At 68.4% G+C, this 56350-nt stretch carries 49 protein-coding genes, 8 tRNA genes and 1 other RNA gene (1 of these 58 running past the window's edge); 32 read left to right on the forward strand and 26 right to left on the reverse strand.

Annotation, left to right across the window (positions count from 1 at the left end; translation table 11 throughout):
- From GVV86_RS04010 to GVV86_RS04040, 7 genes are all read left to right on the forward strand, one after another.
- Positions 1–28 (forward strand) — tRNA-Gly (locus GVV86_RS04010) (it extends 46 nt beyond the left edge of the window).
- A gap of 50 nt (positions 29–78) precedes the next feature.
- Positions 79–152: transfer RNA gene (locus GVV86_RS04015), tRNA-Cys, on the forward strand.
- Positions 153–178: 26 nt separating this feature from the next.
- Positions 179–250, forward strand: a tRNA-Val gene (locus tag GVV86_RS04020).
- Between the two features lie 332 nt (positions 251–582).
- A complete protein-coding gene (locus tag GVV86_RS04025) occupies positions 583–1290 on the forward strand; it encodes an SDR family NAD(P)-dependent oxidoreductase (protein ID WP_159616841.1) in 708 nt (235 codons plus the stop codon).
- 295 nt (positions 1291–1585) lie between these two features.
- Positions 1586–2308, forward strand: coding sequence for a hypothetical protein (locus GVV86_RS04030; protein ID WP_159801520.1), 723 nt, complete (start codon positions 1586–1588; stop codon positions 2306–2308).
- Between the two features lie 255 nt (positions 2309–2563).
- Positions 2564–2640 (forward strand) — tRNA-Gly (locus tag GVV86_RS04035).
- A gap of 267 nt (positions 2641–2907) precedes the next feature.
- Complete coding sequence (locus GVV86_RS04040) at positions 2908–3165, forward strand: antitoxin (RefSeq protein WP_159616845.1); 258 nt, start codon at positions 2908–2910, stop codon at positions 3163–3165.
- Between the two features lie 82 nt (positions 3166–3247).
- Here GVV86_RS04040 and zapE read toward each other — a convergent pair whose 3' ends face one another.
- The gene (zapE, locus tag GVV86_RS04045) at positions 3248–4282 is read right to left on the reverse strand and encodes a cell division protein ZapE (protein WP_159801522.1); all 1035 of its coding nucleotides are present in this window, start codon (positions 4280–4282) and stop codon (positions 3248–3250) included.
- Positions 4283–4447: 165 nt separating this feature from the next.
- Here zapE and GVV86_RS04050 point away from each other — a divergent pair, with 165 nt between their 5' ends.
- Positions 4448–5365 (forward strand): sulfurtransferase, encoded by a 918-nt coding sequence (locus tag GVV86_RS04050; protein ID WP_159801524.1) that lies wholly within the window; start codon positions 4448–4450, stop codon positions 5363–5365.
- The gene (locus GVV86_RS04055) at positions 5362–5802 is read left to right on the forward strand and encodes a SufE family protein (protein WP_159616851.1); all 441 of its coding nucleotides are present in this window, start codon (positions 5362–5364) and stop codon (positions 5800–5802) included. The genes GVV86_RS04050 and GVV86_RS04055 overlap by 4 nt, the downstream gene beginning before the upstream one ends.
- On the opposite strand, the gene GVV86_RS04060 is transcribed toward GVV86_RS04055, so the two are convergent.
- Positions 5783–7048, reverse strand: coding sequence for an alpha/beta hydrolase family protein (locus tag GVV86_RS04060; protein ID WP_159801526.1), 1266 nt, complete (start codon positions 7046–7048; stop codon positions 5783–5785). The two genes, GVV86_RS04055 and GVV86_RS04060, sit on opposite strands and share 20 nt — an antisense overlap.
- Before the next feature lie 147 nt (positions 7049–7195).
- Between GVV86_RS04060 and GVV86_RS04065 the strand changes: the two genes are divergently transcribed.
- From GVV86_RS04065 to GVV86_RS04105, 9 genes are all read left to right on the forward strand, one after another.
- Positions 7196–7684, forward strand: coding sequence for a hypothetical protein (locus tag GVV86_RS04065; protein WP_159616855.1), 489 nt, complete (start codon positions 7196–7198; stop codon positions 7682–7684).
- Positions 7685–7698: 14 nt separating this feature from the next.
- The gene (msrB, locus tag GVV86_RS04070; RefSeq protein ID WP_159616857.1) at positions 7699–8124 is read left to right on the forward strand and encodes a peptide-methionine (R)-S-oxide reductase MsrB; all 426 of its coding nucleotides are present in this window, start codon (positions 7699–7701) and stop codon (positions 8122–8124) included.
- A gap of 226 nt (positions 8125–8350) precedes the next feature.
- The gene (locus tag GVV86_RS04075) at positions 8351–9718 is read left to right on the forward strand and encodes a DUF6421 family protein (RefSeq protein WP_159801528.1); all 1368 of its coding nucleotides are present in this window, start codon (positions 8351–8353) and stop codon (positions 9716–9718) included.
- Positions 9715–10467: an SDR family NAD(P)-dependent oxidoreductase gene (locus GVV86_RS04080; RefSeq protein WP_159616861.1), complete on the forward strand. Its 753-nt coding sequence runs from the start codon at positions 9715–9717 to the stop codon at positions 10465–10467. Before GVV86_RS04075 ends, GVV86_RS04080 begins: the two co-directional genes overlap by 4 nt.
- A gap of 24 nt (positions 10468–10491) precedes the next feature.
- On the forward strand, positions 10492–11562 hold the full coding sequence (locus GVV86_RS04085; protein ID WP_159616863.1) for a threonine aldolase family protein: 1071 nt from the start codon (positions 10492–10494) through the stop codon (positions 11560–11562).
- A gap of 83 nt (positions 11563–11645) precedes the next feature.
- The gene (locus GVV86_RS04090) at positions 11646–12281 is read left to right on the forward strand and encodes a DUF3000 domain-containing protein (RefSeq protein WP_159616865.1); all 636 of its coding nucleotides are present in this window, start codon (positions 11646–11648) and stop codon (positions 12279–12281) included.
- 33 nt (positions 12282–12314) lie between these two features.
- Positions 12315–13664, forward strand: coding sequence for an HRDC domain-containing protein (locus tag GVV86_RS04095; protein ID WP_159801530.1), 1350 nt, complete (start codon positions 12315–12317; stop codon positions 13662–13664).
- Positions 13665–13746: 82 nt separating this feature from the next.
- Positions 13747–14997, forward strand: coding sequence for a thiolase family protein (locus GVV86_RS04100; RefSeq protein WP_246199645.1), 1251 nt, complete (start codon positions 13747–13749; stop codon positions 14995–14997).
- Complete coding sequence (locus GVV86_RS04105) at positions 14994–17117, forward strand: 3-hydroxyacyl-CoA dehydrogenase NAD-binding domain-containing protein (protein ID WP_159801531.1); 2124 nt, start codon at positions 14994–14996, stop codon at positions 17115–17117. The genes GVV86_RS04100 and GVV86_RS04105 overlap by 4 nt, the downstream gene beginning before the upstream one ends.
- Positions 17118–17643: 526 nt before the next feature.
- Here the strand turns inward: GVV86_RS04105 and GVV86_RS04110 are convergent.
- The 6 genes from GVV86_RS04110 to GVV86_RS04135 form a co-directional block, all read right to left on the reverse strand.
- Positions 17644–18603: an aldo/keto reductase gene (locus GVV86_RS04110; protein ID WP_159801533.1), complete on the reverse strand. Its 960-nt coding sequence runs from the start codon at positions 18601–18603 to the stop codon at positions 17644–17646.
- A 35-nt stretch (positions 18604–18638) separates the two neighbouring features.
- Positions 18639–19061: a nucleoside-diphosphate kinase gene (gene ndk, locus GVV86_RS04115; protein ID WP_159616875.1), complete on the reverse strand. Its 423-nt coding sequence runs from the start codon at positions 19059–19061 to the stop codon at positions 18639–18641.
- A 79-nt stretch (positions 19062–19140) separates the two neighbouring features.
- A complete protein-coding gene (locus GVV86_RS04120; protein WP_159801535.1) occupies positions 19141–19584 on the reverse strand; it encodes a DUF4233 domain-containing protein in 444 nt (147 codons plus the stop codon).
- A 4-nt stretch (positions 19585–19588) separates the two neighbouring features.
- Complete coding sequence (locus GVV86_RS04125; RefSeq protein ID WP_246669870.1) at positions 19589–20965, reverse strand: bifunctional folylpolyglutamate synthase/dihydrofolate synthase; 1377 nt, start codon at positions 20963–20965, stop codon at positions 19589–19591.
- Positions 20962–24282, reverse strand: a complete 3321-nt coding sequence (ileS, locus tag GVV86_RS04130) for an isoleucine--tRNA ligase (RefSeq protein ID WP_159801537.1) — start codon at positions 24280–24282, stop codon at positions 20962–20964. The genes GVV86_RS04125 and ileS overlap by 4 nt, the downstream gene beginning before the upstream one ends.
- 467 nt (positions 24283–24749) lie before the next feature.
- Positions 24750–25586 carry an SDR family oxidoreductase gene (locus GVV86_RS04135; RefSeq protein ID WP_159801539.1) on the reverse strand — a complete coding sequence of 279 codons (837 nt, stop codon included), beginning with the start codon at positions 25584–25586 and terminating at the stop codon, positions 24750–24752.
- Positions 25587–25666: 80 nt separating this feature from the next.
- On the opposite strand from GVV86_RS04135, the gene valS reads away from it, so the two are divergent.
- A complete protein-coding gene (gene valS / locus GVV86_RS04140; RefSeq protein ID WP_159801541.1) occupies positions 25667–28300 on the forward strand; it encodes a valine--tRNA ligase in 2634 nt (877 codons plus the stop codon).
- Positions 28301–28395: 95 nt separating this feature from the next.
- On the opposite strand, the gene GVV86_RS04145 is transcribed toward valS, so the two are convergent.
- The 6 genes from GVV86_RS04145 to GVV86_RS04170 all read right to left on the reverse strand — a co-directional run bounded on the left by GVV86_RS04145 (position 28396) and on the right by GVV86_RS04170 (position 33705).
- A complete protein-coding gene (locus GVV86_RS04145; RefSeq protein ID WP_159801543.1) occupies positions 28396–29010 on the reverse strand; it encodes a mycothiol-dependent nitroreductase Rv2466c family protein in 615 nt (204 codons plus the stop codon).
- A gap of 132 nt (positions 29011–29142) precedes the next feature.
- The gene (gene clpX, locus GVV86_RS04150) at positions 29143–30435 is read right to left on the reverse strand and encodes an ATP-dependent Clp protease ATP-binding subunit ClpX (RefSeq protein WP_159616887.1); all 1293 of its coding nucleotides are present in this window, start codon (positions 30433–30435) and stop codon (positions 29143–29145) included.
- A 139-nt stretch (positions 30436–30574) separates the two neighbouring features.
- On the reverse strand, positions 30575–31249 hold the full coding sequence (locus tag GVV86_RS04155) for an ATP-dependent Clp protease proteolytic subunit (protein WP_159801545.1): 675 nt from the start codon (positions 31247–31249) through the stop codon (positions 30575–30577).
- Between the two features lie 48 nt (positions 31250–31297).
- Positions 31298–31894, reverse strand: coding sequence for an ATP-dependent Clp protease proteolytic subunit (locus GVV86_RS04160; protein ID WP_133402674.1), 597 nt, complete (start codon positions 31892–31894; stop codon positions 31298–31300).
- Between the two features lie 262 nt (positions 31895–32156).
- The gene (gene tig / locus GVV86_RS04165; protein ID WP_159801547.1) at positions 32157–33542 is read right to left on the reverse strand and encodes a trigger factor; all 1386 of its coding nucleotides are present in this window, start codon (positions 33540–33542) and stop codon (positions 32157–32159) included.
- Positions 33543–33631: 89 nt separating this feature from the next.
- Positions 33632–33705, reverse strand: a tRNA-Pro gene (locus GVV86_RS04170).
- Between the two features lie 112 nt (positions 33706–33817).
- On the opposite strand from GVV86_RS04170, the gene GVV86_RS04175 reads away from it, so the two are divergent.
- Positions 33818–33888 (forward strand) — tRNA-Gly (locus tag GVV86_RS04175).
- 77 nt (positions 33889–33965) lie between these two features.
- On the opposite strand, the gene GVV86_RS04180 is transcribed toward GVV86_RS04175, so the two are convergent.
- Positions 33966–34439, reverse strand: coding sequence for a ribose-5-phosphate isomerase (locus tag GVV86_RS04180; RefSeq protein ID WP_159801549.1), 474 nt, complete (start codon positions 34437–34439; stop codon positions 33966–33968).
- A gap of 242 nt (positions 34440–34681) precedes the next feature.
- Between GVV86_RS04180 and pepN the strand changes: the two genes are divergently transcribed.
- From pepN to GVV86_RS04200, 4 genes are all read left to right on the forward strand, one after another.
- Positions 34682–37234 (forward strand): aminopeptidase N, encoded by a 2553-nt coding sequence (pepN, locus tag GVV86_RS04185; protein ID WP_159801551.1) that lies wholly within the window; start codon positions 34682–34684, stop codon positions 37232–37234.
- A gap of 3 nt (positions 37235–37237) precedes the next feature.
- Positions 37238–37726: an OsmC family protein gene (locus tag GVV86_RS04190; RefSeq protein ID WP_159616897.1), complete on the forward strand. Its 489-nt coding sequence runs from the start codon at positions 37238–37240 to the stop codon at positions 37724–37726.
- 78 nt (positions 37727–37804) lie between these two features.
- Positions 37805–38428 (forward strand): mechanosensitive ion channel family protein, encoded by a 624-nt coding sequence (locus GVV86_RS04195; protein ID WP_159616899.1) that lies wholly within the window; start codon positions 37805–37807, stop codon positions 38426–38428.
- Positions 38425–38913 (forward strand): globin, encoded by a 489-nt coding sequence (locus GVV86_RS04200; protein WP_281406909.1) that lies wholly within the window; start codon positions 38425–38427, stop codon positions 38911–38913. Before GVV86_RS04195 ends, GVV86_RS04200 begins: the two co-directional genes overlap by 4 nt.
- 242 nt (positions 38914–39155) lie before the next feature.
- Here GVV86_RS04200 and GVV86_RS04205 read toward each other — a convergent pair whose 3' ends face one another.
- Positions 39156–39821, reverse strand: coding sequence for a DUF8185 domain-containing protein (locus tag GVV86_RS04205; protein WP_159616901.1), 666 nt, complete (start codon positions 39819–39821; stop codon positions 39156–39158).
- A gap of 283 nt (positions 39822–40104) precedes the next feature.
- Between GVV86_RS04205 and GVV86_RS04210 the strand changes: the two genes are divergently transcribed.
- On the forward strand, positions 40105–40995 hold the full coding sequence (locus tag GVV86_RS04210) for an acyl-CoA thioesterase (RefSeq protein WP_159616903.1): 891 nt from the start codon (positions 40105–40107) through the stop codon (positions 40993–40995).
- A gap of 211 nt (positions 40996–41206) precedes the next feature.
- Here GVV86_RS04210 and ettA read toward each other — a convergent pair whose 3' ends face one another.
- Together ettA and GVV86_RS04220 are read right to left on the reverse strand one after the other, a co-directional pair.
- Complete coding sequence (ettA, locus tag GVV86_RS04215; protein ID WP_159616905.1) at positions 41207–42889, reverse strand: energy-dependent translational throttle protein EttA; 1683 nt, start codon at positions 42887–42889, stop codon at positions 41207–41209.
- A 64-nt stretch (positions 42890–42953) separates the two neighbouring features.
- Positions 42954–43532, reverse strand: coding sequence for a single-stranded DNA-binding protein (locus GVV86_RS04220; RefSeq protein ID WP_159801553.1), 579 nt, complete (start codon positions 43530–43532; stop codon positions 42954–42956).
- Between the two features lie 208 nt (positions 43533–43740).
- Between GVV86_RS04220 and GVV86_RS04225 the strand changes: the two genes are divergently transcribed.
- The gene (locus tag GVV86_RS04225) at positions 43741–44478 is read left to right on the forward strand and encodes an SGNH/GDSL hydrolase family protein (protein WP_159616909.1); all 738 of its coding nucleotides are present in this window, start codon (positions 43741–43743) and stop codon (positions 44476–44478) included.
- A gap of 134 nt (positions 44479–44612) precedes the next feature.
- Here the strand turns inward: GVV86_RS04225 and GVV86_RS04230 are convergent.
- The 3 genes from GVV86_RS04230 to mptB form a co-directional block, all read right to left on the reverse strand.
- Positions 44613–44685 (reverse strand) — tRNA-Arg (locus tag GVV86_RS04230).
- A gap of 72 nt (positions 44686–44757) precedes the next feature.
- Complete coding sequence (locus tag GVV86_RS04235; RefSeq protein WP_159616911.1) at positions 44758–45174, reverse strand: DUF3224 domain-containing protein; 417 nt, start codon at positions 45172–45174, stop codon at positions 44758–44760.
- A 93-nt stretch (positions 45175–45267) separates the two neighbouring features.
- Positions 45268–46770, reverse strand: a complete 1503-nt coding sequence (gene mptB, locus GVV86_RS04240) for a polyprenol phosphomannose-dependent alpha 1,6 mannosyltransferase MptB (protein WP_425483338.1) — start codon at positions 46768–46770, stop codon at positions 45268–45270.
- 342 nt (positions 46771–47112) lie between these two features.
- On the opposite strand from mptB, the gene orn reads away from it, so the two are divergent.
- From orn to def, 4 genes are all read left to right on the forward strand, one after another.
- Positions 47113–47715, forward strand: coding sequence for an oligoribonuclease (gene orn / locus GVV86_RS04245; RefSeq protein WP_159616914.1), 603 nt, complete (start codon positions 47113–47115; stop codon positions 47713–47715).
- Positions 47716–47862: 147 nt separating this feature from the next.
- Positions 47863–47935: transfer RNA gene (locus GVV86_RS04250), tRNA-His, on the forward strand.
- Positions 47936–48070: 135 nt separating this feature from the next.
- Positions 48071–49225, forward strand: a complete 1155-nt coding sequence (locus GVV86_RS04255; RefSeq protein WP_159616915.1) for an acyl-CoA dehydrogenase family protein — start codon at positions 48071–48073, stop codon at positions 49223–49225.
- A gap of 65 nt (positions 49226–49290) precedes the next feature.
- Positions 49291–49863 carry a peptide deformylase gene (def, locus tag GVV86_RS04260; protein WP_159616916.1) on the forward strand — a complete coding sequence of 191 codons (573 nt, stop codon included), beginning with the start codon at positions 49291–49293 and terminating at the stop codon, positions 49861–49863.
- A 193-nt stretch (positions 49864–50056) separates the two neighbouring features.
- Here the strand turns inward: def and GVV86_RS04265 are convergent, their stop codons facing one another.
- Positions 50057–51334, reverse strand: a complete 1278-nt coding sequence (locus tag GVV86_RS04265) for an MFS transporter (RefSeq protein ID WP_159616917.1) — start codon at positions 51332–51334, stop codon at positions 50057–50059.
- Positions 51335–51498: 164 nt separating this feature from the next.
- An RNA gene (gene rnpB / locus GVV86_RS04270) (RNase P RNA component class A) lies at positions 51499–51897 on the reverse strand.
- 57 nt (positions 51898–51954) lie between these two features.
- Here rnpB and GVV86_RS04275 point away from each other — a divergent pair.
- Positions 51955–52719 (forward strand): YaaA family protein, encoded by a 765-nt coding sequence (locus tag GVV86_RS04275; protein WP_159616918.1) that lies wholly within the window; start codon positions 51955–51957, stop codon positions 52717–52719.
- A gap of 132 nt (positions 52720–52851) precedes the next feature.
- Here the strand turns inward: GVV86_RS04275 and GVV86_RS04280 are convergent, their stop codons facing one another.
- The 3 genes from GVV86_RS04280 to GVV86_RS04290 all read right to left on the reverse strand — a co-directional run bounded on the left by GVV86_RS04280 (position 52852) and on the right by GVV86_RS04290 (position 55598).
- Positions 52852–53799 carry a reverse transcriptase-like protein gene (locus tag GVV86_RS04280; RefSeq protein ID WP_343033036.1) on the reverse strand — a complete coding sequence of 316 codons (948 nt, stop codon included), beginning with the start codon at positions 53797–53799 and terminating at the stop codon, positions 52852–52854.
- A 5-nt stretch (positions 53800–53804) separates the two neighbouring features.
- Positions 53805–54545, reverse strand: coding sequence for a zinc ribbon domain-containing protein (locus GVV86_RS04285; RefSeq protein ID WP_159616919.1), 741 nt, complete (start codon positions 54543–54545; stop codon positions 53805–53807).
- Between the two features lie 162 nt (positions 54546–54707).
- The gene (locus GVV86_RS04290; RefSeq protein WP_159616920.1) at positions 54708–55598 is read right to left on the reverse strand and encodes a Nif3-like dinuclear metal center hexameric protein; all 891 of its coding nucleotides are present in this window, start codon (positions 55596–55598) and stop codon (positions 54708–54710) included.
- A gap of 173 nt (positions 55599–55771) precedes the next feature.
- Between GVV86_RS04290 and msrA the strand changes: the two genes are divergently transcribed.
- On the forward strand, positions 55772–56296 hold the full coding sequence (gene msrA, locus GVV86_RS04295; protein WP_159616921.1) for a peptide-methionine (S)-S-oxide reductase MsrA: 525 nt from the start codon (positions 55772–55774) through the stop codon (positions 56294–56296).
- Positions 56297–56350: the final 54 nt, after the last annotated feature.

A 56350-nucleotide genomic window follows, 5' to 3' on the forward strand; every position in this document is an offset into this window, starting at 1 on the left:
GTCGCGGGTTCGAATCCCGTCGTCCGCTCGCAAGTCACTGCATGGCCGGTTCATCCGGCTGTCTGTTTGTTGGATAGCGGTGGGGTGGCCGAGTGGCTAGGCAGCGGCCTGCAAAGCCGTGCACGCGGGTTCGAATCCCGTCCCCACCTCCAGTAGGTGAATTGCAGAGAAGGAAATTGGGCGATTGGCGCAGCGGTAGCGCGCTTCCCTGACACGGAAGAGGTCACTGGTTCGATCCCAGTATCGCCCACCGACAAAGACCCCCGGGAAACCGGGGGTCTTTTGTTTTTGCAGCGCATTACGCGGGCTCCCGGTGTCGACGTGATAGGAAACACCCCTGAGAGGTTAGGGAGTACGTTCCGCATCCTCGTGGCTGCCGGAAGAAGCCGGCGGATGCGCTTTCCTCCGGCGAGGGGGCGGCCAGGACACCCTGCCGTTCCGCGCCACACTCCTCCGCACCCCACGCCCGCATTGCGGGCCCCAAGCCAGGGCTCCTACCCGCGGGGTTGTCAATAATCGACTGGTCAGCTATAACTATACAGGTCGGTAGTTGACCGACTGTCTACTAAAGGGAGCGAAACCATGGAAGCACGTAAAGTCGCCGTCATCACCGGCGCATCGCAGGGCATCGGAGCAGGCCTCGTCGACGGGTACCGCAAGCTTGGGTATGCGGTGGTCGCGAACTCCCGCTCCATCGCCCCGTCCGAAGACTTCGACCTTGTCACCGTTGCCGGGGACATCTCGGACCCCGAGGTTGCCGAGCGCGTCATCGCCACGGCAGTGGAGCGGTTCGGCCGCGTGGACACGCTCGTGAACAACGCCGGCATCTTCATTGCGAAGCCGTTTGCGGACTACACCCAGGAGGACTACGACAACGCCCTGCGCGTGAACCTCGGCGGTTTCTTCCACATCAGCCAGAAGGCCATGGCGAACATGGTCGAACGGGGCTCGGGTCACGTTGTGAACATCACCACCACCCTGGTCGAGAACGCCAACTCCAATGTCCCGTCCGCCCTCGCTTCACTGACCAAGGGCGGCCTCGCTTCCGTCGTGAAGTCCCTCGCAATCGAGTACGCGGCCCGCGGGGTGCGCGTGAATGCAGTCTCCCCCGGCATCATCAAGACCCCGCTGCACGCGGAGGAGACGCACGACACCTATGGAGCACTTCACCCGGTCGGCCGGATGGGAACCATCGACGACGTCGTCCACGGCGTGCTCTACCTTGAGCAGGCCCAGTTCGTCACCGGCGAGTTCCTTCACGTCGACGGCGGGCAAAGCGCAGGAAACTAGCACCGGCCGGGGGCGGCGGGTCCGCCGCCCCCATCCCGGCGGGAACGATGCACAGCTGTCTTCCTCCCGCGAAGCCGGAACCGATCCGGAACTCTTTCATTCCGCGGACCCGACGAGCGGCGTCAGCCTCTGACGTAGCGCGGTGCTGGGCCATCTGACGTGGGTAGGGCGCCATGCCGGGGAGGCCCAATGGCGCAACTCAAGGACCTCGTCGGGCACGGCCCTCGGGGAATTATCCGTCGACCCCTTCGGTTGATACCAAAATAGAATCTATTAGTCCTAAAGGAGTACTTACATGGCGGCACTACTCGAGCAGGTCCTTGAAGCGAACGGCGGCCTCGACCGCTGGAAGAGCCTCAACGGCTTCACCGCCCGCATCACTTATGGCGGCCCGTTCTGGGGATTCAAGGGACAGCCTGACGTCGTCGGCACCGACCTCGTCGAGGCGAACCTGCAGGAGCAGCGCACCCGCCACACGCAGGAGGGAACCGGCCGCGTCGTCGAGTACGACAGGAAGGCCGACCGCGTCACGATCACGGCCGCCGACGGCACGCTTATCGAGGAGCTGAACAACCCCCGCGCCAGCTTCGAGGGCTACACCCACGAAACGCAGTGGACCCTCGCCCAGATGTATTACTTCCGCAGCTACGCCACCTGGCACTACCTCGTGGAGCCCTACATCTTCACCTGGCCCGGCGTTGAGACCCAGGAAGTGGAGCCCTGGACCGAGAACGGCGAGACCTGGCGCGTGCTCAGCGTCACCTTCCCTTCCTCGATCGACACCCACACCACCACCCAGCTGTACTACTTCGATGCGGCCGGCCGCCTCCGCCGGATGGACTACCAGCCGGAGGTCAACGGCAACTCCCCCGTTGCCCACTACATCCGCGGGGAGGCCGAGGTCAACGGACTCAGCATTCCCACGAAGCGGCACATCCACATCCGCAACAATGACCGGACCCCCGATCTGTCCTGGGTTCCGATTGAGATCGACCTGAGCGACATCAAGATCGCGTGATGCTCCTGCCGGAGGGGAGGATGCCTCCTCCCCTCCGGCCGACGGCCGGCTCCACGGCACCCACCTGGCTCCGCTCGAAGCGGTTCAGCGGCTTCCGCCGGACCGCCGGCCCCGGATTTGGCTCCCCCTTCACCGCGCGATATTGTTGATGCACTGGTTCAAGCCGGGTTCGCGACGCATGAAAATCCTTCTGCAAACGAATCCCCTGGGAGCCAAGCACATATCACCCGGGGTCCCGTGCAGGGACGCCCTCTTGCGGACGTAGCTCAGCTGGCTAGAGCACCACCTTGCCAAGGTGGATGTCGCGGGTTCGAATCCCGTCGTCCGCTCCACCGCTTCCGGTTCACAGCCGGAACTGCCCCACCGCAGCAAATCCGACGTCGGCCGCCGCGTGCCGCTTCCACGGCCCTCCTGTCACCCCCTCCCGCGAGACTGCAGCACACCACGTAATGTTCCGCTCGAAGCGTGGTGACCTGCACACTCGGCGGCGAGGGAAGCCTCAGAGGAGTGCCCACCCCTCCCCCGGACGCTTCCCCGCAATCTGCACTACGATTGTGACGAAGGGAACACCAGGTTCCCGGGTAGGAAAGGAGGTGCCTGTGTCTGTTTTTGACGGGCTCAAAGGCAAGGCCGGTGGGTTGAAGGACAAGGCGACCGGACTGATCGGCGCCAACTCGGAGAAGGTCAAGACCGGCATCACCAAGGCCGGCGGCTTTGTCGACGGCAGGACCGGCGGCAAGTACTCCGGGCGCATCCGCGGAGTGCAGTCGAAGGCCTCGGCGATGGTCGACAAGATCGAACGCGAGCAGCGCGGCGGCACGACCGGACCTACACCTCCTCCGGCCTCATCGCTTTAAGTACCGCAAAAAGGAAGCGCCGGTCCCGCCGTGAGGCGGAACCGGCGCTTTTGTTTAAGCCGGTCCGGGCCCGGCCCGCAGGCTACGCGCCGGAACCGCCCTGCCGGGCCAGTGCCGTAAGCCGGGAGACCGCCCGGTAATACTTCTTCATGAACCCGCCGTGCATCATCTCATCGGTGAACAGCTTGTCGAAGGGCACGCCGCTGGCGAAGATCGGAACGTCCCGGTCGTAAAGGCGGTCGGCCAGCACCACGAAGCGCAGGGCCACGGACTGCTCGGTGATTGTGGAAACCCGGTGCCATGCCACCGCCTCGACTCCGTCGAGCAGCTGCCGGTACTTGCTTGGGTGAACGCCGGCGAGGTGATGGATGAGGTCGCCGAAGTCATCCTCGGCCAGCAGCCCGCCGTTGCCCGAGTAGTTCCGGACGTGGTCGCGCAGGCCGGATTCACTCAGGGGCGCCGGCGGCTGCGGCAGCCCGCGGTGGCGGTAGTCCTCGCCGTCGATCCGCAGCACGTCGAACTGGTCGGCGAGAACCTGAATCTCCCGCTGGAAGTCGACCGCCGCGAACCGGCCATCGCCGAGGGACCCGGGCAGCGTGTTGGAGGTGGCGGCCAGCTTGACGCCGGCGTCCGCGAGTTCGCGCATCAACCGGGACATCATCACTGTGTCACCGGGGTCGTCGAGTTCGAATTCGTCGATGCAGACGAGGTTGTAGCCGCTGAGCGACTCGACGGTCTTGCGGAACGAAAGCACGCCGCACAGGTTCGTGTATTCGACGAACGTGCCGAAGGCCTTCGGCCCCTGCGTCGCGTGCCAGAGGGAGGCAAGCAGGTGGGTCTTCCCGACGCCGAAGCCGCCGTCGAGGTAGATCCCCGCTCGGGAAGGCGCCTTCCGTGCGCCGAAGAGCTTCCGCAGTCCGCTGGGCTCGGGCTCGTCAACGGTCGTTGCGAACGCCCGCAGCCCACGGACGGCGGCCGACTGCGAGGGCTGTGAGGGGTCGGGCCGGTAGCTGGAGAACGACACGTCCTTGAAGCGCGGCGAGGGGTAGAACCCGTCGAGCAGTTCCTCGACTGAAACTTTCGGTGCGCGGTCGGTCAGATGCTCTACGGATGCCACGGATCAGGGGTGCTTTCTCTTGCCGGCCGAAGGATGCGATGGGGAGCGCGACGGCGCGCCCGTCAGGCAACATTACGGCACCGGACTCCAAGGTGCCGGAAGCAATTCGCGCCGGGCGTGGTTACGCTAAGTAGAGAGAAGCCGCCCCCAGCAGAAAGCCATTTAATGCCGCTCGAAACAGATTCGTCCGAAAAGTTCGCTGCCTATGCCCACCCCGGCCGGCTCGTCTCGACGGACTGGCTCGCCGACCACCTCGGCGTTGACGGGCTGGTGCTCCTTGAGTCCAACGAGGACATCCTGCTGTACGAAACCGGGCACATTCCTGGCGCGGTGAAGATCGACTGGCACACCGAACTCAACGACGAGGTACGCCGCGACCTCGTCGACGGTGAGGCCTTCGCCCGCGTGATGTCCGCCAAGGGCATCTCCCGCGACACCACGGTGGTCATCTACGGCGACAAGAGCAACTGGTGGGCCGCCTACGCCCTCTGGGTCTTCGAACTGTTCGGCCACGAGGATGTCCGGCTGCTCGACGGCGGACGGGACAAGTGGATCGCCGAGGGACGGCCGCTGACGACGGAGGCCACCACGGTCCGCCCCGGCGACTACCCGGTCATCGAGCGGAACGATCCCCGCGTGCGTGCCTACCTCGGCGACGTGCTTGAGCACTTCGGCAACCCCCTCATCGACGTCCGCTCCCCAGAGGAATACACCGGCGCCCGGACGCACATGCCCGCCTACCCGGAAGAGGGCGCCATGCGCGGCGGCCACATCCCCACGGCGGCGTCCATCCCGTGGGGCCGCGCTGCAGCCGGGGACGGAACCTTCCGCAGCCGGGAGGAGCTCGACGCGATCTACCGCGGCGAGGCGGGCCTCAAGGACGGCGACGACGTCGTGGCGTACTGCCGCATCGGTGAGCGCTCGAGCCACACCTGGTTCGTCCTGGCCCACCTGCTGGGCTTCGACCGGGTGCGCAACTACGACGGGTCCTGGACCGAGTGGGGCAACGCGGTGCGCGTGCCGATCGTCCGCGGTCCCGAACGCGGCGAGGCTCCGGTCCGTCCGGCGGAGGCCCGGCGATGAGCACGGCCCTGCCGGCCCAGCTGGCCGAGATCATCGATGACTTCCAGGACCTGTCGGAGCCGGACCGGCTTCAGCTGCTCCTCGATTTCTCCCGGGAGCTTCCGGAGCTGCCCGAGCGGCTCCGCGAGCATCCCGAACTCCTCGAGCAGGTCGTCGAGTGTCAGAGCCCGGTGTTCCTCACCCTCGAGGTGGGCGAGGGACCCGAGCACCGGGTGAACCTGTTTTTCTCGGCTCCGCCGGAGGCGCCGACGACCCGCGGGTTCGCCGGGGTCCTGATGGAGGGACTCGACGGGCTGCCTGCCGAGGAGATCCTTGCGGTCCCGGACGACGTGCCGGACCGGCTGGGCCTGACCCGCGCCATCACGCCGCTGCGCATGCGCGGCATGAGCGCCATGCTGGGCCGGATCAAGCGGCAGATCAGGGCGACTGCGGCCTAGCCCCCGCTCCGGGGTGCCTGCCGCCGGGCAGGGAGCGCTGGTGCAGTACCCGGTCAAGCCAGCGCGAGACCGTTTCCTCCCAGCGGGCCGGGTCGACGTTCCACTCCTTGGTGTGGCGTGCCCGGTGGAACCGTTCGAAGGTGACGAAGGCCGGGTTCCGTTCGGCGAGTTCCACCGAAGGAGCGACCGGAACGAACTCGTCGTCCTCGCTGTGCAGGATGAGGGTGGGGATGGTCAGCTGCTCCGCCCGTGAGATCCAGTCCATGCTCTTGAGGTCGAGGGGCGCGGCCAGGCCGGTGATGCGCTTGGCGGCGTCGTTGGCCAGCAGCCACTGGCCCAACCGCCCCACCGGGGCCGGGATCCGGTTCAGCTGGGCGTGGTAGGCAAGCACCTCGATCCAGTTCACCACCGGCCCGTCGAGCACCAGCGCGCCGATGCGCCGGCGGTGGCGGGAGAGATCGGCGGTCTGCAGGGCGATCGCGCCTCCCATCGACCAGCCGAACAGGACGACCTCCTGGGCACCGGAGGCGATGGCGTAGTCGATGGCCGCCTCGACGTCGCGCCACTCGGTCGCGCCGAGGCCGTAGCGCCCGTCCGGGGCGAACGGGGCATCGCCGTCGTTCCGGTAGGAGATGACGAGGCTGGTCAGGCCGACGCTGCGGGCGGTGCGCACCGCCCGCAGGGCCTCGGTGCGCTGGGCCCCCCTGCCGTGGATCATGATCGCCCAGGTGTCGGCCGGCGCCTCGGCGCGGATCAGCCACGCAGGCGCTACCCCGCCGTCCACCGGCACCTGGACCTCCTCGTCGGCGAACCCCAGGCCCGACGGCGCCGGGTAGACGCTCCCGCTCCACCAGCCGCGCCGGGCGGTGCGCAGGTCCCCGGCATACACCTCCTCGACGTCGCGCTCAACAGTTCCCTCGCGGGGGCTGTACGAGTGGATGGCGCCGATCCGGGCATGGCCGGCCCCCCGGTTGAAGTAGAGGCTGTAGGTGCCCTCGACCGTGGTGTCCTCGTTGGCTGGCAGGATCACCCGCTGGTCCTGCCCGGCGCCGGTGACGGCGAGGATCTCAAGGTTCTCCTCGCGCGTGCGGGCCGGGGTCACGACCCGGCGCGCGAAGTACGCGGCGAGCGCCGATGCGGCCGTTGCGGCCGACGACGTCAGCAGCGCACCCACGCCGATCCCGAACGCCGTCCATTTCACCCAGGGGGCGGGGGCGGTGGCCTGTGATGCTGGTGGGAATGCCATACGGCCATTCTCACCCGTTCGGGCGCCCAGCGGGCAATTTCGTGAAAGCCGGTGCGTCCGGCCCCTCCGCGCGCCGCCGCCGGGGCGCCGGGCGGGGCCGTGCCGCGGTCCTCCCGCACCCGGCGGGCCGGGTCTACTGTTGGCGGTATGACTCAAACCATTCTGGTGCTGACCGAGGAAGCCCTGCAGGACGCGGATGTGTCGAACCTGAGGACGCTGCAGGGCGAGGAGGAAGCCGAATTCATCATTCTCATTCCGGCGGACCGGAACAAGAGCATGCTCGGCGAGTTCTTCCACCACCTGAGCATGCTGGAGTTCGCCCAGGCGTTCCGGGACGTTGCAGGCAGTGATTCCGGCCACCGGCCGGAGCACACGGCCGCCGACGCACTGGAGGGCTCCCTCCGGATGGCCGCGGCGTCGGGCCTGAGGGCACGGGGCTACACGGTCGGGGACAACGCCGTCGAGGAATTTGTGCGGGCTGCGGCCGACGAGGGCGCTGCGCAGGCCGTGGTGATCACCCGGCCGCACGCCGTGGCGGACACCCTCCACACCGACTGGGCCAACCGCGCGCAGAGCCACCTGGGGATCCCCGTGCTGCACCTGTATTCCGGCTCGGGATTTATTGGCGACTCATAATCGTTGCCAAAGGTATGACGACATCAGAAAACGCCGCTCACCCCGAAATCTTCAAGACCGATGACGAGTGGCGCCAGGAACTGACCCCCGAGGAGTTCCAGGTGCTGCGGAAGGCCGGGACCGAACGCCCCTGGACCGGGGAATACACCGATTCCCACACCGCCGGGGTCTACCAGTGCCGGGCCTGCGGCCAGGAACTCTTCACCAGCAACGAGAAGTTCGACTCCCAGTGCGGCTGGCCGTCCTTCTGGGCCCCGCTTGCCGAGGACAAGGTCCGTTACATCCACGACCGGACCCTTGGCATGGAACGCATCGAGGTGCGCTGCGCCCGGTGCGATTCGCACCTCGGTCACGTCTTCGAGGGCGAAGGTTTCTCGACCCCGACCGACCAGCGGTACTGCATCAACTCCATCTCTATGAAACTCGTTCCGGCCGAGTAATCCGGGAGGTTCAGCCACCGGAGACAGCCGGGAGGACCTGCGGTTGCCGCCTCGTGCGTGCAGCGGCAGGTCCTCTTGCTCTCAGGCTACGCGGGCCCACCACTAGCATAAGATTGTCTAATTGGACGACCAGTTTCGAGTAAGCGTTGCTTCTTTGTTGCTAGGCTCGCCTCAGCATCAGATCCACCGCCCCGCCCGCCGGGGCCCGCTCCGAAAGCAGGCATCCATGACCACTCTGGCGTCCTCCCCGCTCAGCCCCACCACCCTTGCGGAGCACTCCGCCTGGCTCCGTCTCAAGGCGGCGGCCGGTGCCCTGCAGCAGCTGCAGATCAAGGATGGATCGGTCCCCGAACCGGCTGACCTCCCGAAGGCCGCCGAGCTCAACGCGACGATTGTCGAGGCGGTCAGCGAACTCGCCCCCGCCTTCCCGCACGACGCCGCCTACCTCACCGCGCTGGTGAAGGATCTGAAGGCCTGGGCGGAGTCCGGCTTCGGCGTCCCCGACTTCCTCGACTCACTGCTGGCCTTCCAGCCGCAGCAGCACCGTGTCGACGGCCTCGCGCACCTGGTCCTCTTCCCCATGTACACCCAGAACGGCAGCAGCAACCGCCTCGTGGAGGCCGTGCTGATCGAAGTGATCTGGCCCGAGTTCATCGCCGACCTCGAGGCCGGCGACTACTCCAACGGGCTGTTCGTGCCCATCCGCTTCATCGACTTCACCGAGGGCTACAACACCAACTCCGCCGTCCTCTTCCCCGAGACCGTCGCGGTCCGCGAGACCCCCACCTTCACCTGGGGTGCGATCTTCGCCGACCGCGAGGCCGCCCGCTTCCGCCGCGTGGTGGAGGCCGCCGCCGACATCACGCGCCTGGACCTGCCCGCGGAGGCCCGCGAACTCCTGGCCGACCAGAAGCTGGCCGAGGAAACCTTCGTGATGTGGGACCTGATCCACGACCGCACCCACATGCGCGGTGACCTGCCGTTCGACCCGTTCATGATCAAGCAGCGCATGCCGTTCTTCCTGTACTCCCTCGAGGAGCTGCGCTGCGACCTGACCGCGTTCCGCGAATCGGTGCGCATCGCGAAGGACGAGGAGGCCTCGCCCGAGACCCGCCGGCACGCCCGCCTGGTGCAGTACGCGGTGATCTTCGACCGGATCTTCCGCTTCGCCATCACCGGCTCCCGCGTGCGCAACTACGACGGCCTCGGCGGTCAGCTGCTCTTCGCCTGGATGCACCAGCACCGCGTCCTCCACTGGACCGACACCAAGCTCACCATCGACTGGGACGAAGTGGCCGACGTCGTCGTGGCCCTGGGTGAGGAGATCGAGCAGCTTTACTGGCGCTCCATTGACCGACCCAAGACCGCACACTGGCTCGCCGCCTACGAGCTGGTTTCCAAGACCGTCACGCCCCACCCGGCCTCGGTCTGGGCCAAGGGACCCGATGCCCTTCCGCTCAGCGGCCCGCCGCGCGGCCTGACCGACGCCGTGCTCGACGACGAGTTCCCGCTGTCGATGTTCTTCGAAGCCCTCGACCGCAAGATGAAGCCGGTCATCGAGTCGACCGCCGGAATCACCGGAGCCTCGGCGTGACGGACGCCGTTTCGCCGGCGGGCGCACCCGCACCCGCCGGCCTCACCGTGGTGGTGGCCGGGGCAACGAGCGCCTCGGGCGTGGCCGTGGCCCGGGAGCTCACCGCCCGGGGCGCGCGCGTGATCGCCGTCGGCTCCCACGCCGGCCGGCTGCAGGACGCCCTCGGGCACCTGAACGGCGTCGAGCAGCGGGTGTGCGACCTGACCGACGCCGCCGCCGTGAACACCCTCGCGGCCGCGGTCGAGGCGGACACCGGCGGCGCCGACGGGCTGATCCACCTCGTTGGCGGCTGGCGCGGCGCCAAAGGCATCACCACCCAGTCGGACGAGGACTACGCCTTTCTGCACGGCTCGGTGTTCCGCACCCTCTTCAACACGAGCCGCGCCTTCTACGACCAGCTCGCGCGCTCGCCCCGCGGCCGGCTCGCCGCCGTCTCGGCCACCGCCGTCGACTCCCCCACCGCGGGCAGCGCCTCCTACGCCGCGGTGAAAGCCTCGGCGGAAACCTGGCTGCGCGCCGTCGCCGAGGGCTTCACCCGCGACGGGTCCGCTGCCGCGTCGACCGCGCTGGTCGTCAAGGCCCTGCTCGACGATGCCATGCGGGAAGCGCAGCCCGGGCGGCGCTTCCCTGGCTACACCCACGTCGACGACCTCGCCCGGGCCGCCGCTGCACTCTTCGCCGTCCCGGCGGCCGAGGTCAACGGCCAGCGCACTCCACCGGCAGACCTGCTGGCCAAGGCCGACGGCTGAACGCCGCTAGGGGATAATGAAACAGTGACTGAGACTCTTTCGACCTTCCGCCCGCTGCACGACATCAATGAGCGCGGCTTCGCCTCCGACAACTACTCGGGAATCCACCCCGAGGTGCTCGCCGCCATCGCGGCGGCCAACGGCGGCCACCAGGTGGCCTACGGCGACGACGTCTACACCGCCCGGCTCAAGGAACTCCTCGAGGAGCACTTCGGCGAGGGCATCGAGGCCTTTCCCGTGTTCAACGGCACCGGCGCGAACGTCCTGTCGCTCCAGTCGATCCTGCCCCGCTGGGGCGCCGTCATCTGCGCGGCCACCGCTCACATCAATGTCGACGAGAACGGCGCCCCCGAGCGTGTCGGCGGCTTCAAGCTCCTGACGGTCCCCACCCCGGACGGCAAGCTCACCCCCGAACTGATCGACCGCGAGGCCTGGGGCTGGGGGGACACCCACCGGGCCCAGCCGCTCGCCGTCTCGATCACCCAGACCACCGAACTCGGTACGCTCTACACGGTCGAGGAGATCCGGGCCATCGCCGACCACTGCCACGCCCGCGGGATGCACCTGCACATGGACGGCGCCCGGCTGGCCAACGCCGCCGCGGCGCTGGGCCTGCCGCTGCGGGCCTTCACCCGCGACGCCGGCGTGGACATCCTCTCCTTCGGCGGCACCAAGAACGGGCTGATGTTCGGCGAATGCGTCGTCGTCCTCAACCCCGCCGCGTCGACCGGGCTTGACTACCTGCGCAAGATGAACATGCAGCTCGCCTCGAAGATGCGCTTCGTCTCGGCCCAGCTCATCGCCTTGCTCGAAGACGGTCTGTGGCTGCGCTCGGCGTCCCACGCGAACGCCATGGCTGCACGGCTGACCGAGGCGGTGCGCGGCATCGACGGCGTCCGGCTCACCCAGGAGACCCGCGCGAACGCCGTCTTCGCCGTCCTCGACCCGGCCGCGGCCGACCGCGTCCGGAAGCAGTTCCGCTTCTATGACTGGGACCAGGCGACCGGCGAGGTGCGGTGGATGTGCTCGTTTGACACCACCGAGGAGGACGTCGACGCGTTCGCGGCGGCCATCGCGCGCGAAGTCGGCGCATAAGCGCTCATTGCCTATGGTTACGAAAAGGTAACCCCCGCGAGTCCCCCCGCGACACGCCGCAGATTCTGGCATAGCCTGCGGGGGTGAGCGCACTTGGCGGCCTGTCGCAGGCACCCGACGAATTCCGAACGGCTCTTGCCGGCCTCAAGGAGGCCCGCTGCCGGACCGAGCTGCGCCTCGAGGAGATTCCCGCACCCTCGCGCCTGGCACCGTTCGCGGTCGCCCTCGGCGCGGAGGTGTACCAGCCGGCCCAGCCGGCGCGGCGGCCGGTCCATGGGCCCGCCGGCGCCGAGCTGCTCCCGCAGGAACCCGTGGAGCTTGCCACCGGCCGGTTCATCCTGCTGTACGACCCGCAGGGCTCGGCGGTGTGGGACGGCAAGTTCCGGGTGGTCACCTACATCCGCGCCCAGCTTGAACCGGACATGGGCAATGACACGCTGCTGGGCTCGGTGGCCTGGACCTGGCTCGCGGAGGCGCTCGAGAACCACGGAGCCGCCCATTCCAACGCCGGCGGGACGGCGACCCGCATCCTCTCCGAGAGCTACGGGACCCTCGAGGACCGGCCGGACACCATCGACATCGAACTGCGAGCCTCCTGGACACCTGACAGCGCGGAGATCCGACGGCACCTCGAAGCGTGGTCCGACATGGTGTGCACCTTCGCGGGGCTGCCGCCCCTCCCCGAGGGCGTCCTGACCCTGCCGCACCGGCGCAGCTAGGCCCGTCCGGCCGACCGATAGACTGGAACAACCATGAGCTCCGAGAATTCCGATCGGCGGAACCTGCCCGCCGACGCCGCCCCGCCCACCGAGACGCCCGAGAACGGCACGGAACCTGAGGCCGGGCACCTGCCGCTGCTGACGGAACCGCGCGACGGCGTCCCCTTCGTCATCGACACCCCGGCCGGGCTCGAACGGGCCGCAGCCGCCCTCGCCGCGGGCACCGGGCCGGCCGCTGTGGACGCCGAGCGCGCGTCGGGCTTCCGGTACGGCCAGCGGGCCTTCCTCGTGCAGATCCGCAGGGAGGGAGCCGGCACCTGGCTCATCGACCCGGAGCCCTTCGGGGACCTGAAGATCATCGACGACGCCCTCGAGGGCGTCGAGTGGATCCTTCACGCCGCCAGCCAGGACCTGCCCTGCCTCTCGGACCTCGGCATGTGGCCCGACCGCCTCTTCGACACCGAACTGGCCGCACGGCTGGCCGGGCTCCCGCGCGTCGGGCTCGCGGCGGTGATCGAATCCCAGCTGGGCTTCACCCTCGCCAAGGAACACTCCGCGGCCGACTGGTCCACCCGTCCGCTGCCCGAACCGTGGCTGCGGTACGCCGCCCTCGACGTCGAAGTGCTCAGCGAACTGCGCGGCAAGCTCGCCGCGCTGCTGGACGGGCAGGGGAAGCTTGCGATCGCCGAGGAGGAGTTCGAGCACATCCGCTCCACTCCGCCGGCGGAGCCCAAGACCGACCCCTGGCGCCGCACGTCGGGGCTTCACCAGGTCCGCGACCGCCGCCAGCTTGAGGCGGTCCGGCGGATGTGGACCGAGCGCGAGGAACTGGCCCAACGGCGCGACGTAGCACCGGGCCGGCTGATCCCGGATTCCGCAATCGTCGCAGCGGCCAAGGCGATGCCCACCACGGTGCCGCAGCTGCTGTCCACCAAAGGCTTCCACGGCCGCGCCGCCCAGAAGGAAGCGCCCCGCTGGATGCGGTGCATCAACGACGCCCGCCGGGCCAAGGACCTCCCGCCCCTTCACATCTCCAGCAACACTCCCCCGCCGCCGCGCGTCTGGGCCGAAAAGGATCCCGAGGCGGCCGCCCGGCTCATCACCGCCCGCCCGCGGATCGCGGCGCAGGCCGAGAAGCTCGACATGCCGGTGGAGAACCTCCTGACGCCTGACTTCCTGCGCCGGATCGCCTGGCGTCCGCCCGCCGAGATCACCCTGGAGACCATCAGCGCCGCCCTTGCGGACCTGGGTGCCCGGCCCTGGCAGATCGACCGGGTGGCGGCGGTCATCACCGTGGCCTTTTTGGACCCCGACGCGCTTCCCGTCAAGGCCCCGGCACCAAAGGCGGCGCCCGATGCGGGCCCGATGGAGGCCGCCGGGTAGCGAAGGTCCGGGCTCCGCTTGCACCGCTAAGTTACTGCTGAGTAACATGAGGTCGGATCAACATCTCAAAGAGGAGCACAGTGTGAGCCAACCAGCAGCAACCACCCCCGCCCGTGCCGGTGCCCGCAGCGTGCGGGACGTCGTCTTCGTCGACGGCGTCCGGACGCCGTTCGGGAAGGCCGGCGACAAGGGGATCTATGCCGGGATGCGGGCCGATGACTTGGTGGTCAAGTGCATCCGGGACCTGCTGCGCCGCAACCCGTCCCTGCCCCCCGAGCGGATCGACGACGTCGCGATTGCCGCCACCACCCAGACCGGGGACCAGGGCCTCACCATCGGCCGCACCGCCGCCCTGCTGGCAGGGCTCCCCCGCACCGTGCCGGGCTTCGCCATCGACCGGATGTGCGCCGGCGCCCTGACCGCCGTGACCACCACGGCCTCCGGCATCGCCTTCGGCGCCTACGACGTCGCGATCGCCGGCGGCGTTGAACACATGGGGAACCACCCGATGGGCGAGGGCGCCGACCCGAATCCGCGGTTTATGTCCGAACGCCTCGTGGATCCGGCGGCCCTGAACATGGGCAACACCGCCGAGAACCTCCACGACCGCTTCCCCGCCATCACCAAGGACCGCACCGACGCCTACGCCGTCCGCAGCCAGGCCAAGCTGGCCGCCGCCTACGCGGAGAACCGGATCCAGCCGGACCTGGTGCCCGTCGCGGGCAGGAAGCCCGGCGAGGGCTGGACCCTGCACAGCATCGATGAGCCGCCGCGGCCCCACACCACGGTGGAGGACCTCGCCCAGCTGCGCACCCCCTTCCGTCCGCACGGCCGCGTCACGGCCGGCAACGCCGCGGGCCTCAACGACGGCGCGACCGCCGCGCTTCTGGCCTCCGCCGACAGCGCCGCCGAACTCGGCCTCCCGGTGCGCATGCGGCTTGTCGCCTACGCCTTCGCCGGCGTCGAACCCGAGGTGATGGGCATCGGCCCGGTCCCCGCCACCGAGAAGGCGCTGCGCCAGGCGGGCCTCGGCATCGGAGACATCGGCCTGTTCGAGATCAACGAGGCCTTCGCCGTGCAGGTGCTCTCCTTCCTGGACCACTTCGGCATCGCCGACGACGACCCGCGCGTCAACCGCTACGGCGGCGCCATCGCCGTCGGGCATCCCCTCGCCTCCTCCGGCGTCCGGCTGATGACCCAGCTCGCCCGCCAGTTCGAGGAGGACCACTCGGTGCGCTACGGCATGACGACCATGTGCATCGGGCTGGGCATGGGAGCCACCGTCATCTGGGAAAACCCCCACCACGCCGACTACGGACAGGACGCAGCATGAGCTTCGAACGCTTTGAGGAACTCGCCGGGCTGGTGCCCAACGAGATCGTCACCCACTCCCTGGTGCAGGACGTCGCCCTGCCCGGCGGGGCCGGCACCCTGGCGCTCATCACCCTCGACAACGGCAAGGACCACACCAAGCCGACCACCCTGGGCCCGAACACCCTGATCGAGTTCGGACGCACCCTCGAGGGCCTCAAGGAGCGCAGCAGCCGCGGGGAGATCGCCGCGGTCGCCATCACCGGCAAGCCCTACTTCCTTGTCGCCGGTGCAGACCTCTCGACGGTGAAGTCGCTCAAGGCCGAAAAGCACGGCCGGGCGATGGCTGAGCTCGGCCACGCCGCCTACGACCTGCTCGGCTCACTCGGCGTGCCCAGCTTCGCCTTCATCAACGGGGTGGCCCTCGGCGGCGGCCTCGAGATCGCCCTGGCCGCGGACTACCGCACCGTCTCCACCGGAGCCAACGGAGTCGGCCTGCCCGAGGCGTTCATCGGCCTGGTCCCCGGCTGGGGCGGGGTGTACCGGCTGCCGCGCCTGGTCGGGCCCGCCTCCGCGGTGAAGGTGATGATCGAGAATCCGCTGAGCAACAACCGGATGCTCGACGGCGCCGCCGCCTACGGGATCGGCATCGCCGACGCGCTCTTCGAACCCGCGGACTTCCTTGAGCAGTCCCTGGCCTGGGCCGCCCGCGTCGTCGCCGGCGAGCCGGCGGCGGTGGAGGCCGTCGAGGCCCGCCGGGCGGGCTTCACCGCCTACAGCGACGCCGACTGGGACGCCGCCGCCGCCGCGGGACGGGCCTTCATCCAGGCCCGTACCGGCAATGCCGCGCCCGCCCCGTCGCGGGTCCTCGACCTGTTCGAGGCCGGCAGGACGCTGACCCGAGAGCAGTCCGCCGAGGCCGAATGCATCGCGCTGGCCGAACTGATGCAGACCCCCGAGTTCCACGCGACCGTCTACGCGTTCCTCGAGCTGGTGCAGAAGCGCGCCAAGCGGCCCGCCGGGGCGCCCGACGCGAAGCTCGCCCGGCCGGTGACGAAGGTCGGCGTCGTCGGGGCCGGCTTGATGGCCAGCCAGCTGGCGCTGCTGTTCGCCCGCCAGCTCAAGGTGCCCGTCGTCCTGACCGACATCGACCAGGCCCGCGTCGACAAGGGCGTCGCCTACGTCCACGCCGAGGTCGACAAGCTGCTGGGCAAGAAGAAACTCTCCGCCGACGCCGCGAACCGTACCAAGGCGCTGGTCTCCGGATCGGTGTCCAAGGAGGTCTTCGCGGACGCCGACGTCGTCATCGAGGCGGTCTTCGAGGAGATGGGCGTCAAGAAACAGGTCTTCGCCGAGGTCGAGGCCGTCGTATCGCCCGAGTGCATCCTCGCAACGAACACCTCCTCGCTGTCGGTCACCGACATGGCCGCCGATCTGGCCCATCCCGAGCGGGTCGTCGGGTTCCACTTCTTCAACCCCGTCGCCGCGATGCCGCTGCTGGAGATCGTGAGGGCGCCCAAGACCGACGACGCCGTGCTCGCCACCGCCTTTGCCCTGGCCAAGCAGCTGAAGAAGAACGCCGTCCTGGTCCAGGACGCCCCGGCGTTCGTCGTCAACCGGATCCTCGGGCGCATGTTCGGCGAGATCACGAAGGTCTTCGACGAGGGCACCGATGCCGAGACCGCCGACAACGCGCTGCGGCCTCTGGGCCTGCCAATGACACCGTTCCGGCTGCTGGCCCTCGTGGGCCTGCCGGTGGGCCAGCACGTCCAGGAGTCGCTGCACGCCGCCTTCGGCGACCGGTTCCACGTCTCGGCGAACCAGCAGAAGCTGATCGACGCCGGCATCAAGGGACTGTGGGTCAAGGACGAGTCGGGCCGGGAGACCGTGCCCGGGTCCACCCTGGCGCTGATGGAGCGCGGCTCCTCGCCGTCGTCCAGCGAGGAGATCCTGCGGCGCACGCAGGACGCCCTCGCGGACGAGATCGGCAGGATGCTCGACGAGGGCGTCGTCGCTGCCCCGGAAGACATCGACCTGTGCGTCATCATGGGCGCCGGCTGGCCGATGCACCTCGGGGGCATCACGCCGTACCTCGACCGCACCGGCGCCTCGGAGCGGGTCCGCGGCAGGACGTTCCGCTAGGCCGCCCCGTTCACGACAAGCGCGCTCCATAACGACGTACGCCCCAGATAACGACGAGCGCACCCGATAACGACGAGCGCACCCGATAAATCGGGTGCGCTCGTCGTTTTGGGTGCAGTCGTCGCTTTCGGGCGCGCTAATCACGACGACGCGCGGACTTCGGGGACGGACGTCGACGGGCCGGCCTCAAAGCGACAAACACACCGCACAGCGCCCACCGCACCAGATTGTGACGCGAGGACCCGCTTTTGACGGCGCGATCGTCGCTATCTGGTGCAGCCGTCGTTCTTGGGTGCAGCCGTCGTTCTTGGGTGCAGCCGTCGTTTTCGGGCGCAGCAGTCGTTCTTGGGTGCAACCGTCGCTTTTGGGCGCGAAGCCGGGGAACGGACGCCGACGGGCAAGCCACAAAACGACGCACGCACCTCATTACGACGAACGCACCCGATAAATCAGGTGCGTTCGTCGCTTTCGGGCACCGCCGTCGCTTTCGGGCGTTAGGCCGGGAACGGACGCCCGGCGGCGGGCCTCAGCCCCGCGGGAAGATCCGGTCCAGCTCCTCGAGATCCGACGGCGACGGCGTCCAGGAGGCGGCCGCAGCGTTCTGTGCCACCTGCTCCGGGGTGGTGGCCCCGGCGATGATGCTCGACACTGTCGGCTGGGCCGCAAGCCACGAGAACGCCACCTGCACCTCGGTCAGCCCGCGGGCCGCCGCGAAAGCACCGAAGGCCGCCAGCTGCTGCAGGTCGGCCTGCTCGAGCAGGTGCGTGCGGACCCGGGTCAGCCGGCTGCCCTCGGGCGCCTTCCCGGAGGAGTACTTGCCGGTCAGCAGCCCGTTCGCGAGCGGGAAGTACGGCAGCAGTCCCAGCCCGTACGCGGCGGAGGCAGGGATCACCTCGTCCTCGGCGCCCCGGTCGAGCAGGCTGTACGCGTTCTGGGCCGAGACGAAGGGGGTGAGTCCTTCGAGCCGCGCCGTGAATTCGGCCTCGGCGATCTGCCAGCCGGCCCGGTTCGAGTGCCCGAGATAGCGGACCTTTCCGTCGCTCACGAGGGTGTCGAGCGCCGACAGCGTCTCCTCGATGGGAGTCTCCGCATCGGGCACATGGAACTGATAGAGGTCGATCCAGTCGGTGCCCAGCCGCTTCAGGGACGACTCGACGGCGCGCAGGATATACCGGCGGGAGCCGCGGGCACCCCAGTCGGGACCGTTGGCGCCGCGCATGTCCGCACCGAACTTCGTGGCCAGCACGACGTCGTCCCGGCGCTTTCCGAGGGCCGCACCCAGCATTTCCTCGCTCAGCCCCGGGTGCCCACCATAGATGTCGGCGACGTCGAACAGGGTAATCCCGGCATCGATGGCCGCGCCGACGACGGCGTCGGTCCCCTGCTGGGTTTCCGTGGCGGTGCCCGGGCGGCCGAGGTTGTTGCAGCCCAGGCCCACAGTTGAGACGCTCAGGCCGGAGGACCCGAGCCTTCGGTATTCAGTCATGCCTCACCCTTCCCGGGGAGTCCGGTGGAGCGGGATCAGGACGCGGAGAACCAGATGCCGATTTCCCGGGTGGCGGACTCGGCCGAGTCGGAGCCGTGGACGAGGTTCTGCTGCACCTTCAGCCCCCAGTCGCGGCCGAAGTCGCCGCGGATGGTGCCCGGGGCCGCAGCTGTCGGCTCAGTGGACCCGGCGAGCGACCGGAACCCTTCAATGACGCGCTGGCCTTCGAAGACGGCGGCGACGATCGGGCCGCTGAGCATAAACTCGACGAGCGGCTCGTAGAAGGGCTTGCCGACGTGTTCGGCGTAATGCTCCTCGAGGAGTTCGCGGGTGGCTGACATCAGTTTCAGATCCACAAGGGTGTACCCCTTGGTCTCGATCCGGCCGAGGATGGTGCCGGTCAGGTTCCGCGCGACGCCGTCGGGCTTGATCAGTACAAGGGTGCGTTCAGTGCTCACACGGTCCTCCAGGGGTTCGTGGGGAAAAGGAATCGAAATGCTCCGTCTTGAACTCTACTAAAGACAGGCAGGGTGCTGCCTATTCGGCGGCCGCCTCCGGGTGCTCCTTCTCCCACTCGGCCTGCGCGCGGTCCCGCTCGGCGTTCTCGCGGTCGAGCCTCCTGCCGGTGCGGATGCCGTAGAGCCAGGTGAGGGCGAACGCGGTTCCGACGAGGAACATGGTGGGCTCAAGGAACCCGGCGGCGATGATGGCGAGCTGGAGGACCCAGCCGACGGCGATGCCCCACGGGCGGGTCAGCACCGCGCAGGTGAGCACGAGCAGCAGGCTCAGCGCCACCCCGGCGCCGAGGATGAGCGCCGGGGAGAGCTCGTCCCGGCGCAGGCCGAAGATCACGAGGGTCCCAAAGAACACCACGAACGCCTCGAGCAGCAGCACCGTCGAGCCGAACATGATCTTGATCGAGCGGCGCTTCTTGGGCATCCCGGGACGCCACTCGCGCTGGGCCTTGGTCAGGCGGGCCATGGTCCTACTTTCCTAGGAGGGTCCGGGCCTCGCCCACGACGGTGATCGAGCCCGTAATGAGGATGCCGCCGGCGAGGTCGCCGGACTCCTCGGACTTCATCACCGCCCATTCGAGGGCGTCGTCGAGGCGCTCGGCGATGTGGATGTTCTCCTCGGCGAACCCGGCCGCCAGGGCGTCGGGCAGCAGGTCGGCGGCGGGGATCGCGCGCGGCGAGGTGGACTGGGTCAGGACGACGTCCTCAAGCACCCCGGCGAGCTCCTCGTGGAGTTCGGCCAGGATGGCCGCGGCGTCCTTGTCGGAGAGGACCCCGATGACCAGCACGATGCGCGGGAACTGGAAGGCCTCGGCGATACCGCGGGCGGCCGCCCGCGCCCCGTCGGCGTTGTGGGCCGCGTCGACGAGGATGCTCGGGGCGGTGCGGACCACCTCGAGCCGGCCCGGGGAGGTCACGGCCCGCAGCCCGGCACGCACGACGTCGGGCTCAAGCTGGCGGGCTCCCCCGCCCAGGAACGCCTCGACGGCCGCGACGGCGACGGCTGCGTTCTGCGCCTGGTGCTCGCCGTGGAGCGGGACCAGCAGTTCCTCGTACCGGCGCCCGGCGATGCCCGTGATGGAGACGACCTGCCCGCCGACGCCCACGCTGCGGGAGTCGACCGAGAACTCGACGCCCTCGAAGCGGAACTCCACGCCGGTCTCGCGGGCCTTCTCCAGGAGCACCTGGGCGGCGTCTCGGGGCTGGGCGGCGCTGACGAGGAACCCGCCGGGCTTGATGATGCCCGCCTTCTCGTAGGCGATGTCCTCCACGGTGTCCCCGAGCAGGTCGGTGTGGTCGAGGGAGATGGGGGTGACCACCGAGACCGCGCCGTCGCCGACGTTGGTGGCATCGGTGATCCCGCCCAGTCCCACCTCGATGACGGCGACGTCGACGGGCTCGTCGGCGAAGACGGCGAAGGCGAGCACCGTGACGCATTCGAAGTAGGTGAGCCGCGGTTCGCCGGCGGCCTCGAGTTCGGCGTCGACGATGTCGAGGTACGGGCGGATCTCGTCCCAGACGCGCACGAACGTGTCGTCGGGCACGGGTTCGCCGTCGATGCTGATCCGTTCGGTCACCTTGGAGAGGTGCGGGCTGGTGTAGCGCCCGGTGCGCAGGTCGTGGGCCAGCAGCAGCGACTCGATCATCCGCGCCGTCGAGGTCTTCCCGTTCGTTCCGGTGATGTGGATGATCGGGAAGGCCTTGTTGGGTTCGCCGAGGATGTCCATGGCCCTGAACATCGGAGCCATGCGCGGCTCCATCTTGTTCTCGGGGGCGCGGCTCAGCAGCTCGGCGTAGACGCTTTCGACGGAGAACTGGTCAAGGGGCGCTTCGTCGTTCGGGTTCACTTGTGCCTTTCAACGGTGACGCGGAAGTCCTCGCCCGAACCGTTGCCGGCCCGCACGATCAGTTCATTGGTCAGGGTTTCGTCCTGGATGAGCCGGGCATGGTCCTGCAGGGCCTTCACGCTGGCGGGGGCCGTCTCGATGACCGCGGTGATGCGGTCGCTGATCGACAGGTCCGCGTCGCGGCGGGCCTGCTGGATGGCACGGATGGCGTCGCGGGCGGTGCCCTCGGCGGCCAGCTCGTCCGTGACGGCGGTGCTGAGGACGAGGAAGCCGCCTCCGGGGAGCACAGCGACGGCCTTCTCGTCGGAGTCGGCGCTTTCGACGACGGTCTCCAGGGTGTACTCCTGCTGCTCCAGCGCCACCCCGCCGGCGGTGACGGCGCCGTCGTCGTCCACGGACCAGTCGCCGGCCTTGGCGGCCCGAATGACGGTCTGGACGTTCTTCCCGAGGCGGGGTCCGGCGGCGCGGGCGTTGACGGCGAGCCGCTGGGTGATGCCGAATTCCTCGGGTGAGGCGTCGTCGGCGTCGATCAGGCGCACCGACTTGATGTTCAGCTCGTCGGCGATGATAGAGGTGAACTGGCCCTGCAGGCCCTCGGCGGAGGGCGCGACGACGATCAGTTCCGAGAGCGGCAGCCGCACCCGCAGGTTGGCGGCCTTGCGCAGGCTGGAGCCGGCCGAGCAGATCTGCCGGGTGCGGTCCATCCGCTCCACCAGGTCCGGGGCCCCGGGGAATTCGAACGACGAGGGCCAGTCGGTGAGGTGCACCGAACGCCCGCCGGTGAGCCCGCGCCAGATCTCCTCGGAGATCAGGGGCAGCAGCGGGGCCGCGACGCGGCACACGGCCTCGAGGCAGGTGTAGAGGACGTCGAAGGCCTCGGTGTCCTCGTCGAAGAACCGCTGCCGGCTGCGCCGGACGTACCAGTTGGTCAGCGTGTCGAGGTAACGCCGCAGCGACTCGCTGGCGTCGCTGATGTTGAACGCGTCGAGGGCGTTGGTGACCTCCCGGACCAGGTTGCCGGTGTTGGCCAGCAGGTACTGGTCGAGCGGTTCGCGCAGCCCCGCCGCAGCCTCGGCGCTCACGGTGCGCGCCTCGTAGCCGGCGCCCCCGTTGGCGGCGTTGGTGTAGAGGCTGAAGAAGTGCCACACGTTCCACAGCGGCAGGATGACCTGGCGCACGCCGTCGCGGATGCCCTGCTCGGTGACCACGAGGTTCCCGCCGCGCAGGATCGGCGAGGACATCAGGAACCAGCGCATCGCGTCGGAGCCGTCGCGGTCGAGGACCTCGGAGACGTCCGGGTAGTTCTGCAGGCTCTTGGACATCTTCTGGCCGTCGGAGCCCAGCACGATGCCGTGGCTGATCACATTGCGGAACGCCGGGCGGTCGAACAGGGCCGTCGCCAGGACGTGCAGGGTGTAGAACCAGCCGCGGGTCTGCCCGATGTATTCGACGATGAAGTCGCCCGGGTTGTGCGAGGCGAACCAGTCGGCGTTCTCCATCGGGTAGTGGACCTGCGCGTAGGGCATCGACCCGGAGTCGAACCAGACGTCGAGGACGTCGGTGACGCGGCGCATCGTCGACCCGCCCTCCTCCGGGGACCGCGGGTCGTCCGGGTTGGGCCGGGTGAGCTCGTCGATGAACGGGCGGTGCAGGTCGGGCTTGCCGTCCTTGTTCAGCGGCAGGCGGCCGAAATCGGCCTCGACCTCCGCCAGGGACCCGTAGACGTCCGTGCGGGGGTAGGTGGGGTCGTCGGACTGCCAGACCGGGATGGGGCTGCCCCAGTAGCGGTTGCGGCTGATGGACCAGTCGCGGGCATTGGCGAGCCACTTGCCGAACTGGCCCTCCTTGACGCTGCCGGGGATCCAGTTGATCTCCTTGTTCAGCTCGACCATGCGGTCCTTGACCTTGGTGACCTCGACGAACCAGGAGGACACGGCGCGGTAGATCAGCGGGTTGCGGCAGCGCCAGCAGTGCGGGTAGCTGTGCACGTAGCTGGCCTGGCGCACCAGGCGTCCCTGCTCCTTGAGCACCCGGGTGATGGGCTTGTTCGCCGCGAACACGTGCTGGCCGGCGATCTCGGCGAGCGGGCCCGTGCCGAACAGGGGCAGGAAGCGGGCGCCGGAGTCGACCGAGAGGATCACCTGGATGCCGGCGGCCTCGGAGATCCTCTGGTCCTCCTCGCCGTAGGCGGGGGCCTGGTGGACGATACCGGTGCCGTCGGTCGTGGTGACGTAGTCGGCGACGAGGAACCGGAAGGCGTTGCGGTAGCCGCCGGCCTCGGGGTCGGCGAGGTAGTCCCAGAGCGGTTCGTAGGTGAGCCCCTCGAGCTGCGTGCCGGCGTAGGTTGCGGTGACGGCCGCGGCGGCCGCGGCGGCGTCGGGGTAGCCGAGGTCCTTGGCGTAGGCGCCGAGGAGGTCCTCGGCGATCAGGAAGCGGCCGGGGGTTCCGCCGGCGGCCTCCCGGGCGTCGGGCACGACGGCGTACCGGATGTCCGGCCCGACGGCGAGCGCCGCGTTGGTGGGCAGGGTCCACGGCGTGGTGGTCCAGGCGAGCGCGGCGGTGCCGGCCAGTTCCTTCGAGAGTTCGGAGTCGCCGGCGAGGATCGGGAAGGTGACGGTGACCGTCTGGTCCTGCCGGTCCTGGTAGACGTCGTCGTCCATGCGGAGCTCGTGGTTGGACAGCGGGGTCTCGTCGTTCCAGCAGTAGGGAAGCACCCGGTAGCCGTTGTAGAGCAGGCCTTTGTCGTAGAGGGTCTTGAAGGCCCACAGGACCGACTCCATGTACTCGATGTTGAGCGTCTTGTAGTCGTTCTCAAAGTCGACCCAGCGTGCCTGGCGGGTGACATAGTCCTTCCACTCCCCCGCGTACTTCATCACCGAGGCGCGGGAGGCGTCGTTGAACGCATCGATGCCCATTGCCTCGATCTGGCGCTTCTCGGTGATGCCGAGCTGCTTCATCGCCTCGAGTTCGGCCGGCAGGCCGTGGGTGTCCCAGCCGAAGCGCCGCTCGACGCGGCGGCCGCGCTGGGTCTGGTAGCGGCCCACGAGGTCCTTGGCGTAGCCGGTGAGCAGGTGGCCGTAGTGCGGCAGGCCGTTGGCGAAGGGGGGCCCGTCGTAGAAGACGAATTCGTTGGAGCCGTTCTCGCCGGCGTCGCGGGCGTCGATCGAGGCCTGGAAGGTCCCGTCCTTATCCCAGTACTCCAGGACCCGCTCTTCGATCTCCGGGAAGCGCGGCGAGGCGCCGGCGCCTTCGGGCTGGCCCTGGCCGTCCGGGGCGGAGTCGATGGCTGAGGTGGCTTTGGGGTAGATCTGCGGCATGTATTCATCCTGAACAACGGTGGAGACAGAACAAGGGGCGGTGATCCTGCTGCGAGGACGTGCTCTGAACCTGGAGGCCGGGGATGCCGGCCACCGGGAGCGGAACCCGCGGTACCACCTCACTTGCCGCCGCCGCGTGCCGGGCCTCCGTGGGGAGGCCGGCCCAACAGGGCTGCCACTCATTTTCAGGCGGTGACGGGCCCACCCGTCCGGTTCTACTGGGCCGTGCGGCCCCTGGCGGGTCCGCCGTGCTGTTCTTCCGGAAGCTCCCCGGTGATGGCCGGTTCGACGCTTATGGTCCAAGTCTAGCCGCCCGCGCGCGGGCGTGTCGAAAGGCGCCCGGGCGCCGGTTCAAAGGTTACGCCGGTTCGAAGGTTACGCCGGTTCGAAGGTTACGCCGGTTCGAAGGTTACGCCGGTTCGAAGGTTGCGCCGGTTCGAAGGTTGCGCCGGGGCGCCGCCGGGGCCTCAGGGAAACGCCTCCGGGGGCCCCGTGAAGAGCCCCTCGGTGGCGCGGATGACCTTGTGGTTCGCGGCCTGGGCCAGGGGGCGGAGCACCAGGGTGTCGACATTGACGTGGAGCGGCGCGTTGAGCGCGTACACGATGGCGTCGGCGACGTCGGCGGCGCTCAGCGGGTTCGCGACCCCCTCGTAGACCTTGTCGGCGGCCGCTGAGCTGCCGAGGCGGTTGAGGGAGAACTCCTCGGTGTGGACCATGCCGGGGGCCACCTCGATGACGCGGACGTTGTTCGCTGCCTCCTCGAGGCGCAGGGTGCGTGCCACCGCCTGCTGCGCGGCCTTCGCCGCCACGTAGCCGGCCCCGCCCTCGTAGGCGGCGAGGGCCGCGGTGGAGGTAAGGAACACGAAGCTGCCGTGCCCGCTGCTGCGGACCGCCGGCAGGAAGCCGCGGGTGATGCGCATCGACCCGAGCACGTTCACGTTGTACATGTGCTCCCAGTCGGCGGTGCGCGCCTCGGCGACCGTTTCCATGCCGAACGCACCACCGGCGTTGTTGATGACCGCATTCACCTCCCCGGCGGCGGTCACCTCCCGCACCAGGGCGTCAACCGAGTCCTGGTCGGTGACGTCGACGACGGCGGCCCGCGCCCCCGTCTCGGCCGCGAGCCGTTCGAGCCGGTCGGCGCGCCGGGCCGCGGCGGTGACGTCCCAGCCGGCGGCGCGCAGCGCACGCACCGTGGCGGCGCCGATTCCGGAACTGGCGCCCGTGACGACGGCGCGCAGGGGCCCGTCCGCGCTGCGCGAAGGGGACCCAATGGCAGGAGTTGGCACTGGTTCGGTGCTCATTGCACCACTCTAGCCAGCAACCCCGGCCGGCGCCCGGCGCGGCGGCGGGTATACACGGGCGTCATGGAAGAATGGACACCATGGCCGAAAACATTCAGGGCACAGACACGCCCGCCCACCAGCCCGTCAACGTTCCCGACAAGCCAGCCCTCGAGGGCCTTGAGCCGCGCCTGGCCAAGCAGTGGAGGGACAACGGGACGTACGCGTTTCGCCGGGATACCACCCGGGAGGAGGTGTACTCGATCGACACTCCCCCGCCCACGGCGTCGGGTTCGCTGCACGTCGGGCACATGTTCTCCTACACCCAGACGGACGTGATGGCGCGCTTCCAGCGCATGCGGGGGAAGAACGTGTTCTACCCCATGGGCTGGGACGACAACGGCCTGCCCACCGAGCGCCGGGTGCAGAACTACTTCGGGGTCCGCTGCGAGCCCTCGGTCCCCTACGACGCCGGCTACACCCCGCCGGCCCAGCCCGCGAAGAACCAGCGGGACTTCGACGCCGTCTCCCGGCGCAACTTCATCGAACTCTGCGAGCAGGTCGCGGTCGAGGACGAGAAGGTCTTTGAGGACCTCTTCAGCACCCTCGGCCTCTCCGTTGACTGGAACCTGACCTACCGCACCATCGACGACACCTCACGGGCCGTCTCCCAGCGTGCCTTCCTGGCGAACCTCGCCGCGGGGGACGCCTACCTCGCCGAGGCGCCGACCCTGTGGGACGTCACCTTCCGCACCGCGGTGGCCCAGGCCGAGCTTGAGGACCGTGAGCAGCCCGGTGCGTACCACCGCATCGCCTTCTCCACCCCCGACGGCCAGAAGATCCACGTCGAATCGACCCGGCCCGAGCTCCTGCCGGCCTGCGTTGCCCTGGTGGCCCACCCCGACGACGAGCGCTACAAGCCGCTGTTCGGCACCACCGTCACTTCCCCGCTGTTCGATGTCGAGGTCGAGATCAAGGCCCACCCGCTGGCCAAGCCCGACAAGGGCAGCGGCATCGCGATGATCTGCACCTTCGGTGACCTCACCGACGTCACCTGGTGGCGCGAACTGCAGCTGCCCACCCGCGCCGTGGTCGGCCGCGACGGGCGCATCCGCACCGAGACCCCGGAGTGGATCGCCACCGACCGTGCCCGGGAGAACTACGCGGCCCTGGCCGGCAAGACGATCTTCAGCGCCAAGGAGGCCGTCGTCGATCTGCTCCGTGCCAGCGGCGACCTCGACGGCGAGCCCAAGAAGATCCTGCACCCGGTGAACTTCTACGAAAAGGGCGACAAGCCGCTCGAGGTCGTCACCAGCCGCCAGTGGTACATCCGCAACGGCGGGCGCGACGCCGACAAGCGCGAGCGGCTGCTCGCCCGCGGCCGGGAGATCGACTTCCACCCGGCGTTCATGCGCTCCCGGTACGAGAACTGGATCGAAGGCCTCAACGGCGATTGGCTGGTCTCCCGGCAGCGGTTCTTCGGGGTGCCCGTGCCGGTCTGGTACCGCCTGGACGCCGACGGCGAGCCGGATTACGAGAACCCGATCGTGCCCTCCAATGAGTCCCTGCCGGTTGACCCGGCCGGTGAGCCGGCCCCCGGCTTCGAGGAGAGCGGCAGGAACCAGCCGAACGGGTTCATCGGAGACGCCGATGTGCTCGACACCTGGGCGACGTCCTCGCTGACCCCGCAGATCGTCGGCGGCTGGTCGCGGGACGAGGAACTGTTCTCCCGCGTCTTCCCCTTCGACCTGCGCCCCCAGGGCCACGACATCATCCGCACCTGGCTGTTCTCCACCGCGGTGCGCGCCGACGCACTGCAGGACTCCCCGCCGTGGCGCCACGCGGCGCTCTCCGGCTGGATCCTGGACCCGGACCGCAAGAAGATGTCCAAGTCCAAGGGCAACGTGGTAGTCCCGACCGACGTGCTTGAGCAGTTCGGCTCGGACGCGGTGCGCTACTGGGCCGCATCGGCCAAGCTTGGCGCCGACACTGCCTACGAGATCAACCAGATGAAGATTGGCCGGCGGCTGGCCATCAAGCTGCTCAACGCGTCGAAGTTCGTGCTGAACCTCGGGGCCACCGAGGCCTCGGCCTCCCCCTCGGCCCTGCCGCGGGTCACCCTGCCCATCGACCTCGCCCTGCTGGCGCAGCTGCGCGAGGTCACGGCGCAGGCGACGGCGGCATTCGAGAAGTACGACTACGCGCGGGCGCTCCAGCTCACCGAGTCCTTCTTCTGGACCTTCACCGACGACTACGTGGAGCTCGTGAAGGACCGCGCCTACGGTGCGGCGGGCGAGGACGCGAAGGAGTCGGTGCTCACGGCCCTGGCCACGACGCTCGATGCCCTGCTGCGGCTGTTCGCCCCCTTCCTGCCCTTCGCCACCGACGAGGTCTGGAGCTGGTGGCGGGAGGATTCGGTGCACCGCGCGCCGTGGCCGTCCGCCGACGCCCTGCAGGGCCTCGACGGCGCCGATCCCGAGCTGCTCACCTCCGTCGCCCTGGCGCTGGGAGGCGTGCGCAAGGCGAAGTCCGAGGCGAAGGTCAAGCAGCGCACCGAGGTGGCCACCGCCGTCGTCACCGCGTCGCCGGCCCGCGTGGCGCACCTGCGTGCGGGTCTTCCCGACCTGCTCGCCGCCGGCAATGCACGCGACCTCACCCTCGCCGAGGGCGACGGCGACCTGACGGTCTCCGCGGTGGAACTGGTCCCCGCCGAGGTCTCGCCCGCCGACGCCTAGGCACTTGTATCGGATCCAGGCCCGCAACGACAACGGCCCCGCGCAGTGCGCGGGGCCGTTTGTGTGCCTGCCGCCGGGAGGGCGGCGTCGACCCCCTACTCGAAGCTGGGGTCCTCGGTGCGGGTGCGCTTGATCTCGAAGAAGCCGGGGAACGAAGCGAGCTGCACGGCGGCGTCGAAGATGCGGCCGGCTTCCTCCCCCCGGGGGATGCGGGTGAGGACCGGGCCGAAGAAGGCGGTGCCGTTGAAGGCGACGACCGGGGTTCCCACCTCGTCGCCCACCCGATCGATGGCCCCCTGGTGCGAGGCGCGGAGCTTGGCGTCGAATTCGTCAGTCGAACCGTAGTCGGCCAGCTCGTCCGGAAGCCCCACCTCGGCGAGGGCTTCCTTGATGACCAGTTCGAAGTCCCGGTTGCCGTCGACGTGGATCCGGGTGCCCATGGCGTCGTAGAGCGGCTTGGTGTACTGGGCGCCGTGCAGCGTCTCCGCCGCGATCAGGACGCGCACCGGCGCCCAGGCCGAGTCCATCAGGGTCCGGTAGTCCGGCGGAAGGTCGCGGCCCTCGTTCAGCACCGCAAGGCTCATCACGTGCCAGTCGATGCTGATGCTGCGGACCTGCTCGACCTCACCCATCCATCGGGATGTCACCCAGGCGTACGGGCACACCGGGTCGAACCAGAAGTCGGCCTTCTCGGCTACGGAATTTTGCATGGGGGTACTCCTTTTGGGGTTGGGACAGTTCTGTTCGCGGCGGACCGCGGCAGAAGAGAACGGCGCCGTGCCCCTCAGGGCACGGCGCCGATGCCGGGTACAGGCGGTTTCTCTACAGGATGGGGGTGGGAACTAGGCGGACTTGTTGCGGCGCTTGGCCACGACGTCGTGCGAGATCAGCGTCGGCTCGGCGCGCTTGGCGACGACGTCTGCGGTGATGACGACCGAGGCGACATCGTCGCGGCTTGGCAGGTCGAACATGACCGGCAGCAGCACTTCCTCCATGATGGCCCGCAGCCCGCGGGCGCCGGTTCCCCGCTCCAGGGCGAGGTCGGCGATCGCCTCGAGCGCCTTCGGGTCGAAGGACAGCTCGACGCCGTCGAGCAGGAACATCTTCTGGTACTGCTTCAGCAGGGCGTTCTTGGGCTCGGTGAGGATCTGCATGAGCGCCGGACGGTCAAGGTGGGTCACCGTGGTGATCACCGGAAGCCGGCCGATGAACTCCGGGATCAGCCCGAACTTCAGGAGATCCTCGGGCATGACGTCGCCGTAGCTGACTTCCTCGTTCTTCAGTGAGCTCAGCGGCGCACCGAACCCGATGCCCTTCCGGCCGGCCCGCGACCCGATGATCTCCTCGAGGCCGGCGAAGGCGCCGGCGACGATGAACAGCACGTTGGTCGTGTCGATCTGGATGAACTCCTGGTGCGGGTGCTTGCGCCCGCCCTGCGGGGGAACCGACGCCACGGTCCCCTCGAGGATCTTCAGCAGGGCCTGCTGGACGCCCTCGCCCGAGACGTCGCGGGTGATCGAGGGGTTTTCGCTCTTCCGGGAGATCTTGTCGATCTCGTCGATGTAGATAATGCCCTGCTCGGCCTTCTTCACGTCATAGTCCGCGGCCTGGATCAGTTTCAGGAGGATGTTCTCGACGTCCTCGCCCACATACCCGGCCTCCGTGAGCGCCGTCGCGTCGGCGACGGCGAACGGAACGTTCAGCCGCCGGGCGAGGGTCTGGGCCAGGTAGGTCTTGCCGCAGCCGGTCGGACCGATCAGCAGGATGTTGGACTTGGCGATCTCCACTTCCTCCGCACCGGGCGTGCCGGTGAGCGTTCCGGCCGTGCGCGGGGCGCTGCCGGACTGGATCCGCTTGTAGTGGTTGTAGACGGCAACGGCGAGGGAACGCTTCGCGGGCTCCTGGCCCACCACGTACTCCTGCAGGAAGTCGAAGATCTCGCGGGGCTTGGGCAGTTCGAACGTGCCAAGGTCCGCGACCTCCGAAAGCTCCTCTTCGATGATCTCGTTGCAGAGGTCGATGCATTCATCGCAGATGTAGACCCCGGGGCCGGCAATGAGCTTCCGCACCTGCTTCTGGCTTTTTCCACAGAAAGAGCACTTCAGCAGATCCGCGCTCTCACCAATGCGAGCCATGTGTCAGTCCCCTTACGTGGTACTTGGATGCTGTTTCCACTCTAGGCCACATGATCCCGCGAATCAGTACCAAAATGCCCGTAGTGCCAAACCTGGCACTACGGGCATCGGCGGCCGGGCCGGGAGCGGCCGGTGGAAATTACGGCGTGTTGATCATCGGCTGGACCATCTTGCGCGAGGTCAGGACCTCGTCGACGAGACCGTAGGAGACCGCTTCGGCCGCCGTGAGGATCTTGTCGCGCTCGATGTCGCGGTTGACCTGCTCGGTGTCGCGCCCGCTGTGCAGGGCGATGGTGTCCTCGAGCCAGGTGCGCATGCGCATCACTTCGTTGGCCTGGATCTCGAGGTCCGAGGCCTGTCCGCCCTGCCCGCCCGAGAGGGCCGGCTGGTGGATCAGGACGCGGGCGTTCGGCAGCGCCAGGCGCTTGCCGGGCGCACCGGCGGCCAGCAGGACGGCGGCGGCGCTGGCGGCCTGCCCGAGGCACACCGTCTGCACCTCCGGACGGATGAACTGCATGGTGTCGTAAATCGCCGTCATGGCCGTGAACGACCCGCCGGGCGAGTTGATGTACAGCGTGATGTCGCGCTCGGGGTCGGTGGACTCGAGCACGAGCAGCTGGGCCATGATGTCGTCGGCCGAGGCGTCGTCAACCTGGGTGCCGAGGAAGATGATGCGGTCCTCGAACAGCTTCGTGTACGGATCCTGGCGCTTGAAGCCGTAGGGCGTGCGCTCCTCGAACTGCGGCAGAATGTAGCGGCTTGAGGGCATCTGGTGTGCCTGCGACCCGGCCGTGGCCGAGAAATTGGTGTTCATGGGGGTCTCCTGGTGGAAAGGCTGTGAAAGGTAGGAAACTGCGGGCACTTACGGGCGGTGGGTTCCGCCGCCGCCGGACACCGTGCCGGCGTGGGCCGAGATGTGGTCGAAGAACCCGTACTCGAGGCCTTCCTGGGCGGTGAACCACTTGTCGCGGTCGTTGTCCTTGAGGATGGTCTCGACGCTCTGGCCGGTCTGCTCGGCAGTCAGCTCAGCCATGACCCGCTTCATGTGGAGGATCAGTTCGGCCTGGATGCGGATGTCGGAGGCGGTGCCGCCGATGCCACCGGAGGGCTGGTGCATGAGGATGCGCGCGTGGGGGGTGGCGTAACGCTTGCCCTTGGTGCCGGAGGACAGCAGGAACTGGCCCATCGAGGCGGCGAGGCCGGTGGCGACAGTGACCACGTCGTTCGGGATGAACTGCATGGTGTCGTAGATGGCCATGCCGGCGGTCACCGAGCCGCCGGGCGAGTTGATGTACAGGAAGATGTCCCGCTCCGGGTCCTCCGCCGAGAGCAGCAGGAGCTGGGAGCAGATGACGTTTGCGTTGTCGTCCCGCACCTCGGAACCGAGCCAGATGATGCGCTCCTTGAGGAGCCGGTTGAAGATGTAGTCATCGCGTCCGCCCGGATCGGCGGTCGCCATGCTGGGGGTGGTTGGTTCGGTTGCCATTCTCGTTAACCTCTCACTCTGGCGGGCGCTTCCCCGAGAGGGGCTGCCCGTCCGTTTGTCTCACATTGGACACTAACCCGCCCCGGCGAATTTTTGCTCCTGCTCCGGGAACTGTTCGCTGACGGCGCACCACCCCGGGCCGGGCATTTCCGGTCGGAACCGGGGCCGCCGGGGCAACGCAAAAGACGCCGCGGCCCGGGGGGCCGCGGCGTCTTTTCACGCTGGTGGAACGGGATCAGGCGCGCTGCGCGTCGTCGCCCTCGGCGACCTCGGCAGCCGGCGCGTCCTCGACGGTGTCGTCGACGTCGACGGTCTCGGTGTCATCGGCGCCGGGACGCACGAAGTCGGTGAGATCGACGGCGTCACCGTTGGAGTCGGTGACCTTCGCCAGTTCGAGGACCTTGGCCAGGGCCTTGCGGCGCCGGACCTCTCCGACGATCATCGGGACCTGGCCGCTGGAGTCGAGCATCTGGGCGAACTGGTTCGGCTCCATGCCGTACTGGCTCGCGGTCGAGACGATGTAGTCGATCAGTTCGGCCTGGCTGACCGAGACCTCTTCCTTCTCGGCAACGGTGTCGAGGATGATCTCGTTGCGGAACGCGCGCTCGGTGTTGGTGCGCACCTCCGCACGGTGCTCCTCGGTGTCGTGCTCTTCGCCGGCGTTGCCGGCGTTGTCGGGCTTGAAGTGCTGCTCGAGCTGCTCGGCGATGACGGCCTCGGGGACGGGCACCTCGATCATCTCGACGAGCCTGTCGAGGACCTTGTCGCGGGCTTCGACGCCCTGGTCGACGATCTTGCTTTCGGCGGCGCGCTTGGTGAGGTCCTCGCGCAGCTCGGCTGCGGTGTCGAACTCGCTGGCCAGCTGAGCAAAGTCGTCGTTGACCTCGGGGAGCTCGCGCTCCTTGACGGCCTTGACGGTGACGGTGACCTCGGCGTCGGCGCCGGAGTGCTCGCCGCCGGCGAGCTTCGTCGCGAAGGTGGCGGACTCGTCGACGCTCAGGCCGGTGACGGCCTCGTCCATGCCCTCGAGCATGGTGCCGGCGCCGACCTGGTAGGAAAGGTCCTGCGCGGAGTCGACCTCTTCGCCGTCGACCTTGGCGCTGAGGTCGATCGTCAGGAAGTCCCCGTCCGCGGCCGGGCGGTCGACGGTGTTCAGCGTGCCGAAGCGGCTGCGCAGCTCGTCCACGGCCTTATCGATGTCCTCGTCCGATGCCTTGGCGGCCTCGACGGTGACCTCGATGCCCGAGTAGTCGGGCAGTTCGATCTCGGGGCGGATGTCCAGCTCCACGGTGAAGACGAGCTGGCCGTCCTTCTTCGCGGGATCCGGAACCTCGGTGATCTCCACCTCGGGGCGGCTCAGCGGCCGGATTCCGGTCTCCTTGACGGCGTTCTGGTAGAACCCGTCGAGCCCGTCATTGACGGCGGTCTCGATGACGTAGCCGCGGCCAACGCGCTGGTCGATGAGCTGCTGGGGAACCTTGCCCTTGCGGAATCCAGGAACCTGCACCTGACCGGCGATCGTCTTGTAAGCCGCGTCGATGTTCGGCCTGAGTTCCTCGAACGGGACCTCGACATTGAGCTTCACCCGCGTGGGGGAAAGGTTTTCGACAGCGCTCTTCACAGCGTAGGACTCCTGAGTGATTGGGATAGTTTCCGTATTGAAAACGAGGACTCGGTATCCGAGAATACTGGGGTCCTCGACATACGGAGTCGGGGTGACAGGAGTTGAACCTGCGACTTCCTGCTCCCAAAGCAGGCGCTCTACCAAGCTGAGCTACACCCCGAGAGTGCGAGAGCCAGTCTACGTAACTTTGACCCCCGTTGCACATTTGGCGAATGCAGCCCACCTGTGGTGTAGTTATATGCGTTCCGGAGAGCCTCTGAGGCCCGGAATCCGGGGATGTAGCTTAATGGTAAAGCCTCAGTCTTCCAAACTGATTACGCGGGTTCGATTCCCGTCATCCCCTCGGAAACGAAAAACACCCGGACGTCTGAGACGTCCGGGTGTTTCTGTGTGCGCTGCCGTGGGGGCGGGCCGCAGTGCCTAGTCGGGGACGTCCCCGGTGGCTTCGTAGTCGGCGATCTTGCCGATGCGGCGCACGTGGCGATTGTCGTTGCTGAACGGCTCGGCGAGGAACGCCTCGATGATTGAGGTCGCCTCCTCGACGCTGTGCTGGCGCCCGCCGACGGCGATGATGTTCGCGTCGTTGTGGTTGCGGGCCAGCCGGGCGGTGTCGAGGTTCCAGGCCAGGGCGGCGCGGATGCCGCGCACCTTGTTGGCGGCGATCTGCTCGCCGTTGCCGGACCCGCCCAGCACGATCCCGAGCGCCTCCACCCCTGCGGCCTGGTCGGCGACAACGGCGAGGGCCGCGTTGATGCAGAAGCGGGGGTAGTCGTCCTCGGGGTCGTACTCGGTCGGGCCGTGGTCGACCACGTCGTAGCCGGCGGTGCCGAGATGGCCGACAAGGTGGGCGCTGAGCTCCATCCCTGCATGATCTGTGGCGAGGTGGACACGCATGAGCATTCCGTTCAGTCGGGGGTGATTCCGCCTCCAGCCTACTGCCAAGGCGCCGGGGCTTCCGCTCCCCCGGGCACGACGCCCGGCCCACCCCGAAGGCACCCGTTTACCGGAAGTCGGTCCGCCGGAACGCCCAAAGGGAGGTGCTCAAAAGGAAAAAGTGGAAGAATACGAAACGCTGCGCAGGGCGACCCCGACGCGGCGTCCTTGTTCCCCACCCTGGAGGCGACCCCTTGCCCGGCATGAACCTGACGCGCAGCGAAGCCAGCGTCCGCTCCGAACTCCTGCAAGTCCACTCCTACGACATCAACCTTGACCTGATGCGCGGGGAGCGCGTGTTCGGCTCGAGGACGGTGATCCGCTTCGATGCGGCCCAGGGCGCCTCAACCTTCATCGATGCCGTGACCGACACGGTGCACCGCGTGAGCCTCAATGGCGTGGAACTCGATCCCGCTCAGGTCGCCGACGGGCACCGCATCGCTCTGCCGGACCTCGCCGCCTCCAACGAGCTCGTCGTCGACGCCGACATGCTGTACATGAACACAGGCGAGGGGCTCCACCGCTTCGTCGACCCCGTGGACGGCGAGGTCTACCTCTACACCCAGTTCGAGGTTCCTGACTCCCGGCGCGTGTTCGCGGTGTTCGAGCAGCCAGACCTGAAGTCGACCTTCCGCTTCACCGTGACCGCGCCGCCGCACTGGGATGTCATCTCCAACTCCCCCACCCCCAAGCCCGTCGCCGCCGCCGCTGCCGGCGAGGAGCCGGCACGCTCCACCTGGTCGTTCGAGCCGACGCCGGTCATGTCCTCCTACGTCACGGCCCTGATCGCCGGGCCGTACCAGGCGGTGCGCAGCGAACTGACGAGCGCTGACGGGCGCACCATCCCGCTTGGGGTCTTCGCCCGCCGGTCCCTCATGCAGCACCTCGACGCCGAAAACATCTTCAAGCTCACCCGCCAGGGCTTCGAGTTCTATGAAAAGCAGTTCGGCACGCCGTACCCCTTTGAGAAGTACGACCAGCTGTTCGTCCCGGAGTTCAACGCCGGGGCCATGGAAAACGCCGGTGCGGTGACGTTCGTCGAGACCTACGTCTTCCGCTCCCGCGTCCCCGAGGCCACGGTGGAGCGCCGGGCCATCACCATCCTCCACGAGCTGGCCCACATGTGGTTCGGCGACCTCGTCACCATGAAGTGGTGGAACGACCTGTGGCTCAATGAGTCCTTCGCCGAGTACATGTCGACCCTGGCCGCCGCGGAGGCGACGGAGTTCACCCAGTCCTGGACCACGTTCGCCTCGCTCGAGAAGTCCTGGGCGTACCGCCAGGACCAGCTGCCCTCAACGCACCCGATCGTCGCCGAAATCAAGGACCTCGATGACGTCCAGGTGAACTTCGACGGCATCACCTATGCCAAGGGCGCCTCGGTGCTCAAGCAGCTGGTCGCCTGGGTCGGCCAGGAGAAGTTCATGGAGGGCGTGCGGGAGTACTTCTCCCGGCACTCCTGGAAGAACACCGAGCTCAAGGACCTGCTCGTCGAACTCGAGAAGGCCAGCGGACGCGACCTCACCCGGTGGTCCTCGCTGTGGCTGGAGACCGCCGGCGTGAACACCCTGCGCCCCGAGTTCACCGTGACCGAGGACGGTGTGATCACCGCCTTCTCCATCGCGCAGTCCGCGCCCGAGGACTACCCCACCATCCGCCCGCACCGGCTCGCGGTCGGCTTCTACGACCTCGACGACGAAGGCCGGCTGACCCGGGTGGCCCGGATGGAGCTCGACGTCGACGGTGAGCGCACCGAGGTTCCCGAGGCCGTGGGGCAGCGCCAGCCCGCCCTGGTCCTGCTGAACGACGACGACCTCGCCTACGCCAAGATCCGCCTTGACCCGGCGTCGCTGCGCACCTCCATCCGCCACCTGCGGAACTTCGCCGATTCGCTGGCCCGCACCCTCGTGTGGGGCTCGGCATGGGACGCGGCGCGGGACGGCGAGACCCCGGCGCGGAACTACGTCGAACTGATCATGCAGAACATCGGCGAGGAATCCGATTCCTCGGTGGTCCTCGTGCTGCTCCGCCAGCTTGCCGCCACGCTCACGTTCTACGTCAACCCCGAGGACCGGCAGGCCATGAGCGACGCCGTGGCCGACAGCCTGCTCGAACTCTCCGAGGCGGCCGGGCCCGGCTCAGACTCGCAGCTCCAGTTCATTAAGGCGTTTGCCACCCATGCCCGGACCGACGCCCAGCTCGACGTCGTCGAGGCGATCCTGACCGGCACCTCCGTCCCTGAAGGGCTGACGGTCGACCCGGACCTCCGCTGGGAGCTGCTCACCTCACTCGTCGCCGGGGGCCGGTACGGGCAGGAGCAGATCGACGCCGAACTCGAGGCCGACTCCACGGCGACCGGCCAGCTTGCGGCCGCCCTGGCACGCGCCGCGGTGCCGACCGCGGAGGCCAAGGCCGACGCCTGGACCGCCATCGTGGAGCGCAGTGACCTGCCCAACGCCGCCCAGCGGTCGGCGATCCAGGGTTTCACCCGCGTCCACGACACCGCACTGCTTGAGCCGTACGCCGCGAAGTACTTCGACTCGGTCCGGGAGGTCTGGGACTCGCGCACCTACGAGATCGCCCAGCAGATCGTCGTCGGCCTGTACCCCTCCCGGCTCGTCTCCGAGGGCACGCTCGAGCGGACCGACGCGTTCCTGGCCGAACTCGGCGACGAGATTCCGTCGCTGCGGCGCCTGATCCTCGAGAACCGCGACGGCGTGCAGCGGGCGCTGCGCGCCCAGGCCGTGGACCGGTAGCCCGTGAACCTCTCCGAACATCGATACAACGTGGCGGTGAAGTGGACGGGGAACCTCGGCACCGGCACCTCGGGCTACCGGGAGTACAGCCGGGAGAACGAGGTCACCGCCCCCGGGCTGCCGCTCCTTCCGGGCACCGCCGATCCGACCTTCCATGGGCAGAAGGACCGGTGGAACCCGGAGCAGCTGCTCCTGGCCGCCCTGTCCCAGTGCCACCTGCTGTCGTACCTGCACGTGGCAGTGAAGGCGGGCGTGACAGTGACCGCCTACGACGACGACGCCGAAGGCTTTCTGCGGCTCAACCGCGACGGCACCGGCGAATTCACCCGCGTTCTCCTCCGTCCCCGGGTGACGGTCGCCTCACCGGAGGACGTCGAGAAGGCCACCGGGCTTCACGCCCAGGCCGCTGCGACGTGCTTCATCGCCCGTTCGGTGAACTTCCCGGTCGACCATGAGCCCGTCACGGTCCTGGCGGACCCGGCGGTAGCCTAGTAACAGCAGCGCCGCCGGACCCCCGCACCGGGCGGGAGCTGGCCCCGCGGCACCCACGAAGGAAGCAGTAACACCGGCATGGAACTCTTTCCGGAGCTTGGCTACGGCGGGCGCGTCATCGGCGCGGTCCTCATCCTGATCGTCGCCCTCATCCTCTGGCTCATCGTCCGCTACCTGGTGCACCGGTCTGTGACCCGGGTCCAGAACGGCTATAACGTCTTCAAGAAGCCCCACTTCCGGTGGGCGCAGCCAGTACTGCGCTCACTCGACACCGGGCGGCGCAGCCAGCGGGCCGAGACCATCGGCGGACTCCTCACCAGCGTCGCCGCCGTGAGCCTCGCCGTGATCGCCATCACGATGGCCTTGGGCGAATTGGGCCTGCAGATCGGCCCCATCCTTGCCAGCGTCGGCATTGTCGGCATTGCCATCGGTTTCGGCGCCCGGGAGGTTATCCGGGACGCGTTCCTCGGCTTCTTCATCACCATCGAAGACCAGTACGGCATCGGGGACACCATCGAGATCGGTGAGACCGTCGGCGTGGTGCAGTCCGTTGGTCTGCGCATCACGCGCATGGTCGATGCGAACGGTGCCATCTGGTACGTGCGCAACGGCGACATCACCAAGGTGGGCAACCGCTCGCAGGGAAACTACATCGAGCCGGCGCCGGCGGACCAGCCGGAGACGGCAGGAGAGAAGCCATGACCGAACCCGAGCCGATGCTCCAGGAGACCATTCCGCTGACGCCTGGACGGCCGCCCCTGCCTGCGGACCGGGTCATTCAGGTCGGGCAGGGCTTCACCCAGCCCGACTACAACTTCTACGAGGCGGTCGGCGGCCACCCCACCTTCGTGAAACTGATCGACGTCTTCTACGACGGCGTGGCCCAGGACGAGATCCTGCGGCCCATGTACCCGGAGGAGGACCTCGGGCCGGCCAAGGAGCGCCTGCTGCTGTTCCTCGAGCAGTACTGGGGCGGGCCGAAGACCTACGGCGAGCAGCGCGGACACCCGAGGCTGCGCATGCGCCACATCCCCTTCCAGGTCACACCGAAGGCCCGCGACGCCTGGCTGCGCCACATGCGCACCGCCGTCGACTCCCTGGACCTCGCCCCTCTGCACGAAGCGACCCTGTGGGACTACCTCGACCGGGCGGCACAGTCCATGGTGAACGCTGCCGACCCGGCCTGACCTCCACCCCATCGAGGACGCACCAATTACCGGCGGCACGGCCCGTTGGCAGTCGATGCTGCACCCTCGATGGTGGTGTGAGCCGGAGGCCGCAGCCCGTGCTTTGCCCCCATCATGGAGAACGCACCAGTTACCGGCGGCACGGCCCATGGGCGGTCAGTGCTGCGTCCTCGATACTGCGCCGGAACGCGCCGTGGGTGTCCCGACCGCCGGCCGGCGGCAGGTGGAACTCTCAAGGGCGTCTAGAGAACCGCGGCGGCCCGCACCAGCACATGCCCGCGCGACGTGCTCAGCCGGGTCCACCGGCCGTTGGTGAACAGCGACGGCGTTTCACCGTCAGCGAGGAACCCCAGGGCGAAGGCGCCGAAGGCGGCTCCGGCCGGCAGGCCCGCGGGGGCTCCGGGGATCGCCCTCCCCCAGACCGTGCCGCGCCGGTTGTTGACCATCAGCGCTCCGGCGCGGTCGGGAAGGCTGCCGGCGACGTCGGCGATCCCGGCCCTCGCCGCCTCTTCGAGTGCGTCGGTGGCGAGCGTCCCCGCAGGCTCCCAGCCGGAGCGGGGCGGCAGCACTCCGGCCCAGTTCTGCCGCAGTGTCGTCGTCGGGACGGCGAAGACGACGTCGTCCCGCATGCGCGCCAGCCGGTCGGAGACCGAGGCCAGCGCCACCGTCACATCGACGCGGGCCGGCTCCGCGAGGGGCATGGTGCGCAGTCCGAGCACCGTGGGGATCGCCTCACCGAGCACAGCGGGTCGCAGCATGCAGACGTAGGCAGCCAGGACGGTTCCCGAGGCCTGGAGCCGCACGGCGCCGTCATCGGTTGCCCGCGCCCGCGCCGTGAAGGTGCGCAGGTCGGCCGAGACCTGGGCATCGGGGAAGACGAGGTGCGTTGACTCGAGTGCCCCCGTCACTGCCGGGCCCACCGTTCGCAGGGAACGGGGTACTGGACGACCGTGGCGGTGTGTCCGTTGGTATCGCCGTCGCCGCAGCGCGGCGGGAGAAGGACTGGGAGGGTACGGGGCATGGATCCATCCTCTCAAACCCGCCGCCCGCGGACCATTCGGCCGGACCGGTGGCCGGAGCGCCGGGTGCCGCCTTGAGGCGCCGGTATCGGTACGTCTAAGGTCAGCAGTAGGCCCGGACGCCTGCGCAAAGGATCCGGAGAACGCACCCGCCCCGAGGAGACACCGCCCCATGGCCGCAGAGCCCCGCACCGACCCCACGCTCTCGCTGCTGTCCCTGCTCGACCTGAGCAGCGCCGACGGCGCGCAGACCGACGAGGACATCTTCGTTGGGACTTCGGCCCCCCAGCCGGGCAAGCGGGTGTTTGGCGGGCAGGTGCTGGGACAGTCGCTCATTGCGGCGATCCGGACTGTCGAGCCCACCCGGGAGGTGCACTCGATGCACGCCTATTTCCTGCGGGCCGGCGACGCCGACCTGCCCATCACCTTCGGCGTGCAGCGCCTCCGTGACGGCAGGTCCTTCTCCGCCCGGCGCACACACGCCTACCAGGACGGCGTGCCGATCCTGTCGATGATCGCCTCCTTCCAGGAGCCCGACGAGGGCCTGACCCACCAGGACCCCATGCCCTCGGGCGTGCCGGACCCGGAATCGCTGCCGAGCACCGCCGACCTGCTGGGCGGCTTCGACCACCCGGTGGCCAAAGCCTGGGCCTTCGACCGCCCCTTCGACGTCCGTCACCTCGACTCCCCGCTCTACGTCAGCAACGACGGCGTCCGCGAGCCGCGCAACGCCGTCTGGATGAAGACCTTCGGCCCGATGCCCGACGACGACGGGCTGCACCGGGCGGCCCTGGCCTACGCGAGCGACTACACGCTGCTCGAGCCGATCCTGCGGCCGCACGGGCTGAGCTGGATCCACCCGGGAATGAGCGTGGCCAGCCTCGACCACGCCATGTGGTGGCACCGCCCGGTGCGGGTCGATGAATGGCTGCTGTATGTGCAAAGCTCCCCCAGCGCCTCGGGTGCCCGCGGGCTCGCCGCCGGGAAGATCTACAACCGGGCCGGGGACCTCGTAGCCAGCGTGGCGCAGGAGGGCATGGTCCGCGTGCCCCGGGAGGGCTGAGTACCCCGGCTTTCCCGGCCGGCCGGGCATTCCGCTCCCGGCCCGGACGACGCCTCCGCTGGACCGCACCGCGGCTCCCGGCACAGTGCAGAAAGACACGGACCGAACGGTCCGTGTCTTTCTGCGTTTATCCTTCGCGCGGCCTGCCGTTGCTGGCGGGCGGAGGCGCCGACCGGCCGGAGCCGGTCGGCGTCCGCCGTCGACCGTTGCCTTAGCCGCGGGTCAGGCGGCGGTGGGTGACCCGGTGCGGCTTGGCCGCGTCGGGGCCCAGGCGCTCGATCTTGTTCTCCTCGTAGGCGTCGAAGTTGCCCTCGAACCAGTACCACTTGTCCGGCTCGGCCTCGGTGCCCTCGTAGGAGAGGATGTGCGTGGCCACCCGGTCAAGGAACCACCGGTCGTGCGAGACGACGACGGCGCAGCCCGGGAATTCAAGCAGCGCGTTCTCGAGGCTCGAAAGGGTTTCGACGTCGAGGTCGTTGGTGGGCTCATCGAGCAGGAGCAGGTTGCCGCCCTGCTTGAGGGTCATGGCGAGGTTAAGGCGGTTGCGCTCACCACCGGAGAGCACCCCGGCCTTCTTCTGCTGGTCGGGGCCCTTGAAGCCGAACGCCGAGACGTAGGCCCGGGACGGCATTTCGACCTGGCCGACCTGGATGAAGTCATGACCACCCGAGACGACCTCCCACAGGGACTTGTTCGGATCGATTCCGCCTCGCGACTGGTCGACGTAGGAGATCTTGACCGACTCACCAATGCGCAGCTCGCCGTCGTCAAGCGGCTCAAGCCCGACGATGGTCTTGAACAGCGTGGTCTTACCCACACCGTTGGGGCCGATGACGCCCACGATGCCGTTGCGCGGCAGCGAGAAGGAGAGCCCGTCGATGAGCACGCGCTCGTCATAGCCCTTGCGCAGGTTCTTCGCCTCGATGACCTGGCTGCCCAGGCGCGGTCCCGGCGGGATCTGGATCTCTTCAAAGTCGAGCTTCCGGGTCCGCTCGGCCTCGGCCGCCATCTCCTCGTAGCGGTTCAGGCGCGCCTTGGACTTGGTCTGGCGGCCCTTGGCGTTCGAGCGCACCCATTCGAGTTCCTCGGTGAGGCGCTTGGACAGCTTGGCGTCCTTCTTGCCCTGGACTTCGAGGCGGGCCCGCTTCTTCTCCAGGTAGGTGGAGTAGTTGCCCTCGTAGGGGTAGAGGTGGCCGCGGTCGACCTCTGCGATCCACTCGGCCACGTGGTCGAGGAAGTACCGGTCGTGGGTGACAGCCAGCACGGCGCCCTGGTAGGCGGAGAGGTGCTGCTCGAGCCAGAGCACGCTTTCGGCGTCGAGGTGGTTGGTGGGCTCATCGAGCAGGAGCAGGTCCGGCTTCTGGAGCAACAGCTTGCACAGGGCGACGCGGCGGCGCTCACCACCGGAGAGCACGGTGACGTCGGCGTCCGGCGGCGGGCAGCGCAGGGCGTCCATGGCCTGCTCGAGCTGGGAGTCGAGGTCCCACGCGTCGGCGGCGTCGATGGCCTCCTGCAGCTGTCCCATCTCGGCCAGGAGCGTGTCGTAGTCGGCGTCCGGATTCGCCATCTCCTCGGAGATTTCATTGAAGCGCTCGATCTTGCCGTAGATCTCCGCCACGCCCTCCTGGACGTTGCCGAGCACTGTCTTCTCCTCGTTCAGCGGGGGCTCCTGAAGCAGGATCCCGACGGTGTAGCCGGGGCTCAGGCGCGCTTCGCCGTTGGAGGGGGTGTCGAGGCCGGCCATGATCTTGAGGATGGTGGACTTACCGGCACCGTTCGGGCCGACCACGCCGATCTTTGCGCCGGGGAAGAAGGACATGCTCACGTCGTCGAGGATCACTTTGTCGCCGACGGCCTTGCGGGCCTTGGTCATTGTGTAGATAAATTCCGCCATACCACTAAGGCTAGTGCGTGGCAGGGTATATCTCACATTCCGCACAGAGCCGCTCCCTCCTGTGTCAGTGGGCGGCACCGGCCTTCGTGGCTGACCTTCCTCCACCGTCTGCCAGGTCGCCTTCCCCGCCTTCGGGCCCATGTTCTGCGTCGAGTCCTTCCACGGTGCCCAGGTTGTCCGGCGCATCAAGGATCTGACCGGTGGCAGGGTCGACACCCTCCGGCACCGGGCCGTGCGCCCCGTTTCCGGGTTCCTGGGTCTTCTCGGTCTTCTCCGTCTTCTCCGTGGAACTCCTCCGGAACGCCGCGGTCCCCCACATCAGGTCGTGGCCGACCGACTCCGCGTCGATCTCCACCGAGGTTCCGGTCCGCCCGTCCTCCGTTGACCACGGACGGACCTTCAACCGTCCGTAGACGACGACACGGTCGCCCTTCTTCAGGCTCGCCGAAGCGTTAGTGGCAAGCTGGCGGAACATCGAAATCGAGTACCAGTTCGTGTGCCCGTCGACCCAGGCGGCGGCCTCCCGGTCGTAGCGCCGTTCGGTCGTACACATGCGGAACCCCGCAATCGGCAGGCCGCTGGGCGTGAGCGCCAGCCGCACCTCCGTGGCAACGTATCCCCGCACCGTGATGGTCTCGTTCATTGTTGTTCCTTCCGCCCGGAATCGCCTTGGACCGGCCGAACACCGGCCCTGGTGAAAGTCTGCTCAGGTCCAGCCGGGTTGGTCCCGGATGGGCCGCGTATGTGGACATCTGGAGGGCACCGACCTGGCCCGGGGCTGGGTTTTCGGCGCGTCCGGGCGGACGCCGGAAGTTAGCATGGGGACGAACCCGAGCTGCAAAGGGGACAGCATGGCTGGACATACCCGCCGAACCGGAATCCTGCCCGTTGCAGGGGCCGCCGCGGCAATGGCGCTGATCGCCTTTCGAGCCGCTCTTCGACGGCGGACTGCCCGCCGCCGGGCCACCCGACGGGCTGCGGTCGCCATGCCCGCCGGCACGGGGACCGCCAACACCCGCACCGCCGCCGCGGGTACGGCCACCACTGGTACGGCCACCGCACGGACCATCGGCATCCTCTCGGACTCCCACGCTTACGGGAAGCATTCGTGGTGGCGCCAGACGGTCGTTGCGGGCGCCGTGCCCGGGCTTCGGCTCGGGCCCTACGAATCCCATCCCGGGGCGCAGACAGTGGGCCTGGTCGACCGCCTCGATGCGGCGGTCCGACAGGCGGACCTGGTGGTGGTGCAGGCCGGAACCAACGACATCCGCAAGGGACGGTCTTCAGAACAGGCCGCCGAGGGCGTGCGCGTGCTCTGGGACGGGATCACCGCACGCGGCGCCGCGCCCGTTGCTGCCCTCGTGCCGCCGTCGGACACGCAGCCCGCCCTCGCCGTCGAGCTGAACCGGCTGCTGAGGACTGCCGCGAAGGCCCGGAATATGCCCCTGCTCGATGTGTACACCCCGGTGGCGGCGGCCGACGGGTCGTGGCGCGCCGGGCTCAGCAACGATGGGATCCACTCCAACCGGAAGGGCTCGGACCTGATGGCGGAGGCGGCCCGCGGGCAGCTGGCCGGGCTGACGAACTGAACCCGCACGACCCCGGCCGCATGCACTGAAAGCGGGGATCAGGCTGCCGGCCAGAGCGGGCCGACGGACAGCTGCCCGACATTAACGGAAAGCGGCCCGACCGGACGGAAGCCCGGTCGGGCCGCTTTCTTGAGTGCCCCCGGCAGGATTCGAACCTGCGACCAGAGGATTAGAAGGCCCCTGCTCTATCCCCTGAGCTACGGAGGCATCACAGCCAGTTTACTATGCGGGACGCGACCCTCCGGAGAGATTCGCTGCCGGAGGATCCCGCAGCCGGACCTAGTCGGTGGGTCCGAAGGAGACCTTCAGCTCGAGCCGGTGCTGGCCGTCGGGGTCCTGCGAGTAGGTGGCCTTGCCCGAGATTCCGGCGAGTCCATCGGTTCCCGAGCCCGGAACGATGTGCCCGGAGGCGGCAGCCTCGGAGCCCTCCGCCACGCCCCAGTGCTGCACGGTCATTGAGCCGGACCGTCCGCTCACATACCCGGTGAACTGCTCGGAGGCGACGTATCCGGCACCGAGGTCATTGCCCGCCATGAGCAGTTCGGCGGTGCTCATGCCGGAGATCTCCCCGGTGAACACTTTTACCGCCCGCACCCGGGACAATTCGCAGCTGCTCCCCTCCACCTGGTAGGGGTGGGGGTCCCATTCGGTGATCTCATATTCGCCGCGGAACAGGGTTTCTTCGAATTCGGTCATCCTCCAAGTATCACCGCTGACGGCGGCAACCGCATGCCGGGCGATGCTGTCGCGGCCCGGCCGAAGTTCAGCCGGAACCGGAATCCGCTGTCCTCAGCGCAGCATTCCCGGACCCCGGGGACGGAACCGCCGGCGGAAGAGGACCTTGGTGCGCGGGTCGAGGAAGACGAGGTACAGGGCGAAGGCGAAGGCCACCACGGCCGCGAGCTGGCGTGCCACCGCCAGACTAAGTTCGAAGTAGGGGAAGATGTCCAGCTGGTCCGAAATGGCGTAGATCATGAAGAAGGAGACGGTGAAGTACAGGGTCTTCACCTGCCAGTCCTCGCGGATCCCCGTCACCGCGAACAGTGGGATGAGCCACACCACGTACCAGGACTGGATGATGGGCGCCAGGAGGACGACAGCGGCGAGCGCCAGGGCCAGTCTGCGCACGAGGCGCGCATGGCTCCCAAGGAAGATCTGGTGGGCGATGATGGCCAGCGAGGCGACCCGCGCCGCCTTGTGCACGAGGTCGGCCAGGAACCACCCGTCCAAGCCCAGGGCACCGGCGAGGGTGGCGACAACCAGGCCGAGGTAGCCGATCGGTGCGTACCAGATCCAGATGCTCCCCGGCGTGCTCAGCGCCCCCACCCAGCCGAAACCGAAGCCGTTGATCAGTCCCAGAATCCACAGCAGGCCCAGCGAAAGTCCCGCGGTCATGCCCCAGTAGACGAACTTGCGCTTCCACGACGCCCCCTTGCCGGCCCACATCAGTCCGATGAACGGCAGGAAGAGAAGGGTGATGGGTTTGATGGCGACCGAGAGGGTCACCAGGAGGATGCCCCGGAGCGGGCGGTGAACCGCGGCGAGGTACAGGCCGGCGAGCGCCAGGCCCAGCATCAACGCATCGTTGTGGATGGAGGCGACGAAGTTCGTCAGGAACAGCGGGTTCGCGGCGGTCAGCCACAGGGCGCGGTTCGCATTGATGCCGTGAAGCGCTGCAAGTTTGGGCACCATCACCACACACAGGGCCACCCCGGCCAGGGCGATCACCCGGAAGAGAATGATGGAGAAGTCAGGCTGCCCGCCGGTGATGCGGACCACCAGCTCCTCAAGCCAGAGGAACACCGGGCCGTAGGGGGTGGGGCTCTGGGCCCAGAGGTCGTCGGCGCCGATCTGCAGGTAGTTCGAGATCTGCGAATAGCCGTCTCGATACGGATTGAGGCCGGCGACCATCACCTGCCCCTGGGCGATGTACGCGAAGACGTCCCGGCTGAACAGCGGCAGCGCCACCGCCATGGGCGCCGCCCAGGCGATCACGGCCTTGAGCACGTAGGGGCGCGTCTCCGGCCCCCAACCGTGCAGGCGCTGCCCGAGGCGCAGCCAGGACCGGACCAGCAGCATCCCGCCCACCGCCAGAACCAGCACCGACACCACGGCGCCGGCGGGTTCGAACCTCAGCCAGATGATCAGCGGGATTCTCCGCAGTTCAACCGACGCCAGGGAAAGCCACCCGACCCCGAGGGATCCGGCCCACATCATCAGTGAGCCGATGAATCCCTGGAGGATCGCCGTGTTCGGCCGGTCGACGCGCGGTGCCGATGAGGGCTCAGTCACTGGGACCTGGGCGGTCATCTACGGGTATCCAATCGTTGGTCGGCACTGGCGGGACTGGGCGCACCACTACCCTCGGTCAGCAGCACCGGATCGGACGACGGAGCGGAACGACCGGGCACCCGGTGGTTCCCGATGCGCGGATCGGGCGGCCCGGAGCTTCCGGCACGGCCGGCCTCGGGTATCCGCCCAGACTGCCTCGATATTAGCACCGGCACTGCGCAGCACGGCCCCGCGGGGGCCGCCGCCGGACCCGCCGGAGGCCCCCGCAACCTCCTCCTAGTACCGCACCGGGAGCCGCCGGACCGCCGCTGACGGACTGCGTCAGCGCGGTACATTGGTCGGGTGCCAATCTCAAATGAACACATCGTCTGGATCGACTGCGAAATGACCGGCCTCAACCTTGAGACCGATGCCCTCATCGAGGTGGCCGTCCTGGTCACCGACTCGGAACTGAACGTCCTGGGCGACGGCGTCGACGTCGTCATCGCTCCGGACCCGGCGGCCCTGGCCCAGATGGGTGATTTCGTCCGCACCATGCACACCACTTCCGGCCTGCTGGAGGAGCTTCCCCAGGGGATGTCCATAAAGGAGGCGGAGGAGAAGGTGCTCGCGTATATCCAGGAATGGGTGCCGGAGCCGCGGAAGGCCCAGCTTGCGGGCAATTCGGTCGGGACCGACCGCAACTTCCTTGCCCGGGACATGCCCCGGGTCATCGAGCACCTCCACTACCGGATCATCGACGTCTCGACGATCAAGGAACTGGCACGCCGGTGGTTCACCCGTGCCTACTTCCAGGCCCCGGCCAAACTCGGCGGACACCGGGCGCTGGGAGACATCCAGGACTCGATCCGTGAGCTTCGCTACTATCGGCGGGCCGTGTTCGTGCCGAGCCCGGGCCCGGATTCGGCGGCGAGCAAGGCCCTGGCGCAGGAACTGGACGCCTGACCAGCCGGCCCGGGTGCCCGGTCGGCCGCGCCGGAAGGGGCGGTGGCAAAAGCATCCGAAAAAGTGTGTAAACTTGTTTCCGCTGCCTTTAGCGAATCGATCCGGGGCCCGAGTGCAGACCGGGCCGGGGAACGAAAAGGCTGCATGGTGGGTATAGCTCAGTTGGCAGAGCGCCTGGTTGTGGTCCAGGAGGTCGCGGGTTCAACCCCCGTTACTCACCCGAAGAGGCCGGTCGTTTTTCAATGGCCGGCACAACGAGCCGCCTCGGAGATCCTCCGGGGCGGCAGTTGTTTTTTCAGGGCTTTGCCGGCCGGTGAAGGAACCGAGCCATTGACACGCTGTGGAGGAATGCCGCATGGAGCGCCGAGTGTTCGAAGAAGATCACGAGCTTTTCCGCGAAGTTGCCCGCGAGTTCAACGTCCGGGAGGTCGCCCCGCATTACGCGGAGTGGGACAGGGAGCACCGCATGCCGCGCAGGCTGTGGGAGGCCGCCGGCGAGCAGGGCCTGCTTGGGATGGCCGTACCGGAGGAGTTCGGTGGGGCCGGAATGTCCGACTACCGGTTCCGGGCCGTCCTCGATGAGGAGTTCGCACGGAGCAACCACCTCGCCGTGGGCCTCGCCTTCCACCTCCACGACGACATGGTCCTGCCGCACCTGCTGGCCTACGGCTCCGATGACCTCAAGGAACGCTGGCTGCCCGCCATGGTCTCCGGCGAGAAAGTCACCTCGGTGGCGTGGACCGAACCCGGCGCCGGCAGCGACCTTCGCGGAATCCGCACCAAGGCCGTCCGTGACGGCGACGACTGGCTGCTTAGCGGGCAGAAGACGTTCATCGGCAACGGCATCACCGGTGATGCCTCGCTCGTGCTCGCGCGCACTGACGGCGGAAGCGGGCGCGGTGCCAGCGACTCCTTCACGCTGTTCATGGTGGAGAAGACCGAGGGCTACTCGACCGGCCGGCAGCTGGACAAGATGGGCCTGAAGGCCTCGGACACCGCCGAACTGTTCTTCGACAACGTGCGGGTGCCCGGCAACAACGTCGTGGGCGAGGTCGGCTCGGGCCTGCGCTACAGCATTGAGCAGCTCCCCCAGGGCCGGCTGGGCATTGCGGTGGCATCGGCCGCCGTCGCCCGCGCCATCTATAGCCAGACGCTCACCTACACCCGAGAACGCAACGCGTTCGGCGAACGGATCCTGGACTTCCAGAACACCCGGTTCGAACTCGCCGACATCCTCACCGAGGTCGAGGTCACCGAGACCTACGTGGATTCGGCCATGACGGCCTTCAACGAGGGCGGGCTCGACGCCGTCTCCGCCGCCCGGGTTAAGCTCTGGGCCAGTGAACGGGTCAAGTCCATCACCGACCGCTGCCTCCAGCTCCACGGCGGGTACGGCTACATCCTTGAATACCCCGTGTCGCAGGCTTTCCTCGCCGCACGCCTGCTGACCATCTTCGGCGGCACGAGCGAAATCATGCGCGAGACCGTGGGACGCTCGATCGCCGGCTAGCGGCAGCGCCACGTCAACATCCCGGGAGGTTCCTGGCCGTCCTCCCGGCACCACCGGAAGGACCCATGGCTGTTCACCCAGTGACCATCGTCGGAGAACCCGTCCTGCACCGCAGGGCGGCCGAGGTCGAGACGTTTGACAACGAGCTCCGCGCCCTAATCGCCGACATGTTCGAGACCATGGACAAGGCCAACGGCGTCGGGCTCGCCGCCCCGCAGATCGGCGTGGGCCTGCGTCTCTTCGTGTACGGCATGGCCAACGACGACGGCGTGCCGCCACGCGGCGTCCTGGTCAACCCCACGCTGGTCACCTCCAAGATCTCGGGCGCCGAGCCGGACCCCGAGGAGGAGTCCGAGGGGTGCCTCTCGGTGCCCGGCGAGGCCTATCCGCTGAAGCGGGCCGAATGGGTGAAGGTCACCGGCGTCGACGGCGACGGGAAGCCCGTCGAGTTCGAGGCCACCGGCTGGTTCGCCCGCTGCATGCAGCACGAGTACGACCACCTCGACGGGAAGCTGTACGTGGACCGGCTCAACGCCCGCCAGGGCCGCAAGGCCAAGAAGGCGGTGAAGGCCCATGGGTGGGGCATTCCCGGCCTCACCTGGCTGCCGGGAGTCGACCCGGATCCGTTCGGCCACTGACGCACCATTCCACACACGAGCCGGCTGCCATCCGGCGGCGGACGTGGTCAGGGTGGTTGGGCGCTGTGGAGGATTGAGTGCAGTCAGGCGCCGTCGGGCGCTGTCAAGGGTGGTTGGGCACAGTCAGGCGCGGCCGTGGACAGGGTGGTTGGGCACAGTCAGGCGCGGCCGTGGACAGGGTGGTCGAGCGCAGTCAGGCGCGGGCGGCGTCCGCCTCGGGGGCCGGCTCGAGGTCCTCGAGCCGCTGCACCCGGCGCAACGGCCCCATCAGGGCGATGAGCGGTGCCCCGCAGGCGATGAGGACGCCGATCAGCACAGCCTCCCGCACCCCGAAGAGATGGGCGAGGATCCCCGCGGCGAAGCTCGCAAGGGCCAGCATCCCCCAGCTCACCGTGCGGGACGCGGCGCCGAGCCGGCCCATCATCCCCGGGGGGCAGACCTGCTGGCGGAAGCTGGCGCCCACGACGATGTTCCAGGCCACCGAGGCGCCCATTACGAACATTCCCAGGACGCCGATCAGCATGCCCCACCCGGGGGTCATCACGAGCAGCGACCCGTAGCCCGCCACTCCGGGCACCATCGACCAGCGCCAGAGCGGACCGGACCCGAACCGTTCGCTCATGGTCTTGGCCGAGATTCCCCCGACCGCTCCTCCCGCGGAGGCACTGGCGAGCAGCAGGCCCAGCCACACCTCGGATTCGCCGAGCGTGCGCAGCACGAGCAGCACGATCAGGGACGCGGCGATATTTCCGCCGAGGTTCCACAGCGCCGCGTTGAACAGGATGGCCCGCAGCGGCCCGGTGCTGAAGGTGTACTTCATGCCATCGGCCATGTCGCCCAGCAGCCGGTGTTCGGTCTTTGCGAGCTTCACCTCCTGCACCTTCAGGCGCGAGACCGCCGCGAGGGACACCAGCGAGGCCCCCACCTGCACGAGGAGTGAGTTGGACGCTCCGGCAATCGTCGTCAGCCAGCCGGCGAGGGAGCGTCCGGCCGCATCGGCCGCTGCTCCCGAGCCGGTCATGAGCCCGTTTCCCTCGACGAGTTCATGCCTTGAGACGGCCTGCTGCACCAGGGCCGTGTCGGCAAGGTTGAAGAACACCGACGTGAGTCCGGCGGCGAACGCGACGGCGAACAGATGGACGGTGGTGAGCATGCCCAGCCAGTAGGCCAGCGGAAGGGTCAGCAGGACGGCGACCCGCACGGCCAGCGACCAGAGGATCACAGGCTTGCGCGGGAGCCGGTCGACCCAGACGCCGATGACAAGGCCGAAAAGCAGCCAGGGCAGGAACACCATCCCGGCGAGGGCGGCGACTTCGAAGTTGCTCGCGTCGAGTTCTACGGCGGCCACCACCGGCAGGGCGACGGCGGTCACGGCGTTGCCGAAGACCCCCGCTGTGCCCGAAATCCACAGTGCCCGGAAGTCCGCATTGCGCACCAGAAGGTGCCTTCGCGGCGGGGCTGTGTCGGTCATTGACACAGAGTAGCGGAGCGCGTGTGATTGCTATCACTCGGGCGGGGTTTCGGAAAGAAAAACTTACCCTTGGGTTGACCCTTTTACTAAATCTACCTATTGTTTGCGGCGGCATTACCATGCGGTAACCTGGCCCGCGCCGGTGGCCGGTGAGGGCCGGTCGAGGGATGGGCCGACCGGTACGCCGGGTTCTGTTCTCCCGCTCCGTTGCCGGTGCGGGAGCGGCGGCCATCCATCTACGAACGCCGTTGCCGACGCCCTCCAGCGGCCTACCCGGACACTCGGGCGAGCAGCCCTCAAACGCGCCCTGTCTGGCCTTGCTCCGGGTGGGGTTTACCGAGCCATGCCGGTCACCCGGCACGCTGGTGGTCTCTTACACCACCTTTTCACCCTTACTTCCTCCGGCCGCGAGGGCCCCGGGAAGCGGTCTGTTTTCTGTGGCACTGGCCTGCGGGTTACCCCGAGTGGGCGTTACCCACCACCCTGCTCTGCGGAGCCCGGACGTTCCTCGGTGACTGCGGCATCTTCCGACCCCGAGCCAACGCGGCCGCCTGGTCGACCCATCCGCCTCCAAGTGTACGGTGAACGCGGACGCGGGCCGGAATCGGTAGAGTATTCGGGTGCTGATCCTGCTGCCCCCGTCCGAAGGTAAGTCTGCGGCGGCCCAGGGCGTGCCGGTCTCCCTGGACAATCTCCACTTCCCCGAACTGAACCCCGCCCGCGAGCGGGTCCTGCGGGCCCTGCGCGACGTCAGCGCCACAGCCGACGCGCACGAGGTGCTCGGCGTCGGCGCATCGCTCGGGGCCGAGGTCCTGCGCAACACCGTCCTCCACACCGAGCCCGCGGCCCCGGCCCACAGCATCTACACGGGCGTCCTCTACGACGCGCTGGACTACAGCGGGATGACCCCCGCGCAGCGCCGGAAGGCCCGGGAGCACATCGTGGTCGTCTCGGCGCTCTGGGGCGCGGTGCGCTTCGGCGACCCGATTCCCGCGTACCGCCTGGCCATGTCGGTGACGCTGCCCGGTGCAGGGAGGCTCGGCCCCTTCTGGAAGAGCGTCCTCGACGCTCCGCTGCGCGCCCACTCCGAGGGGTCCCTGATCATCGACTGCCGCTCCAGCACGTATGCCTCGGCGTGGACTCCCCCGGCCGAACGCACCGTCGCCGTCAACGTCTTCTCCGAACGGGACGGGAGGCGCACGGTGGTGTCGCACTTCGCCAAGCACACGCGTGGCGCCCTCGCCCGGCACCTGCTGACGCGGCGGGGCAAGGCGCCCTCGACGCCGGATCAGCTGCTGTCCGCGGCGTCCGAGGCGTGGAAAGCGGAGCTCGAGCCGGCCTCCGGGAGGAAGCCGGCCCGCCTGAACCTCGTCCTCGACGCCTGAGGCCGGCCCTGGCGCGGCCGCGTCCACTGCTCAAACGGGCCCGCTGCATGAACGGGTGCGCTGCATCAACGGGTGCACTGCTGGGCAACGCGCACTGCCGAACCGGGTGCGCTGCCGGAAGCTGAAATACTGCTAACCGGCGTCGGCGACCAGTTCCACTTCGAACCCTTCGGCGTTCTCGAGGTACGCCGCATAGTGGTCGGCTCCCCCGGCGAACGGGTGCCGCTCCGGGAAGAGCAGCGTCCAGCCGTGGCTCGCGGCACGGCGGGCCAGCAGATCCACCTCGCTGCGGGTGCCGGCACGGAAGGCCAGGTGGTTTACGCCGGGTCGGCGGCGCTCGTGCGGTGCCGCCTGGACGTCGGGCCCGGACTCGAGAACGAGGTAGAACCCCTCGCCGCTGTAGCTGACGCCGTCGGCCCAGGAGTCCTTCTCGGCGAAGCCCAGGCGCTCCAGCAGCCAGCCAAGGCTCTTTCTTGCGGCCCCGAGGTCCGCGACCCATACCTCGACATGGTGCAGCCGCCCGGGCGCACGCGGCGGTGCCGGCGGCTCGGAAACCGCCTCAGGTGCCTTCGCCGCCGAGGCGGGAGTGCGCGGCTTCCACGAAACTCCTGCCATCCCGGCGTCCATCGCTTCGTTCGATAGCCGGTCGGCGTCCTTGTTCCGTTCCCGCGGGATCCACTCATAGGTCACCCGGCGCGGATCGACGATCTTCCGGGCCTTCGCGGCCAGGGTGCGCATATCGGCGTGCTTGATCTGCCAGCGGCCCGACATCTGCTCGACGACGAGCTTGGAGTCCATCTTGACGTGGATCCTGCTGGCCGGATGGATCCCGTTGGCCAGTTCAAGGCCCGCCACGAGCCCTGAATACTCGGCCACATTGTTCGAGGCCTTCCCGATGTACTCGGCCTTTTCCACGAGGATCGAGCCGGTCTTCGGGTCGCGGACCAGGGCGCCGTAGCCGGCGTGCCCCGGGTTGCCGCGCGAGCCGCCGTCGGCCTCGACGACCAGCAGCGGTGCATCCCCCGACGGATCCGCGCCGGCGCGGGCATGCGGATCGAACAGTTCTGCGTCAAATCCCACGGGTGTCAGTGTCCCCACTCCGCGGAACGCACCAGGATGGAGCCCGAGTCGGGGCACATCACGATGTCGTCCGGCGCCGCCTTGGAGATGTCAGCGAGGTCGCCGGGGCTGAGCTGCATGCCCGAGCCCTCGGACTTGCCGTGGAAAAGCCTCGCCGCGCCGACGCCGCGGCGTGCCAGCGTCTTCTCGTAAAGGCCGAGCAGTGCGGCGTCGAAGGTTGAGGCGAGCTCATCGCGCTGGACCTGCACCTCGGCGCGCTGGGCCCCGAGCGTTTCGAGCTCGGCATCCCGTGCCGCTTCAAGGGCCGCCAGTTCGCTGCGGACGGCGTCGGTGCGCTGCTGGACCTCCTGCTGCGCGGCGCGGGCCTGCTCGACCCGCTCCATGACATCGAGTTCGACGTCTTCGAGATCCGAGCGCCGGCGGGTCAGGGAGGCGACCTCGCTCTGCAGGGCCGTGAGGTCTTTTGAGGTTCCCGTGCCGCTGTTGAGCCGCTGCTCGTCGCGCTCCAGGCGCGTGACGACGGCCTGCACGTCGTCCTCGGCGCGGGTCAGCTCCCGCTCGAGGTCGGCCAGTTCGGTGGTGGCCTTGACCAGTTCGCCGTCGACCGTGGCGACCCTCGCCTGGAGGGCTGCGATCTCGGGGTTGTTCCGCACCACCGCGGCCTGCCGCTGGAGCTGGTTCAGCCGGGAGTCAAGCGCCTGCAGATCCAGCAGTCGCAGTTGTTCCTCTGGTGGAGCCTTGGCCACGGTTAACCTCCGGTGTGTGGGCGACTGACGTTCTTTCCTAGCCTATTGCACTGACGGCGGGGGCCTCCACGGCGCCCGTCCCGCCGGCTGCGCCATCAAAAGCCCGGGCGGGTGGCCGACCGGGCGCGGGTTCCGCCCGGTCGATTACTGAGGCGGGTCTGCTCAGGGGTGGCCGGGGGTGAGGACAAAGTCCCAGGGGTCGGTGTTGACGCTGCTGACCCGGATGTCGGTCAGGAAGCCCTGGTCGGTCAGGACGTTGCCGAGCGCCGCGGCGGCCGGCGTGAGCCAGAGCCATTCACTGCCGAAGTGCGACACGTCGATCAGGTAGGGCCGGCCGCCGGCCGCCCGCTCCCGGGCCTCGGACGCCGGGTGGTGGCGGAGGTCGGCCGTGACGAACACGTCGGCCTGGCTGGCGCGCACGGCGTCGAACAGGCTGTCGCCGGCGCCGCCGCAGACGGCGACCCTGCGGATCAGCCCGTCCTTGTCCCCCGCGACGCGGACGCCGCCGGCCACCGACGGAAGGATGGAGAAGACGGACTCGGCGAAATCGGCGAGGGTGGTGGCATCCGGGAGGTTTCCCACCCGGCCGATGCCCTCCTCGGGCAGGCCGTCCTGGGAGCGTACGAGCGGTTTCACCTCACTGAGCCCGAAAGCGTCGGCCAGCACGTCGGACACCCCGCCCACGGCACTGTCACCGTTGGTGTGGACCGTGGCCAGGGCGCAGCCGCTTTCGATCAGCCGGTGCAGCACCTCACCCTTCGGCCCGGTGGCAGCCACGGAGTTCACCGGCTTCAGGAGCAGGGGGTGGTGGGAGATGATCAGCTGCGCACCCCAAGCGAGGGCCTCGTCGAGCACCTCGCTGGTGGGATCGACGGCGAAGAGGATGCGGCTGACCTCGGCGTCCGCACGGCCGGCCACGAGGCCGACGGCGTCCCAGCCTTCGGCGAGGCTTTCGGGCCAGAGTTCCTCGATGGCCAGCAGGACCTCACCGACCGTCGGAACCGTTTCCGTCCCGATTTGTTCCGGGCTGGAGGGCTGCGGGTTCTCTTCCATAGGACCAGTTGTACCCCGCGCGCCGCGCCGCCGACCAATTATATGGTCTCGATCAACTTCGGCGTGTCGCGGCAGCATCCGGCAACCCGGCTGGTATCGGGCGGCACAGAGATGCAGGTGTGCCCCTTGCCACTGATGGGAATCTTCTGGGGGTCCCGCGCATTGTACAAAGTATGAAAACTTTTGTGCTTGGCGGAGGCTGCTTCTGGTGCCTCGACGCCGTTTACCAGCAGACACGCGGCGTGACAGAGGTCCTCTCGGGATACGCCGGAGGACATGAGCCCCACCCGAATGACGAAAACATTGCCACGGGCCTGACCGGCCACGCCGAGGTCGTCGCCGTGACCTTCGACGAGACCGTCATCCCGGCCGAGGCCATCCTCGACATGTACTTCGTGTCACACGACCCCACCACCCTGAACCGCCAGGGCTACGACGTCGGACCCCAGTACCGTTCGGCGATGTTCTACTCGGACGACGAGCAGAAGAAGCTCTTCGAAGAAGCCATCGAGCGCAACCAGGAGAACTGGGACAACCCCATCGTGACCGAGGTGACGAGGCTCCCCTCCTTCCACCTGGCCGCCGAGTACCACCAGAACTTCTACGCGAAGCACCCCGAGCAGGGCTACTGCCAGGTGATTATCAATCCCAAGCTCGCCAAGGCGCGCAAATATTACGCACAATGGCTTGCCGCGTAGTCGAGGCACCAGCCGGGAACTAGGCTGACTCCGGCAGCCCAGCGCCCCTAGTTC

Origin of the sequence: Arthrobacter zhaoguopingii, assembly GCF_009828595.1 — a bacterium.
GTDB classification, from domain to species: domain Bacteria; phylum Actinomycetota; class Actinomycetes; order Actinomycetales; family Micrococcaceae; genus Arthrobacter_D; species Arthrobacter_D zhaoguopingii.

Excerpts from the sequence above, each read along its gene's own strand:
- GVV86_RS04025 (WP_159616841.1), top strand. The coding sequence starts at position 583 with ATGGAAGCACGTAAAGTCGCCGTCATCACCGGCGCATCGCAGGGCATC.
- GVV86_RS04030 (WP_159801520.1), top strand. The coding sequence starts at position 1,586 with ATGGCGGCACTACTCGAGCAGGTCCTTGAAGCGAACGGCGGCCTCGAC.
- GVV86_RS04050 (WP_159801524.1), top strand. The coding sequence starts at position 4,448 with ATGCCGCTCGAAACAGATTCGTCCGAAAAGTTCGCTGCCTATGCCCAC.
- GVV86_RS04055 (WP_159616851.1), top strand. The coding sequence starts at position 5,362 with ATGAGCACGGCCCTGCCGGCCCAGCTGGCCGAGATCATCGATGACTTC.
- GVV86_RS04060 (WP_159801526.1), bottom strand. The coding sequence starts at position 7,048 with ATGGCATTCCCACCAGCATCACAGGCCACCGCCCCCGCCCCCTGGGTG.
- GVV86_RS04065 (WP_159616855.1), top strand. The coding sequence starts at position 7,196 with ATGACTCAAACCATTCTGGTGCTGACCGAGGAAGCCCTGCAGGACGCG.
- msrB (WP_159616857.1), top strand. The coding sequence starts at position 7,699 with ATGACGACATCAGAAAACGCCGCTCACCCCGAAATCTTCAAGACCGAT.
- GVV86_RS04075 (WP_159801528.1), top strand. The coding sequence starts at position 8,351 with ATGACCACTCTGGCGTCCTCCCCGCTCAGCCCCACCACCCTTGCGGAG.
- GVV86_RS04095 (WP_159801530.1), top strand. The coding sequence starts at position 12,315 with ATGAGCTCCGAGAATTCCGATCGGCGGAACCTGCCCGCCGACGCCGCC.
- GVV86_RS04105 (WP_159801531.1), top strand. The coding sequence starts at position 14,994 with ATGAGCTTCGAACGCTTTGAGGAACTCGCCGGGCTGGTGCCCAACGAG.
- GVV86_RS04110 (WP_159801533.1), bottom strand. The coding sequence starts at position 18,603 with ATGACTGAATACCGAAGGCTCGGGTCCTCCGGCCTGAGCGTCTCAACT.
- GVV86_RS04120 (WP_159801535.1), bottom strand. The coding sequence starts at position 19,584 with ATGGCCCGCCTGACCAAGGCCCAGCGCGAGTGGCGTCCCGGGATGCCC.
- ileS (WP_159801537.1), bottom strand. The coding sequence starts at position 24,282 with ATGCCGCAGATCTACCCCAAAGCCACCTCAGCCATCGACTCCGCCCCG.
- GVV86_RS04135 (WP_159801539.1), bottom strand. The coding sequence starts at position 25,586 with ATGAGCACCGAACCAGTGCCAACTCCTGCCATTGGGTCCCCTTCGCGC.
- valS (WP_159801541.1), top strand. The coding sequence starts at position 25,667 with ATGGCCGAAAACATTCAGGGCACAGACACGCCCGCCCACCAGCCCGTC.
- GVV86_RS04145 (WP_159801543.1), bottom strand. The coding sequence starts at position 29,010 with ATGCAAAATTCCGTAGCCGAGAAGGCCGACTTCTGGTTCGACCCGGTG.
- clpX (WP_159616887.1), bottom strand. The coding sequence starts at position 30,435 with ATGGCTCGCATTGGTGAGAGCGCGGATCTGCTGAAGTGCTCTTTCTGT.
- GVV86_RS04155 (WP_159801545.1), bottom strand. The coding sequence starts at position 31,249 with ATGAACACCAATTTCTCGGCCACGGCCGGGTCGCAGGCACACCAGATG.
- GVV86_RS04160 (WP_133402674.1), bottom strand. The coding sequence starts at position 31,894 with ATGGCGACCGCCGATCCGGGCGGACGCGATGACTACATCTTCAACCGG.
- GVV86_RS04180 (WP_159801549.1), bottom strand. The coding sequence starts at position 34,439 with ATGCGTGTCCACCTCGCCACAGATCATGCAGGGATGGAGCTCAGCGCC.
- pepN (WP_159801551.1), top strand. The coding sequence starts at position 34,682 with ATGAACCTGACGCGCAGCGAAGCCAGCGTCCGCTCCGAACTCCTGCAA.
- GVV86_RS04195 (WP_159616899.1), top strand. The coding sequence starts at position 37,805 with ATGGAACTCTTTCCGGAGCTTGGCTACGGCGGGCGCGTCATCGGCGCG.
- GVV86_RS04200 (WP_281406909.1), top strand. The coding sequence starts at position 38,425 with ATGACCGAACCCGAGCCGATGCTCCAGGAGACCATTCCGCTGACGCCT.
- GVV86_RS04210 (WP_159616903.1), top strand. The coding sequence starts at position 40,105 with ATGGCCGCAGAGCCCCGCACCGACCCCACGCTCTCGCTGCTGTCCCTG.
- ettA (WP_159616905.1), bottom strand. The coding sequence starts at position 42,889 with ATGGCGGAATTTATCTACACAATGACCAAGGCCCGCAAGGCCGTCGGC.
- GVV86_RS04220 (WP_159801553.1), bottom strand. The coding sequence starts at position 43,532 with ATGAACGAGACCATCACGGTGCGGGGATACGTTGCCACGGAGGTGCGG.
- GVV86_RS04225 (WP_159616909.1), top strand. The coding sequence starts at position 43,741 with ATGGCTGGACATACCCGCCGAACCGGAATCCTGCCCGTTGCAGGGGCC.
- GVV86_RS04235 (WP_159616911.1), bottom strand. The coding sequence starts at position 45,174 with ATGACCGAATTCGAAGAAACCCTGTTCCGCGGCGAATATGAGATCACC.
- GVV86_RS04255 (WP_159616915.1), top strand. The coding sequence starts at position 48,071 with ATGGAGCGCCGAGTGTTCGAAGAAGATCACGAGCTTTTCCGCGAAGTT.
- def (WP_159616916.1), top strand. The coding sequence starts at position 49,291 with ATGGCTGTTCACCCAGTGACCATCGTCGGAGAACCCGTCCTGCACCGC.
- GVV86_RS04265 (WP_159616917.1), bottom strand. The coding sequence starts at position 51,334 with ATGACCGACACAGCCCCGCCGCGAAGGCACCTTCTGGTGCGCAATGCG.
- GVV86_RS04290 (WP_159616920.1), bottom strand. The coding sequence starts at position 55,598 with ATGGAAGAGAACCCGCAGCCCTCCAGCCCGGAACAAATCGGGACGGAA.
- msrA (WP_159616921.1), top strand. The coding sequence starts at position 55,772 with ATGAAAACTTTTGTGCTTGGCGGAGGCTGCTTCTGGTGCCTCGACGCC.